Annotated in this window: 50 protein-coding genes and 1 tRNA gene (1 of these 51 only partly in view); 20 read left to right on the top strand and 31 right to left on the bottom strand. The window is 61.5% G+C overall.

The features are described 5' to 3' along the window. The 8 genes from ACMLHZ_RS05370 to ACMLHZ_RS05405 form a co-directional block, all read left to right on the top strand. Positions 1-201 (top strand): hypothetical protein (locus ACMLHZ_RS05370; protein ID WP_418666753.1); only part of this gene is annotated, 201 nt, incomplete at its 5' end. Positions 202-235: 34 nt separating this feature from the next. Continuing rightward, positions 236-1,012: a type III pantothenate kinase gene (locus ACMLHZ_RS05375; RefSeq protein ID WP_418666754.1), complete on the top strand. Its 777-nt coding sequence runs from the start codon at positions 236-238 to the stop codon at positions 1,010-1,012. Positions 1,013-1,120: 108 nt separating this feature from the next. Then, positions 1,121-1,771, top strand: coding sequence for an ECF transporter S component (locus ACMLHZ_RS05380; protein ID WP_418666755.1), 651 nt, complete (start codon positions 1,121-1,123; stop codon positions 1,769-1,771). 151 nt (positions 1,772-1,922) lie between these two features. Beyond that, positions 1,923-1,999: transfer RNA gene (locus tag ACMLHZ_RS05385), tRNA-Arg, on the top strand. A gap of 177 nt (positions 2,000-2,176) precedes the next feature. Continuing rightward, on the top strand, positions 2,177-2,737 hold the full coding sequence (locus ACMLHZ_RS05390; protein ID WP_418666756.1) for a rhomboid family intramembrane serine protease: 561 nt from the start codon (positions 2,177-2,179) through the stop codon (positions 2,735-2,737). Continuing rightward, positions 2,734-3,129 (top strand): MmcQ/YjbR family DNA-binding protein, encoded by a 396-nt coding sequence (locus ACMLHZ_RS05395; protein WP_418666757.1) that lies wholly within the window; start codon positions 2,734-2,736, stop codon positions 3,127-3,129. Before ACMLHZ_RS05390 ends, ACMLHZ_RS05395 begins: the two co-directional genes overlap by 4 nt. Before the next feature lie 270 nt (positions 3,130-3,399). Further along, positions 3,400-4,287, top strand: a complete 888-nt coding sequence (locus ACMLHZ_RS05400) for a diguanylate cyclase domain-containing protein (RefSeq protein ID WP_418666758.1) — start codon at positions 3,400-3,402, stop codon at positions 4,285-4,287. Positions 4,288-4,379: 92 nt separating this feature from the next. Beyond that, complete coding sequence (locus tag ACMLHZ_RS05405) at positions 4,380-4,589, top strand: YwbE family protein (RefSeq protein WP_418455094.1); 210 nt, start codon at positions 4,380-4,382, stop codon at positions 4,587-4,589. Positions 4,590-4,676: 87 nt separating this feature from the next. On the opposite strand, the gene ACMLHZ_RS05410 is transcribed toward ACMLHZ_RS05405, so the two are convergent. From ACMLHZ_RS05410 to ACMLHZ_RS05445, 8 genes are all read right to left on the bottom strand, one after another. After that, positions 4,677-5,405: an amino acid ABC transporter ATP-binding protein gene (locus ACMLHZ_RS05410; protein ID WP_418666882.1), complete on the bottom strand. Its 729-nt coding sequence runs from the start codon at positions 5,403-5,405 to the stop codon at positions 4,677-4,679. 1 nt (position 5,406) lies between these two features. Continuing rightward, positions 5,407-6,123 (bottom strand): amino acid ABC transporter permease, encoded by a 717-nt coding sequence (locus tag ACMLHZ_RS05415; protein ID WP_418666759.1) that lies wholly within the window; start codon positions 6,121-6,123, stop codon positions 5,407-5,409. 124 nt (positions 6,124-6,247) lie between these two features. Then, positions 6,248-7,153, bottom strand: a complete 906-nt coding sequence (locus ACMLHZ_RS05420; RefSeq protein ID WP_418666760.1) for a transporter substrate-binding domain-containing protein — start codon at positions 7,151-7,153, stop codon at positions 6,248-6,250. A gap of 164 nt (positions 7,154-7,317) precedes the next feature. Beyond that, positions 7,318-8,469, bottom strand: a complete 1,152-nt coding sequence (locus ACMLHZ_RS05425) for an aminotransferase class I/II-fold pyridoxal phosphate-dependent enzyme (RefSeq protein WP_418666761.1) — start codon at positions 8,467-8,469, stop codon at positions 7,318-7,320. Beyond that, positions 8,466-9,752 carry a nickel-dependent lactate racemase gene (larA, locus tag ACMLHZ_RS05430; RefSeq protein WP_418666762.1) on the bottom strand — a complete coding sequence of 429 codons (1,287 nt, stop codon included), beginning with the start codon at positions 9,750-9,752 and terminating at the stop codon, positions 8,466-8,468. Before larA ends, ACMLHZ_RS05425 begins: the two co-directional genes overlap by 4 nt. A 163-nt stretch (positions 9,753-9,915) precedes the next feature. Continuing rightward, positions 9,916-11,745 carry an ATP-binding protein gene (locus tag ACMLHZ_RS05435; protein WP_418666763.1) on the bottom strand — a complete coding sequence of 610 codons (1,830 nt, stop codon included), beginning with the start codon at positions 11,743-11,745 and terminating at the stop codon, positions 9,916-9,918. A 12-nt stretch (positions 11,746-11,757) separates the two neighbouring features. Beyond that, on the bottom strand, positions 11,758-12,420 hold the full coding sequence (locus tag ACMLHZ_RS05440; RefSeq protein WP_418666764.1) for a nuclear transport factor 2 family protein: 663 nt from the start codon (positions 12,418-12,420) through the stop codon (positions 11,758-11,760). 79 nt (positions 12,421-12,499) lie between these two features. Next, positions 12,500-15,388: a diguanylate cyclase domain-containing protein gene (locus ACMLHZ_RS05445; RefSeq protein WP_418666765.1), complete on the bottom strand. Its 2,889-nt coding sequence runs from the start codon at positions 15,386-15,388 to the stop codon at positions 12,500-12,502. A 242-nt stretch (positions 15,389-15,630) separates the two neighbouring features. Between ACMLHZ_RS05445 and ACMLHZ_RS05450 the strand changes: the two genes are divergently transcribed. Together ACMLHZ_RS05450 and ACMLHZ_RS05455 are read left to right on the top strand one after the other, a co-directional pair. Beyond that, the gene (locus ACMLHZ_RS05450; RefSeq protein WP_418666766.1) at positions 15,631-18,435 is read left to right on the top strand and encodes an ATP-binding protein; all 2,805 of its coding nucleotides are present in this window, start codon (positions 15,631-15,633) and stop codon (positions 18,433-18,435) included. A 38-nt stretch (positions 18,436-18,473) separates the two neighbouring features. After that, the gene (locus ACMLHZ_RS05455) at positions 18,474-19,397 is read left to right on the top strand and encodes a lysophospholipase (protein ID WP_418666767.1); all 924 of its coding nucleotides are present in this window, start codon (positions 18,474-18,476) and stop codon (positions 19,395-19,397) included. A gap of 76 nt (positions 19,398-19,473) precedes the next feature. Here the strand turns inward: ACMLHZ_RS05455 and ACMLHZ_RS05460 are convergent, their stop codons facing one another. Next, complete coding sequence (locus tag ACMLHZ_RS05460; RefSeq protein WP_418666768.1) at positions 19,474-22,470, bottom strand: UvrD-helicase domain-containing protein; 2,997 nt, start codon at positions 22,468-22,470, stop codon at positions 19,474-19,476. Between the two features lie 184 nt (positions 22,471-22,654). Here ACMLHZ_RS05460 and ACMLHZ_RS05465 point away from each other — a divergent pair, with 184 nt between their 5' ends. The 6 genes from ACMLHZ_RS05465 (at position 22,655) to ACMLHZ_RS05490 (ending at position 28,544) form a co-directional block, all read left to right on the top strand. Further along, a complete protein-coding gene (locus ACMLHZ_RS05465; RefSeq protein WP_418666769.1) occupies positions 22,655-23,299 on the top strand; it encodes a bifunctional 4-hydroxy-2-oxoglutarate aldolase/2-dehydro-3-deoxy-phosphogluconate aldolase in 645 nt (214 codons plus the stop codon). Positions 23,300-23,322: 23 nt separating this feature from the next. Next, complete coding sequence (locus tag ACMLHZ_RS05470) at positions 23,323-24,333, top strand: 2-dehydro-3-deoxygalactonokinase (protein WP_418666770.1); 1,011 nt, start codon at positions 23,323-23,325, stop codon at positions 24,331-24,333. Then, positions 24,330-25,874: a RecQ family ATP-dependent DNA helicase gene (locus ACMLHZ_RS05475; RefSeq protein ID WP_418666771.1), complete on the top strand. Its 1,545-nt coding sequence runs from the start codon at positions 24,330-24,332 to the stop codon at positions 25,872-25,874. The genes ACMLHZ_RS05470 and ACMLHZ_RS05475 overlap by 4 nt, the downstream gene beginning before the upstream one ends. A gap of 93 nt (positions 25,875-25,967) precedes the next feature. After that, the gene (locus ACMLHZ_RS05480; RefSeq protein WP_418666772.1) at positions 25,968-26,309 is read left to right on the top strand and encodes a phenylpyruvate tautomerase MIF-related protein; all 342 of its coding nucleotides are present in this window, start codon (positions 25,968-25,970) and stop codon (positions 26,307-26,309) included. A gap of 97 nt (positions 26,310-26,406) precedes the next feature. Beyond that, complete coding sequence (locus tag ACMLHZ_RS05485; protein WP_418666773.1) at positions 26,407-27,795, top strand: sodium-dependent transporter; 1,389 nt, start codon at positions 26,407-26,409, stop codon at positions 27,793-27,795. A gap of 35 nt (positions 27,796-27,830) precedes the next feature. Beyond that, positions 27,831-28,544 (top strand): VanZ family protein, encoded by a 714-nt coding sequence (locus tag ACMLHZ_RS05490; RefSeq protein ID WP_418666774.1) that lies wholly within the window; start codon positions 27,831-27,833, stop codon positions 28,542-28,544. Positions 28,545-28,747: 203 nt separating this feature from the next. On the opposite strand, the gene ACMLHZ_RS05495 is transcribed toward ACMLHZ_RS05490, so the two are convergent. The 8 genes from ACMLHZ_RS05495 to ACMLHZ_RS05530 form a co-directional block, all read right to left on the bottom strand. Beyond that, a complete protein-coding gene (locus tag ACMLHZ_RS05495; RefSeq protein ID WP_418666775.1) occupies positions 28,748-29,017 on the bottom strand; it encodes a hypothetical protein in 270 nt (89 codons plus the stop codon). Between the two features lie 199 nt (positions 29,018-29,216). Further along, positions 29,217-30,545 (bottom strand): MFS transporter, encoded by a 1,329-nt coding sequence (locus ACMLHZ_RS05500; protein WP_418666776.1) that lies wholly within the window; start codon positions 30,543-30,545, stop codon positions 29,217-29,219. A gap of 5 nt (positions 30,546-30,550) precedes the next feature. After that, positions 30,551-31,591 carry an ROK family transcriptional regulator gene (locus ACMLHZ_RS05505; protein ID WP_418666777.1) on the bottom strand — a complete coding sequence of 347 codons (1,041 nt, stop codon included), beginning with the start codon at positions 31,589-31,591 and terminating at the stop codon, positions 30,551-30,553. Positions 31,592-31,790: 199 nt separating this feature from the next. After that, positions 31,791-32,441, bottom strand: coding sequence for an RraA family protein (locus ACMLHZ_RS05510; protein ID WP_418666778.1), 651 nt, complete (start codon positions 32,439-32,441; stop codon positions 31,791-31,793). Between the two features lie 62 nt (positions 32,442-32,503). Then, entirely contained in the window at positions 32,504-33,052 is a 549-nt protein-coding gene (locus tag ACMLHZ_RS05515) for a hypothetical protein (protein WP_418666779.1), read from the bottom strand. Continuing rightward, on the bottom strand, positions 33,049-33,702 hold the full coding sequence (locus tag ACMLHZ_RS05520) for a hypothetical protein (RefSeq protein WP_418666780.1): 654 nt from the start codon (positions 33,700-33,702) through the stop codon (positions 33,049-33,051). The genes ACMLHZ_RS05515 and ACMLHZ_RS05520 overlap by 4 nt, the downstream gene beginning before the upstream one ends. A gap of 3 nt (positions 33,703-33,705) precedes the next feature. Continuing rightward, positions 33,706-35,835 carry a hydantoinase/oxoprolinase family protein gene (locus ACMLHZ_RS05525; protein WP_177562363.1) on the bottom strand — a complete coding sequence of 710 codons (2,130 nt, stop codon included), beginning with the start codon at positions 35,833-35,835 and terminating at the stop codon, positions 33,706-33,708. Positions 35,836-36,066: 231 nt separating this feature from the next. Beyond that, positions 36,067-37,362 carry a citrate transporter gene (locus ACMLHZ_RS05530; RefSeq protein ID WP_418666781.1) on the bottom strand — a complete coding sequence of 432 codons (1,296 nt, stop codon included), beginning with the start codon at positions 37,360-37,362 and terminating at the stop codon, positions 36,067-36,069. Positions 37,363-37,963: 601 nt separating this feature from the next. Between ACMLHZ_RS05530 and ACMLHZ_RS05535 the strand changes: the two genes are divergently transcribed. The 4 genes from ACMLHZ_RS05535 (at position 37,964) to ACMLHZ_RS05550 (ending at position 42,110) form a co-directional block, all read left to right on the top strand. Continuing rightward, positions 37,964-39,019, top strand: a complete 1,056-nt coding sequence (locus tag ACMLHZ_RS05535; protein ID WP_418666782.1) for a LacI family DNA-binding transcriptional regulator — start codon at positions 37,964-37,966, stop codon at positions 39,017-39,019. Positions 39,020-39,166: 147 nt separating this feature from the next. Beyond that, a complete protein-coding gene (locus ACMLHZ_RS05540; protein WP_418666783.1) occupies positions 39,167-40,132 on the top strand; it encodes a sugar kinase in 966 nt (321 codons plus the stop codon). Continuing rightward, positions 40,125-41,087: a bifunctional 4-hydroxy-2-oxoglutarate aldolase/2-dehydro-3-deoxy-phosphogluconate aldolase gene (gene eda / locus ACMLHZ_RS05545; protein ID WP_418666784.1), complete on the top strand. Its 963-nt coding sequence runs from the start codon at positions 40,125-40,127 to the stop codon at positions 41,085-41,087. Before ACMLHZ_RS05540 ends, eda begins: the two co-directional genes overlap by 8 nt. Positions 41,088-41,186: 99 nt before the next feature. Further along, positions 41,187-42,110 carry an AEC family transporter gene (locus ACMLHZ_RS05550; RefSeq protein ID WP_418666785.1) on the top strand — a complete coding sequence of 308 codons (924 nt, stop codon included), beginning with the start codon at positions 41,187-41,189 and terminating at the stop codon, positions 42,108-42,110. Positions 42,111-42,194: 84 nt separating this feature from the next. On the opposite strand, the gene ACMLHZ_RS05555 is transcribed toward ACMLHZ_RS05550, so the two are convergent. The 14 genes from ACMLHZ_RS05555 to ACMLHZ_RS05620 all read right to left on the bottom strand — a co-directional run. Next, on the bottom strand, positions 42,195-42,602 hold the full coding sequence (locus ACMLHZ_RS05555; RefSeq protein WP_418666786.1) for a PaaI family thioesterase: 408 nt from the start codon (positions 42,600-42,602) through the stop codon (positions 42,195-42,197). 117 nt (positions 42,603-42,719) lie between these two features. Further along, positions 42,720-44,345, bottom strand: coding sequence for a tetratricopeptide repeat protein (locus ACMLHZ_RS05560; protein WP_418666787.1), 1,626 nt, complete (start codon positions 44,343-44,345; stop codon positions 42,720-42,722). Positions 44,346-44,473: 128 nt separating this feature from the next. Next, entirely contained in the window at positions 44,474-45,313 is an 840-nt protein-coding gene (locus ACMLHZ_RS05565) for a prenyltransferase (RefSeq protein ID WP_418666788.1), read from the bottom strand. 164 nt (positions 45,314-45,477) lie between these two features. Continuing rightward, positions 45,478-46,266, bottom strand: coding sequence for a sulfite exporter TauE/SafE family protein (locus tag ACMLHZ_RS05570; RefSeq protein ID WP_418666789.1), 789 nt, complete (start codon positions 46,264-46,266; stop codon positions 45,478-45,480). Between the two features lie 107 nt (positions 46,267-46,373). Continuing rightward, a complete protein-coding gene (locus ACMLHZ_RS05575; protein ID WP_418666790.1) occupies positions 46,374-47,861 on the bottom strand; it encodes a lactate racemase domain-containing protein in 1,488 nt (495 codons plus the stop codon). Positions 47,862-47,915: 54 nt separating this feature from the next. Continuing rightward, the gene (locus ACMLHZ_RS05580) at positions 47,916-48,752 is read right to left on the bottom strand and encodes a triose-phosphate isomerase family protein (RefSeq protein WP_418666791.1); all 837 of its coding nucleotides are present in this window, start codon (positions 48,750-48,752) and stop codon (positions 47,916-47,918) included. 88 nt (positions 48,753-48,840) lie between these two features. Next, positions 48,841-49,995: a class II fructose-bisphosphate aldolase gene (locus ACMLHZ_RS05585; protein WP_418666792.1), complete on the bottom strand. Its 1,155-nt coding sequence runs from the start codon at positions 49,993-49,995 to the stop codon at positions 48,841-48,843. 248 nt (positions 49,996-50,243) lie between these two features. Further along, entirely contained in the window at positions 50,244-51,524 is a 1,281-nt protein-coding gene (locus ACMLHZ_RS05590) for a glucose-6-phosphate isomerase (RefSeq protein WP_418666793.1), read from the bottom strand. Positions 51,525-51,761: 237 nt separating this feature from the next. Beyond that, entirely contained in the window at positions 51,762-52,493 is a 732-nt protein-coding gene (locus ACMLHZ_RS05595) for a sulfite exporter TauE/SafE family protein (protein ID WP_418666794.1), read from the bottom strand. Beyond that, positions 52,490-53,644 (bottom strand): N-acetylglucosamine-6-phosphate deacetylase, encoded by a 1,155-nt coding sequence (gene nagA / locus ACMLHZ_RS05600; protein ID WP_418666795.1) that lies wholly within the window; start codon positions 53,642-53,644, stop codon positions 52,490-52,492. The genes ACMLHZ_RS05595 and nagA overlap by 4 nt, the downstream gene beginning before the upstream one ends. A 99-nt stretch (positions 53,645-53,743) precedes the next feature. Next, the gene (locus ACMLHZ_RS05605) at positions 53,744-54,562 is read right to left on the bottom strand and encodes a glucosamine-6-phosphate isomerase (protein ID WP_418666796.1); all 819 of its coding nucleotides are present in this window, start codon (positions 54,560-54,562) and stop codon (positions 53,744-53,746) included. Positions 54,563-54,609: 47 nt separating this feature from the next. After that, positions 54,610-55,275, bottom strand: coding sequence for a response regulator (locus ACMLHZ_RS05610; protein WP_418666797.1), 666 nt, complete (start codon positions 55,273-55,275; stop codon positions 54,610-54,612). Continuing rightward, positions 55,272-56,819 (bottom strand): sensor histidine kinase, encoded by a 1,548-nt coding sequence (locus tag ACMLHZ_RS05615; RefSeq protein WP_418666798.1) that lies wholly within the window; start codon positions 56,817-56,819, stop codon positions 55,272-55,274. Before ACMLHZ_RS05615 ends, ACMLHZ_RS05610 begins: the two co-directional genes overlap by 4 nt. A 129-nt stretch (positions 56,820-56,948) precedes the next feature. Next, positions 56,949-57,162, bottom strand: the final stretch of a protein-coding gene (locus ACMLHZ_RS05620) for an ABC transporter substrate-binding protein (protein ID WP_418666799.1). The gene runs 851 nt beyond the window's last position; 214 of the gene's 1,065 nt are visible here — the last part of the coding sequence; its start codon lies beyond the right edge, outside the window — the gene reads right to left on this strand; it ends in the stop codon at positions 56,949-56,951.

Genomic DNA, 57,162 nt, shown 5'->3' on the forward strand with positions numbered 1-57,162 from the left:
CATCAGCTCCAAAAAGGGTTCCTTTCAAGCTTCGATATTGTTCAGTTTTCAAGGTCCTGCCGCATGCCCCGCTCCGGGGCAGCTTGTTTATTATATCTCGCCATCTTCCCTTTGTCAAGCGGTTTTTTGCAATTTTTTCACCGGAACTTTTCTTATGCTTTCGACGGCCCTCTTGCAACTTGTTTTCCTGTGGTATTATAATTAAGGTATTCCATTCTGAACGGAGGGCGTCGGCATGGTTTTGGCTGTAAATATCGGCAACACTCATATCTGTATCGGCGGCTACGAAAATGGCGCGCAGGCTTTTTCGGCCAAGCTGTCTTCTGAGCCGCCCCGCACGGCGGACGAATATGCCCTGCAGCTGCGCAGCCTGCTGGCCATGCGCGGCCTGGACAGCGCTGTAATCCAGGGGGCGATCCTGGGCTCGGTCGTGCCTGCCGTTACCGGCCAAATGCTGGCCGCCCTGCGCGGGTTGGGCGCGCTGCGGGTGCTCACGGTGGGCCCCGGCCTGAAAAGCGGCCTTGCAATCCGCATCGACGATCCGGCCGAACTGGGCGCAGAACTTCTGTGCGCTGCAGTGGGCGCGCTGCGGTTGGGGCCGCCCCCTGTTGTGCTGGTATGCGCCGATACCGCCCTGTCCGTGATGGCGGTGAACGCCGCCGGCCAGCTTGTGGGCGGCGTGATTCTGCCCGGCCCGGAGGCCGCCCTGCGTTCCCTGGTGCGGGGCACTGCGCAGCTGCCCCAGGTGGACGTGCAGGCCGTCAGCGGGGAACCGTCGGTTTTGAGCACCAACACCGCCGCCTGCCTGCGGGCAGGCAGTATTTTAGGCACTGCCGCCATGCTGGACGGGCTGTTGGAGCAGTTCCAGCGGGAGCTGGGCGGCAACGCGCGGGTGGTCGCTACCGGCAGCCTGCCCCCACCTGTTCGCCGCGCCTGCCGCACCAGCATGGAATATATTGGCAGCCTCATTCTGGACGGCTTGCATGCCATCTGGCTCAAAAATCAAAAATAAACTTTTTGTGGTGTTCCGGCCTATATAATGTATATAAAGCCGTGTACATAAATTCAGGTTGCGCTGTATCCGCGCTGTAAGGCGGAACAGCAGTAAAGGAGAATTGCTATGAAAAACCGCAAAAACCTTCGCTATCTCACCCAACTCTCGGTGCTGCTTGCATTAGAACTGATCCTTGCCTACACGCCTTTGGGCTATCTGCGGGTGCTGCCGGGGTTGGAGATCAGCTTTTTAATGATCCCCGTCACCCTGGGTGCCATGCTGCTGGGGCCTGCCGCCGGCGCTGTTTTGGGCGGCGCATTCGGCCTGACCAGTTTCGGTACCTGCTTTGGTTCCAGCGCCTTTGGGGCGACCCTGCTGGCGGTGAACCCGCTGTTCACCTTTCTCACCTGTGTGCCCACCCGCATTCTGGCCGGGTGGCTGGCCGGGCTTTTATTCCGGATTCTGACGCGCCGGCGCGCCACGCAAGCCCTTGAACCAAACCCAGCGCCGCGACCGGCCCCGGGATATGCTTTTGGGGCCGCCGCGCTTGCGGGGCCCGTGTTGAACACGCTGCTGTTCACCGGAGCCCTGGTCTTGTTTTTCTATCACACCGCGTTCATACAGGGGTTTGTGACCAGCCTGGGCGCCGCGAATCCCCTGACCTTTATGGTGCTGTTTGTGGGCGTGCAGGGCCTGGTGGAGGCTGCCGTCGGCTTTGCCGTGTCGGGCCTTTTGGGCCCCGCGGTGTATGCCGCCCTGCGCCGCGGCCGAGTATAAACCCACGCCGCCAAGGCCAAATTCCCGGGGGCAGCCTTACATATATAGGGCTGATCCCGGGAGTTTTGGCTCGTTTTTTGAAAAAGGGCTTGCCGCCCGCCCGGGAATGTGGTAAAATAACCGTTGCACCCAAAGGGTGCAGATATCATGTGCGTCCGTAGCTCAGTTGGATAGAGCGTTCGGCTCCGACCCGGAAGGCCGCTGGTTCGAATCCAGTCGGGCGCACCAAAAGGGCGTCTTGTTGTTGCAACAAGACGCCCTTTTCTTTTATGACCCCGCCCAAGCCTTTTCGGTATTCTCCTTGACGGCCCGCAGCCCAAAGAATATACTAAAACCGGGCCCAATCCCCGCGCGCCCCGGCCGTGGTGCACTTTTTTGAAATTGTACGAACCGGAGAGATCTTTTATGAAAAAACTGCAATACAACTCACCTGTTATCCTGACCTTTTTCTTCGCCTCCCTGGCGGCGCTGCTGCTGGGCTTTGCCACCGGCGGCTGGACCACCCTTCATCTGTTCAGCGTCTACCGCTCGTCGCTGGCGGACCCTCTGTTCTATTTCCGGCTTGTGGGGCACATTTTGGGGCATGCCGGGTGGCAGCACTTTTTGGGCAACATGCTGCTCTTGCTGGTGGTCGGCCCGCCGCTGGAAGAAAAGTACGGCAGCCGTGCGCTGCTGGCCGGCATTGGCATTACCGCCGTGCTTTCCGGCATCCTGCAATGCGTGTTCTTTCCGGGCGCCGCGCTGCTGGGTGCTTCCGGCATTGTGTTCATGCTCGTCATGCTGGCCAGCCTTTCCGGCATGCGCGGCGGGCAGATCCCTCTCACCCTGCTGCTTGTCGCCGCACTCTACCTGGGCCAGCAGGTCTACGACATTTTATTCGTGCGCGACAATGTGGCCAATTTCATGCACATTGTGGGCGGGGCATGCGGCACCGGCTTCGGTTTTGCCGCGGCCCGGCGCCGATGAGCCGGCAGCCGGATGCGCTCATGGCCGCCCGGGCCTGGGCGCTGGCTTTTTGCTCCTCATTGGAGGGCGCATATGAAGATTACCCCTTTCACGACCCAAACTGGGCCGTGATGCGCCACAGGGCCAACCAAAAGACCTTTGCCCTTATTTTTGAGCGCCAGGGGCATATTTGGATCAACGTAAAAGCCGAGCCGCAGTGGGTCGATTTTTGGCGCAGCACTTATGCCGCGGTGCTTCCCGCCTATCACATGAACAAACAGCACTGGGTCAGCATTGTGCTGGATGGCAGCATCCCCAGAAAAACGCTCTGCCGCCTGATCGAGGAAAGCCACGCCCTTACCGCCCCCCACAGCGCCAAAAGGAACCCCCGCGCTTCTCGCCCTGCGCCGTAAGGGCACCCGCTGTTTGTGTGCGCTGAAACTTCCCTGTCTATTTATTTTTTTCAAAGCTTACACTTCTAAAGCGCAAAAAGACGTTATAATAAAGGCGGCAGAAGTTTGCGGTTTGCTGTTTGCGGTCTTTACGCGCTCGAAATCATGTTCTGCGCACCCTGTGTGCATCTCTTGTTTTCCCTTTTAAAACTCTGTTGGAAAGGTGGGCTTCTCATAGACCTTGCCAAAAGTGCCGAAGATTTTTGCCGCTTTTTGTGGCGCAGCTATCTTGTGGAACGGCGATACGATATTTTGGGCGATGTGGTGGACCCCGGGATCAGCGTGATCGGCACCGGCGCCCACGAGATCAGCCGCAATCTGCAGGAGTTCAGCGTTTCCATGGAGCGCGAGAGCGCCGAGTGGAACGGTGTGTTTACGATCAAGGACCATTGGTACCAGACTGCCTGCGTGGCCGACGACATTTACCTTGTAATGGGCGAACTGATGGCAAAGGAGGATTCGGCCGATGGCATCCTCTATGACGTGCGTTTCCGCTTCACCCTGCTCCTGAGGCGCTGTGAAGGGAGCTGGAAGGTCCTTCATGTGCACCAATCCGTACCCGACCCCAACCAGGCACAGGATGAATTCTTCCCCCACCGGATGGTGGAGCAAAACAGCCAGCAGGTCATTTATAATCTGCGGCACGACACCATGACCGGGCTGCTGAACCGGCTGTATCTCACCGAAACCATAAACCGCTACATGGCCGATCAGCCCGCCGGGCTGCTGCTCACGCTGGACGTGGACAAGTTCAAAAGCCTGAACGACAACTACGGCCACCCCTTTGGGGATAAGGTTCTGATCGCTCTGGCCCAAAGCCTTAAGTCCTGCTTTCCCACCGCCGCCCTGGGGCGCATTGGCGGCGACGAATTTGTGGTATACCTGCCGGGCGAGGTGAACCACCACGCTTTGGCTGCTGCAGTGTGCGCTTTTCAGCAGGACTGGCAGGAAAGCCAGCGTGCCGCCTGCTTTCCCCAGCCGATTACGGTGAGCATGGGGGCGGCCCGCTTTCCGCAGCACGGCTCCACCTATCGTGCCGTGTGGGAAAAGGCCGACGAAGCCCTGTATCAGGCCAAAAGCCGCGGCGGCGACCAGCTTTGCCTTTTGCCCGGGGAATAAACGCCTGCCCGCAGTCCTCTTTTTCAGGGGCGCTGCACACCAGATCTTCCCCGCGGCAGCCCAAAAGGCAGTTTTACACAGGAGGCATTTTTATGGACGGACACAACCGTGCGAACCTGAAACCCGGTATGACGGTGGACATTGTATTAAAAGCGGATCAGCGCACCGGCAGGCTGACCCGGGGGGTCGTGGCCCGGCTGCTCACCAAAAGCCCCACCCATCCCCACGGCATTAAGGTGATGCTGGAAGACGGGCAGGTGGGCCGTGTGCAGCGCATTCTGCCCACCGGGGAGGCCCATTGAACTGCCCCTCTGTTTCTTTCCGCTTTTTATCCCAAGGAAGGGCCGCCCGATGGGCGGCCCTTCCTTATTTTGCATCTCAATTTAAACTCACAGGTTCAACACCTTGGATAAAAAGTCTTTCAGGCGCACATCGTGTGGGTCCTCAAAGATCTCGTGCGAGGGGCGGTCCTCCTTGATCTGCCCCTCATCCACAAACAGCACCCGGCCGCTCACCTCGCGCGCAAAGCTCATCTCGTGGGTCACCACCACCATGGTCATGCCGCTGTCGGCAAGGTCCTTCATCACGGCCAGCACCTCACCCACCATCTCGGGGTCCAATGCGCTGGTGGGTTCGTCGAACAGCATCACGTCCGGCTCCATGGCCAGCGCCCGCACAATGGCCACCCGCTGCTTTTGCCCGCCGGACAATTCGCCCGGGTAGCTGCCGGCCTTATCGGCCAGGCCCACCCGCTCCAGCAGCTGCATGGCCTGGGCCTCGGCCGCCTGTTTCGAGAGCCCTTTGACCTTGATGGGGGCCGCCGTGATATTGCGCAGCACGGTCATATTGTTGAACAGGTTGAACTGCTGGAACACCATGCCGATCTTCTGGCGGTGCAGGTTGATGTCTGTTTTTTTGTCGCAGATATCCACCCCTTCAAAAAAGATATGCCCGCCGGTGGGCTGCTCCAGCAGGTTCAAGCAGCGCAAAAAGGTGGATTTTCCGCTGCCCGAGGGGCCGATCACCGCCACCACCTCCCCCTTGGAGATGGTCACGTTGATGTTCTGCAGCACCTTGGTCTTGCCAAAGTTCTTTACAAGCTCCTGTACGGTGATCAGTTCATTTGCTGGCATTGGACATCCTCCTCTCGGCAAAGGCGATCAGGCGCGAGGTGGTAAAGGTCATCGCAAAATAGATGATTGCGGCAATGGCCAGCGGTTCAAGCTGTATGTAGGTGATGGCCATGACCCCGTTGGTGCGGTACATCAGGTCCGCGATGCCTATAATGGACACAATGCTCGATTCCTTGATGACCGTGACGAACTCGTTGCCCAGGGCGGGCAGGATATTTTTGATGGCCTGGGGCAGCACCACCATCTGCATGGCCTGCCCCTGCCGGAAGCCCAGGCTGCGGGCGGCCTCGGTCTGGCCGTAGTCCACCGCCTGGATGCCGCTGCGCACGATCTCGGCCACATAGGCCGCCGAGTTGATGCTCATGGCAAACACGCCCGCCGCAAACCGGTCGAAGTTGGGGATGAAGCTCACCTCCGGGAACGAGATGCCCAGCATGGGCAAACCGTAGAAAAGGAACATGAGCTGGATCATGAGCGGGGTGCCGCGGATGAACTCGATGTAGGCGTTGGCGAACCACCGGGTGGGTTTGAAGCGCCCCATCTTCATGACCGCCAGCAGGGTGCCCAGCAGCGCGCCGAACAGCACGGTGAAAAAGGCGATGATCAGGGTGTTGCGCACCCCCTCGCCGAAAAAGCCGTTGTATTTTGTAAAGATTTTGCCCATACGGGTGAAAAAGTAAATAAAGCCCTCGAAAAAGTTCATAGCGTTCCTCACTCACATTCGTTCGGCTTAAAAGCACAGCGCATCCCTGCGCCGGCAGGCGGCACAGGGATGGCCGGTCAATTCTGTTGCTGCCCCAAAGGGCTGCCGAAAAAGGGGGACTGGGTCAGATGCCCAGGGTTTTGGCCTGCGCCACAGCCTCTTCGTAAGCCGCTTCAAAGGAGCCGTCCGCCACCACCTGGGTGATCACCGCGTTCACCAGCTCTTTCAGGTCGTCGGTTCCCTGCTTCAGCACAGCGGCCTTGCCAAAGTTGGCCTCTTCCTTGCTGAACTCAAAGTTGGCCACCACAATGCCCTCGTTGTTGGCTACCAGGCCCTCGCCCACGGCGCCGTCCACCACCAGGCCGTCGATCTTGCCGCCCGCAACTTCCAGGGCCAGGGCGGGCCATTTATCCAGCTCAAACAGGGTGCAGTCGGGCAGGGCGCTCTCGATCAGCTTGCTCTGCACGGTGCCGCGCTGGGCGCCCAGGGTTTTGCCCTTCAGGGCTTCCTTGCTGGTGTACACATCCTCGTTGCCCTTCTGCACGATCAGCAGCTGCTGGTCCTTCTGGTACACCTCAGAAAAGTCGATCTCCTTGGCGCGCTCCTCGTCCACGGTAAACGCGGCGATGCCCAGGTCCACCTGGTTGCTCTTGACCGCGGGGATAATGCCGTCGAACGCCATATCCATTACTTCCAGCTGCACGCCCAGGGCGGCGGCAATCTGCTGGGCCAGCCAGATATCGCAGCCGGCAAACTCGGCGTTGGCATCCAGAAATTCAAAGGGCGCGTATTGGGCCTCGGTGCCCAGCACCAGCTTGCCCTTGGCCTTGATGGCGTCGATGGTGGCGCCGGTGTAGGCCGAGTAGTCCACCGCCGCGGTGGAATCGGGGGCCGAAGCCGCCTGGGACGCGGGCGCAGACGCCGGCTGGCTTGCGGGGGCGGAAGCCGGGGTGCTGCTGGGGGCGCCGCCGCAGGCGGCCAGGCTCAGTGCCAAAACGGCGCTCATCATTGCTGCAAGAAACTTTTTCATGATGTAAATCCCTCCATTGGTGAAGCGCCTCTCTGTGCGCCTCCTGTGTGTATGATTATACATCATTGATGCATATTTGCAAGTGTTTTTGAAAATTTATTCATAAAAAATGCAATTCTTTACGTTTTGACTAAAATCTTCGGCTCCGGGGCGCGCGCACATTGTCAGAATGCCAGGGCTTCGATGCGGTCGAACGCCTCTTTTAGCCGGTCCAGCCCCGTGGTGCAGGCGATCCGCACATATCCTTCCCCCGCCGCGCCAAAGGCCACGCCGGGCACCATGGCCACATGCGCTTCGCGCACCAGCCGCTGGCAGAACGCGATGGAGTCCATGCCGGTCTTTTGTATATTCATGAATAAATAAAAGGTACCCTGGGGCGGGCGCACCGAAAACGCCGGCATGGCGTTGATGCGCTGCGCTGCGTAAAACACCCGCTCTTTATAGGCCGCGGTGTACTGGTCGCCAATTTCGCTGCGCAGCCGCAGCGCATGCAGTGCCGCCCGCTGCGACACCGAGGGCGCCGAGTACACCAGGTTTTCGTTCACCCGCTTCATGGCAGCCACAATGGGCGGCTCGGCGATGATATGCCCAATGCGCCAGCCGGTCATCAGATAATTTTTTGAAAAGCTGTTCAGGGTGACCGTGCGCTTTGCCATGCCCGGCAGCGCCCGCAGGGGCAAAAAGCCGGTTTCATACATGTAGTCCGTATAAATTTCGTCGGCCAAAACCACCAGATCGTGCATCTTGGCCGCGGCCGCGATGGCCTTGTAGGTATCCATATCGCAGGCCGCGCCCGTGGGGTTGCAGGGGTTGTTCAGGATCAGGGCTTTGGTGCGCGGGGTGATGGCCGCCTCCAGCCGCGCGGGGTCGATTCCAAAGCCGTCGGCCTCAAAGGTGGGCACCTCCACCGCTGTTCCCCCGGCAAGCTCCACCTGTTCTTTATAGGGGGAAAAATAGGGCGAGAAAAGAATCACCTCGTCGCCCGGGTCAAGCAGGGTCAGAAGTGCCAGGGCCATACCAAAACAGCTGGAAGCCGTAACGAACACCTGCTCTTTTTCCAATGGCATGTGATATTCAGCGGCATAGAACTGCCGGATCGCCCCGATCAGCTCCGGGTCGCCCTGGGGGTCGGTATAGTGGGTATGGCCGGCCTTTGCATCCGCCATGGCGGCCCTGATGATCCGCTCATCCGTGGTAAAATCCGTGTCGCCGATGGAAAGGTCGATCATGTCCGGGTAGTTGTTTTTTTCGGCGGCGGCGCTGGCCATCACACTGGGGCCGGCCGCCGCAAACCGCTTTGCAACAAAATCTCTCATGCCTTTTCGCCCTCCTTCTGCACCCGCGGAATCACGGTGGACCCGTTGGGGATCACATAAATCAGCTTGTCCGCAAGATCCAGCTCGGCCAGCAGGGCCGCAGGGTCGCGGAACGCCCGGATTCCCATGGGCGCCACCAGCGCGGGATCCACGCCGGTGAGCATTACAATATTATAACGCCGCGCCTGCTCGCAGTTCAGGTAAAAAATGTAGCCGGGGATGGTAAAGTTCTCCCGCAAAGCCGGATCCAGCCTGCCCTCCCGCAGCGGTTTGCACCAGTCAAAATATTCCGCAGGTCCCCCGCCCTCGCGGCATTCGGCCACCAGCACCAGGGTGCCCCCGGGTTTCAGGCCGCTCTCCACATTGTCGATGGTTTTGGTACCCTGGTAGAGCGACATATCCTTGGGGTAGCCACCGCAGCTCGCCACGATCACGTCCGCCTTTTCGGCAATGGGTACCCGGTACATCTCGTCGGCTGCGCGGCAGCCTGCCAGCCAGGCGTCCATCCAGTGGCCCGCATAGATGCGCGCCAGGTGCATGTCGGCGTTCATGACCAGGTTCACGGTATACAGCTGCTCCACCATGGCGGCGGCCTCGCACATATCCTCGTGCAGGGGGTTGCCCGCCAGCACCGCGTTGCCGATGGCCGGGTTCGAGCGGGGGGCCAGCGGGTCCAGCGAGAGAAGGTGGTTTTGCTGAATGGTGTGCAGCGAGGCGACGCCCGGCAAAATGCTTTTGCGCCCGCCGCCAAAGCCTGCCATCACATGGTGGGCGCAGGCGCCCAGGGCCACCACCTTGCGGCCCACCGCCAGGGGGTGTACCTCCACCCTGGTGCCCCGGCTGGTGGTGCCGATGTTCACAAGGTCCGGGGCCAGGCAATCATGGTTGACCACCTGAATTTGTTCGTAGACCCCGTCCGTGACCAGGGTGCGCAGCTCGGCCTCGCTGCCGCCGATGTGGGTGCCGTTCGCCACGAGGATGGCCAGGTTCTTTTCCTGCACCCCGCACTCCCCGGTGATATAGCGTACCAAATGGGGAATCACCAGATCCTGCCGCATCCAAAAGCGGCTCATATCGCTCACGATCAGGGTCACCTTATCGCCCGGGGCAAGCCAGCTGCGCAGGGGCGCCTGCCCTATGGGGGCATCCAGCGCAGCATAGACCGCCGCCGCCATCTCCCGGATCGGCTCCTCGGCGTGGCCGGTGAGCACCTGCAGCCTGTCGGTTTCAGGCAGGGCCAGGTCCACCCCGCCCTCACCGTATTTAAAATGGAACTGTTTCATAAAAAAGCCTCCTGCGGCCCAAACGCCTTGCCGGCCTGCCGCTTTGGTTCCTATCATACCATATCCCTGCAAAAAATGGCAGTGCAAGTTTATACAAATTTTTGCATAAACTTCCACGCTGCTTTTCTCCGATGCAAAAAAGGGCCGCTGCTGCGGCCCTTTTTTAAAGGTACCGGTGCAGCTCACTCAACACCCCGGCAATATCCAGCGGTTTTACAAGATAGCCGGTCATGCCCGCCTGATAGGCCAGGATCCTGTCCTCCCGGAAGGCATTTGCGGTCATTGCCACGATGGGCACCTGCCCTGCGGGGCCCCCGAGCGCACGGATGGCCCGCGTGGCCTCCAGGCCGTCCATCTCGGGCATGCGGATGTCCATCAGAACCGCAAGATACCGGCCCGGCTCCGCCGCCTGCACCATATCCGCGGCCTGGCGCCCATTTTCCGCCACGTCCACCCGCAGGCCATGCGCTTCCAACAGCGCCTGGGCGATCTCCCGGTTCAGGGCGTTGTCCTCGGCCACCAGCACCCGCTTGCCGCTGAGCTCCTGCCCCGCGGCGGGCCGGGCGGCCGGCAACGGGGCGGTGGCCGGCGGCGGGGCGGCGGCCGCTTCCACCCCCAGCGGCAGAGTAAAGACAAAGCAGCTGCCCATGCCCTTTTCGCTCTCCACCTCCAGCGTGCCGCCCATAAGCTGCACCAAATTGTACACGATGGAAAGCCCCAGCCCGCTGCCCACATTGTTGCGCGCACCGTCCGGCCTTTCCTGCTCAAACGGCAGGAACAGCTTTTGCTTGAATTCGGGCGACATCCCCACCCCGGTATCGTCCACCGCAAAGCGCAGATATGCCAGATTCCCGGCGCGCCGCTGCTCACCCACCTCCAGCACCACCCGGCCGCCCCCCGGCGTGAATTTCAGCGCGTTGGACAGCAGGTTCAGCAGCACCTGTTTCAGGCGCAGCGCGTCCCCCACATAGCGCCCCTGCAGCGTGCCGGTGCGGCGCACAGAAAAATCCAGCCCCTGCTGGCGCGCCTGCGGCGTGATGATCGAGAGCAGCTCGCTGAAAAACGGTTCAAACTCAAACGGCTCGCGCACCGGTGTCAGCTTGCCGCTCTCGATCTTGCTCATATCCAAAATATCGCTGATCAGGCCCAATAAAAAGCGCCCTGCCGTGTCGATCTTGCCAAAGCAGTCGCTCACCCGCGCCGCGTCGGCCACATTCAGCTGGCCCAGCGCGCTCATGCCAAGGATGGCATTCAGCGGGGTGCGGATGTCGTGGCTCATGCGGGAGAGGAAGTCGCTTTTTGCCCTGTTTGCGGCGTTTGCGGCGGCGAGCGCATCCCGCAGAAGCTGCTCCTGCCTGGCCTTTTCGGCGCGCTGCGCGTCCAGCAGCTTTACCAGCCCGATGGCCAGCACATGGTCGCTCACCGGGTCCTCCACATGAATGATCTGCACCGAGAGCCAGTGGTATTGGTCGTCCACCCCCTTTTGCTGTATTTCAAAGTACACCTCCTGTTCGCCCGCGGCAAAGCGCTGCAGCAGCTTCCCCCGGGAAAATTTGTCGGCAAATTCCTCCCTGCAGGTGGGGCAGACCTTGGGAAGGGTCTTTTGGACCAGCTCGTCAAAGCTGCCTGTGCGCTGCTCCAAAAAGCACTCCTGTTCCTCCAAAAAGCAGTTATAGGAATCGCCGGTCAAATCCAGCGTCATGATCATGGGGTATGCGGTACAGATCGCGGCGCGCAGTGCCCGGTTTTCGATCAGCCGTTCCCGTTCCTGCGCCAACTGCAGGTCATGCAGCTCCGTGGTGTCCGTATAGATCGCCTGCACCACATCCTGGCCGTCGGCGTTCACCAGCCGTTCCATCACCACGCTGAGCCAGATGGGCGAACCGTCCCGCTTGTGGGCGGGGCGGGCATAGGCAAGGGTGCCGCCGCCCTGGCGCAGCGCATGGATGCGGCGCGCCACGCCGTCTTTTTCGCAGCATTCCACCAGCTGCATGGGGCTGAGCACCTACGCGCGGTACTCGGCTTCGCTGGCGTAGCCATACAGCTGCCAGCCGGTGCGGTTGATATTCACCAGCCGCAGCTCCCCTTCCGGCTCAAACTGCACCACGCCGCAGGGCAGCGAATTGTACAGCTGCTCCAAAAAGCGGGCCTGCCGCTGCAGCTCCTGTGTGGCCTGCTCGATTTTGATATCCTGCTGCGCCAGAGCGGCCTGAAGGTTCTGATACGCCTCTTCCATGGCCTGCACCGGGTACAATTCGCCCTGCTGCAGTTGGGAATAGTCGATGGAATTGTGGATATGCGCCGCTTTCAGCTCGCCCTGTTCCCGGCGGAACACAAAGGTACAGCGCTGGTGGACCCGGAAAAACACCTTGTCCTCCCGCTTTATATGCACGGTGCTTTCGCTCTGGCACAAATAGCACCCCGGCGCAAGCTCCCGGCTCACGTAGCGTTCGTCGCTCATCTCGCCGGGCACAAGCTCGCTTTTGCCCGCGCGAAAGGCGGCGGCCACCGCCTCGGCGCCCTCGGCGCGCTGGTCCGCGCCGCCGCCCATCCACACAATGTCGGGCGAAAAGATCGAGATGAGCAGCTCCACATCCGCATCGCAAAAATAGCTCGTGAGAACGCGGCGCGCCAGCGCCTCCACCTCCTGCCGCACTTTTTCGGTCATGGCGATCCCCTCCTTTTCCGGTCAGCTCTGTTTATAAGGGCCGGTATTCCGGCCGGCGAACGGCCGGCAATCCATCCCTTTAAAGCGGTTCCATGCCCTGCAGGACGGAATCGATGCGGGTCCCCGCGGCCAGCCTCTCGCCGCTCATGGAAGCCGGGTCGTAGATGGTGTAACAATCCTTTCCGTTTGCTTTGGTGGCGTACAGCGCCTGGTCGGCCCGCCGGAACAGGGTTTCATAGTCCTGCCCGTGCGCAGGGAACAGCGCCGCCCCCACACTGCACGAGAGTGCGCCCTTTTCGGGGTCCCTGCGGGAGATGCCCCGCACCCCCTCCAAAAAGGTTTCCAGCCGGCTCGCCACCAGCTGCGGCTGGCCGGCCCCCGCCATATAGACCAAAAACTCGTCGCCGCCGATGCGGCTCACCACATCGCCCGCGCGGAATTGGCGGCGCAGCTCGGCCGCGATCCCCTGCAGCACCCCATCGCCGAACATGTGGCCGTAGCGGTCGTTGATCTGCTTGAAATCGTCGATATCCATCACCAGCAGCGCGCCGTCTCCGCCCTCCTGCTGGGCCAACAGCTGTTCGATGCGCCGGCGCCCCGCGCCGCGGTTATAGGCCCCGGTCAGCCCGTCGCGCTCGGCCTGTTCCTTCAGCGCCAGGGCGGCGCGCCGCTCCTTGTCCACGTCGGTCAGCACCCCCACGGCCCTCACCGCATTTCCCAGATCGTCGAACTGGGTGGTGACCCGGCCGCGGTACCAGCGGTAGCGGCCGGCCGCGTCCGCCAGGCGCAGCTCACACTCGCCGTAGGGCATGCCCGCGGCGACCTTTTTCATCAGTCGCAGCACCTTTGGCATGTCCTCAGGGTGAAGATGCGAAGCGCCTGTCACCCGGCGCCCAAACTCCTCGCTGATGGGCTTGTAACCAAATTTTTCTTCCCAGTTTTCCGGCCACTCCACCTGGTCGGCCGGGATATTCCACTCAAAGATCACGTCGTCGGTCTGTTCCAGAATGATGCGGTGCCGCGCGATCGTGCGGCGCAGTTCCTCCTCGGCCTGCCGGGTGCGGGTTACATCGATCATCGCCCCCACCAGCGTCTCGCCGCCGTCCGCTCCCACGCTCAGCCAGCTCTTTTCCAGCAGCCACACAAGCCTGCCGTCCTTGGCCTGTACCCTGTATTCCAGCTCCACCAAGTCGCCCTGCTCCAATTGAAGTGCGGTCTCGCGCACCACCTCATCCCTATCTGCCGGGTAGATCAGTTCCAGATAATGATTGTGGAACCGCTCGCTGAGTTCCCGCTCGGTGTAGCCCAGCAGCTCCCGCAGCTCCCGGCTCATCTGCACCAGGGTGAACTGCCGGTCGTTGCGGCATTGCTGCACCCCGCCCAGCAGGCGCGCCAGCGCCCACTGTTCCCGCTCCTGCGCGTTCGCCCCCGCCGGTGCCCTGTACGGAAGGCCGGCCGGGTCCTGCCAGATCAAGAGCAGGTTTTGGCGGCGCGGGTTGCCCGGGTCCACCCGAAGAAGGGTGAACCGCCGGCGCACCCAGGTATGCCTCGCGCGGTCCAGCACCCGATAGGTCCGGGTGACGCGCGGCACCCCCTCGTCGATAAAGCGCTGCATCCGGCCTCCCATAAGTTCCAGCGCGGCGCCCTGGTCATCCGGGTGGACTGCCGCCTGTACAAAGGCGCGCAGAGCCTCCTCAAAATTACCGCCGTTTTTCAGCGGCTCAAAATCGTTGCTGGCCAGATATACCACATGGTACGCCCTGGTGGCGAGATCCGCCTCCATCACCGTGGCGCCCAGGTAGCGCAGCAGCGCAAAATATTTAAACTGGCCCATCTGCGCCGTATCCTGTGTGGGCGGCGCGGGCAGTGCGCCCGCCTCGCCCAGATCCAGCGCCCCCTCGCCGGCCTGTGCGTCGTCTGCATAGCGGAGAGCCAAGGCGGCGAACTGCCCCCGCACCTGTTTGAAGCTCTCCAGCAGGCGGGGCGAAAACTGCCCGCACTCGCCGTTCAGGATCATCTGGAACGCCTCCCCGGGCGGGATGGCCTGCTTATAGACCCGGTCTGTGGTAAGGGCGTCGTAGCAGTCCGCCACACCCACCGCCTGCGCCTCCAGCGGGATGGCGTCGCCCCGAAGCCCGTCCGGGTACCCGGCGCCGTTCCAGCGCTCGTGATGCGAGCGGCAGATATTGTAAGCGCAGCGCAGGTAATCCCGGTCGGTGGCTTTTTCAAGCGCCGCCAGCATTTCGCAGCCCTTTATGGTGTGGGCTTTCATCTGTTCGTACTCCGCCGGGGTCAGAGGGCCGGGTTTGTTCAAAATGGCGTCGGGAATGGCGACCTTTCCGATGTCGTGCATCGCCGCCGCGCTGCAGATCACCTGGATGCGCGCCTCGTCCAGCCCATACTCCGGGCAGGTGCGGGCAAGGTCCTCCAGCAGCACACGGGTGAACATGCGGATGCGCTGCACATGGCGGCCGGTCTCGGCGCTGCGGTATTCGATGATCGACGAGAGCGCGTCCACCGTGGCCTCGTTGGCCACCCGCAGCTGGGCGGCCTGCCGGTCGATCAGCTGCTGCTGGTGGTTTTTGTGCCGGTACAGCTCCAAAAGATTCTGCACCCGCCGCCGCACCACATAGGGCGCAAAAGGTTTACCCACCAGGTCTGCCGCCCCCAGATCAAAGGCCCTCATCTCGCTTTCCCGCGAAGAGTCGGCCGTGATCACCACCACCGGCATCTCGTTCAAAAAGCCCTTGCCGCGCAGTTGGGCAAGAACCGAAAAACCGTCTGTGCCGGGCATAACGAGGTCCAGCAGCACCGCGGCGATGCTGGCGCGATACTGATTTGCCAGCAGCAGCGCCTGGTCACCCCCGGCCGCTTCCAGCAGGTTATAGTCTTTTTCGAACACCCCGCGCAGGATGGCCCGATTGATCTCCATATCATCCACGATCAGGATCGTGTCGCGTTCTTGCAAGCCGCTTCACCCCTTTTGGCAGTCAAACCGATTCTATTTTATCATACCATTCCGTCCCCTCGGCCGGGTAGCCTTTTTTCCGTTTTTCTTTGCTGTTTTTGGCGTTTGTTCCCCCTTCCTTTCCCCCGCGCGCCGTTTCCCGCAAAAGGGCGCTTGTTCTTCGGCACCGTTTTTATTATAATGGTGGTATGGTTTTGCCGCTGGAACAGCACTGGGCGCAGTACGCACAAAAGGAGTTTTACATGAAACCGAACTTTCTTCACCGCGTTTGCTGCGCCGCAGCAGGCATGGCCGCTGTGCTTTGCCTTGCGCTGCCCTGCGCCCCGCGCGCGCACGCCGAAGCGCCGGCGCGGGTCATGCGGGTCCCCCTGACCCCCACCCCCGGCTTTTCGCAGGTGCAGCCGGACGGCACACGCACCGGCCTGATCCTGGACTATCTCACCGAGATCGCAAAATACACCGGCTGGGAATACGAATATGTGGACGTTTCGGCCGAAGATATCACGTCGCGCTTTTTGGACGGCGAGTTTGATCTGATGGGCGGTACCTTTTACGCCCCAGGGTTCGAGCAGTATTTTGCCTACCCGGATTACAGCACCGGATCCAGCTACGCCACCCTGCTGGCGCGGGCGGACGACGAGCGGGTCCACGGCTACGACCCGCGCGAGCTGAACGGAATGACCATTGGTGTGTACAAAAACGCCTCCGAAAAGATCCGCCGCCTGGAGGAATTTTTGCGCATGAACGGGCTGGAGTGCCCCCTGCGCTTTTACACCCAGGAAGATATGGATGCGGCCGGAACGCTTTACGCACAGCTGGAAAGGGGCGAGGTGGACCTGCTGCTGGGCAACCTGCAGGAAACGGGAGACTTCCGGATCGCGGCCACCTTTGAGGCCCAGCCCCATTACATCGTGGCACAGCCCGGGGATCAGGACGCGCTGGACGGGCTGAACATGGCCCTGCAAAACATTCTGAGCTCGGATCCTTCTTTTGCCCAGGAACGGTACGCCGCCAACTTTCCCAGCGAGGTGAAGGCGACTTTGAACCTTACAGAGGCCGAGCGGGCCTATGTGGCCGCCAAGGGCACCGTGACCGTGGCGGTGGTGGAGCACTGGCATCCCCTGTTCTGCCTGGGCGGCAGCGAACCGCACAACGGCGCGGTGCCGGACATGCTGGACCAGGTGGCTGCTTTCAGCGGCCTGGAGTTCCGGTATGTTTATGCCGACACCTATATGGGCGCCATCCAGCTGGTACGGAACGGCGAGGCGGACATGCTGGGCAGCTTTTTGGGCGAGGACGCGCTGGCCGAGACCAATGGGCTTGCGCTCTCGCGGGCCTATGCCGCCGTGAACTCCATCGTGGTAAAAAACAAATCGGTAAATTACCCCTCTCCGGGCCTTGTGTGCGCAGCGCTGGAAGGCCGCCGGCCTTCCAGCGGGATCAGCGCGGGCGAGGTGGTGTATTATTCCACCCTGTCCGAGGGTCTGGCCGCGGTGAACCGGGGGGAAGCCGACTTTGTATATGGTCTTGCCGCCTCGCTGGAGCGGGAGCTCCAGTCCCGGCATTACCCGAATCTGGTGCCGGTGAGCCTGGTGAACGACCGCAGCAATCTGCATTTCGCGCTGGGCCGCCCTGTGCCGGCGGAGCTGCTCACCATTTTGAACAAATCGATCAGCAGCCTCTCCGCCGAACAGCGCAGCGCGATCCTGGACAAAAACCTGATCTCCAGCGGCACGGTCAACGTCACCCTTACCGACCTTGTGTACTCCGACCCGGTCATGTTTGTGGGGGTGGCCGCGCTGCTGCTGGTGCTTACGGCGGCCGTGGTGGTTCTGATCGCCCGCAACCGGATCCATGCGGCGGAAATGCGCGCCGAGCTGGAACAGGCCGAGGCCGAGAGCAAGGCCAAGGGCGAGTTTCTCTCCCGCATGAGCCACGAGATCCGCACCCCCATGAACGCGGTGGTGGGGCTGACCGATCTGACCTCCATGATGGAGGGCGTGCCCGAAGCCGTGCAGGCGAACCTCGGCAAGATCCGCTCCTCTTCCCACTATCTTTTGGGGCTGATCAACGACATCCTGGATATGAGCCGCATCGACAGCGGCATGCTTACGATCGGCAGCGAGCCGTTTTCGCTGGGAGAGCTGCTGCAAGATCTGGAAAGCATGATGCACGGCGAGGCCGAGCGGCGGAGTATTGCCTTCCGGCTGGACACCCGGATCCAGCACGATGGGCTCTGCGGCGACGCCATCCGCCTGCGGCAGGTGCTCACCAATCTGCTCTCGAATGCCTTCAAGTTCACCCCGGCCGGCGGGCACGTGGAGCTGCAGGTCACCGAGACAGGCTTTGACGTGAAGGGCGCAGCTTTTCTGTTTTGTGTGACCGACGACGGGGTGGGCGTGGCGCCCGGGGACCAGGAGCGCATTTTCGGCTCTTTTGAACAACTGGGCAGTAACTTTTCCCGCAGCCAGGGCACCGGGCTGGGGCTGCCCATCAGCCGCAGCATCGTGCGGCTGATGGGGGGCGAACTGGCGCTGGAAAGCGCGCCCGGCAAGGGCAGCAGGTTCCACTTCGCGCTGACCCTTCCCCTGGCCGAGGCGCGCAAGGCGCCCCCGCCCGCCTCGGCCGACCTGCTGCGCGGCGCCCGCCTTTTGCTTGCGGAGGACAACGACCTGAACGCAGAGATCGCCATCGAGCTGCTGGCGCTCAAGGGCGCATTGGTGACCCGCGCCGAAAACGGCAGGCAAGCGGTGGATCTGTTCGCCGCCAGTGAGCCGGGGGAATACGGGGCGGTGCTGATGGACATCCAAATGCCCGAACTGAACGGTCTGGACGCGGCCCGCGCCATCCGCGCGCTGCCCCGCCCCGACGCGCCGGCCGTGCCCATCATTGCCATGACGGCCAACTCGTTCCGCGAGGATACCCAGGCCGCCGCCGCCGCGGGCATGACCGGGTTTATTCCAAAGCCGGTGGACGCAAGCTACTTGTACAGCGTGCTGTGCGGCGCCTTGGGCCGCACACAGGCGGAAGATCAAACAAAAGCATAGGGGTCCCGCCGCGGCGGGGCCCGGAAAGGCGGTAAGAAATGCAGGTAAACAAAAAAGATTGGCGGCGGCCCGCCGCAAGCGGCCAGGGCGAGATCTTCTCCCGGCTTTGGGCGCCCGAAGCGCCCAAAGCCGTGCTCATGATCGCCCACGGAATGGCCGAGCACAGCGCCCGATACGATGAGTTCGCCACCTGGCTGGCCGGGCAGGGCTGGGCAGTGTGCATGAACGACCATGCGGGCCATGGCCGCTCGGCCATCGTAAAAGGCCATTTTGCAGACGAAAACGGCTGGGAATATGTGCTGGGGGATCTGCACGCCCTGCTGGGCGAGGTGAGCGCCATGTATCCGGGCCTGCCCCTGTTTTTGATGGGGCACAGCATGGGCTCGTTTTTGGCCCGCTCTTATGTGGCGCGCTGGGGCGAAAGCCTTACAGCGGCCATTTTCTGCGGCACCATGGGCGAAAACCCTGCTCTGGGCTTTGCCCGGCTGCTGGCAAATCTGCAGATCAAGTTCAGGGGCCCCAAAAGCCCGGGCAGGCTGATCGACAAGCTCTCCACCGGCAGCTACTATAAAAAGATCAAAAACCCGGTGAACAAATCCGCCTGGCTCTCCACCGACGAAGCCAACTGTGTGGCCTACGAGGCCGACCCGGACTGCGGCTTTGTTTTTACCGCCGCCGGTTACCGGGATTTGTTTGCCGGCCTTACCGAAGTAAACGGCCCCGCCTGGCCCGGCCGTGTGCCCAAGGACCTGCCCATCTTTGTGGTGGCGGGCGATGAAGACCCGGTGGGGAATTACGGCAAGGGCCCCACCCAGGTTGCGGAAAAGCTGCGCGCCGCCGGTGTGCGGGACGTGACCTTGAAGCTGTATCCGGGCAAACGCCATGAGCTGCTGAACGAAACCAACAAGGCCGAGGTCTATGCCGATCTGCTGGACTGGCTGGATGCAAAGCTGCCTGGCTGACCTTTTTATAAACACAAGGGGGCGCCCCGCCGTGAATCTCTGTCGCGGCGGGGCGCCCTTATTTGTTCCGGGCCCGTCAAAAAAAGCTCAGCTGCCTGGGCCGCGGACCGGCGCCCGGCACCTGCCCCCGCTCCACCTCGCCAAGCTCGGCCGCAAAGCCGCTGGCTGCACCGGGCGCGGTGAGCACCAGCTCCTCCCGGGCGCGGGTCACGCCCACAAAGAACAGGCGGCGCTCCTCTTCCCGCTCAGCGGCCGAAAGGGGCTTCCCCGGGCGTTCCAGGGGCAGCTGGCCCGCGCTCACCCCCGCCAGGAACACCAGCGGGAATTCCAGGCCCTTGGCGCCATGCAGGGTCATGAGGCGCACAGCGCCTGCCGCGCCCTGCCTGCCGCTGCGGCGGTGCACGTCACCCTCGCCGCCGTTTGCCAGCACATCCAGCAGGGCGGCGGCGGTGGAATAACAGGCCGCGGCGCCCGCCAGTTTTTCCAGTGCCGGGCTGCTGCCGTTTTCCCGCATCCACTCCTGCACAAGGCGCAGGGGCTTTTCTTTGGAACCCGCGGCAGCTTTTTGTTCCAGCGCGGCCAGGGCGTGGCCCACTGCGGCGTCCTCCAGCCAGTCCTCCCTGCCCACCACAAGGCAGGGGATATCGTCGTGGCGCAGGCATTGCTCGATCAGCTCCAGCTGGCGATGGGTGCGGGCCAGCACCGCCATTTCCGAGAACGCATAGCAGCTCTCGCTCTCCCCCGGGCGGGCGGTGAGCATGTCCATGCCGCCGGTGCGGCGGGCGATCTCTTTGGCAAGGAACACCCCCTCGGCAAAGGGGGTGGGCGCCGTGAGCAGCCGCACCGCCGCACCCCCGGTCCGGGCGGCCTGCAGCACGCGGGGGCCGCCGGGGTTGTGCCCGATCAGCGCGCGGGCGCAAGCCAGCACGGGCGGCGCGCTGCGGTAGTTCTTTTGCAGGGTTACGGTGCGCAGGGCGGGGTAAGCCTGCCCCAACCGCTCAAAGCACCGGCCCGCCGCGCCCCGGAACCCATAGATGGCCTGATCCGGGTCGCCGATGACAAACAGGCTCTGCCCTGCGGCGTGCCAGGTCTCGATCAGGGCAAGCTGTACCTCGCTGGTATCCTGAAATTCGTCCACCAGCAGATGGCAAAAACGCTGGCTGCGGCCCGGGCCGGCCCGCAGAGCGTCCAGCAGAAGATCGTCCAGATCGCGCGCGCCCTGCCGCTGCAAAAGCTCCTCGTAGGCAGCCAGCACCTCCGGCCCGGCGCCGCCGGACAATCCGTTTTTCTGGCGGGAAACGCCTTCCAGAATGCGGCGGTCCGTTCCTTTCAGGCCAAATTGTGCCCGCAGCTGTGCAGCCGCCTGCTTTTGTTCCTGCGCCGCAAGCAGCGGGCGGCCTTTGCACACCTCCAGGCAAACGCTGTGAAAGGTACCGATGGTCATTCCCCGCAATGAGGCCTTTCCTCCCAGGGCCTCTTCCAACCGCTCACGCAGCTCGGCCGCTGCCTGGCGGGTAAAGGTGACCGCGGTGATCTGGCCCGGCTTTGTCCCCTGCTCCAGCAGCCACAGAATGCGGGCCGTCAGGGTCTTGGTCTTCCCAGTGCCTGGCCCCGCCACCACCGCCACCTCGGCCTCGGGCGCGCTGGCAGCCGCGGCCTGCTCCGGGTTCAGGCCGGCAAGCGGACCGCTCTCCTGTGGGCCGCCCGCCGCCCTGCCCGCGGTCTCATCGGGTTTCCCAGGTGCCAAACGGATTTTATTGGCCGGTCGGCGCGGCCCTGCCTGTTTGATTTCGCGTTTCCTTTCGGCGGCCAGAAAGGTGGTCTGCCCGTTCAATTCCTCCAGCTCTTCGGGCTCGAACAGGCCAATCACGCCGTACACACCATCGTATCCGGCCCGGCGCAGCACCTGTCCCGCCCGAAGCCGGCGCACCCCCTCGGCAAACACCGGGCCGGCGGCCCGGTTCAGATCTTCCAGGGGCGCCTGGCGCAGGATATAAAATTCCGGCCCCAGCTTTGCCAGCAGTTCAAAATACGTTTGCTCCGCTTTTTTGCTGGCCGCCCCCACCCCCAAAACAGCCGCGGCAGTTTCCTGCAGGGGCACCAGGCTCTCAAACGGCTTTGCTCCTTGCGGGCGGTATCCCGCCGGGCGGTCGGCCAGCGCTTCCACCCTGTGTTCCACGCCAATGGTGATTTTTTTGCCGCAGGCCGGGCAGCGCCCCCCGCAGGCCAGGGTTTCCTGCGGTGTAAGGCACACGCCGCAGGCCCGGTGCCCATCCAGATGGTATTTCCCTTCTTCCGGGAAGAATTCAATCGTGCCGCCGAATCCCTCCCCCGTTTCGATTGCTTTTTTCAGGGCGGGCCAGGCAGGCTCACAGTCTAAAAGGTTTGCCTCACGGCCGAGCTTCGCCGGGCTGTGGGCGTCCGAGTGGGAAACCAAGGTCAGCCCGTCCAGCCCGCTCACCCGCCAGTTCATGGGCGGGTCCGAGGAGAGGCCGGTCTCCACCGCGTGGATGTGGCCGGCCAGGTCGCCAAAGCACTCCGCCACCGTATCAAACCCCGAAAACGCTCCGAACATGGCAAAATGGGGGGTCCAGATATGGGCGGGGATGAACATTGCGTCAGGGCAGCATTCCAGGGTCAGCTCCAGCAGGTCCCGGCTGTCCATGCCCAAAATAGGCCTCCCGTCCGAGTGCAGGTTGCCCACCGCTTCCAGCCGCCGGGCCAGCTCGTCGGCCTCGTCCAGGCCCGGCAGCAGGATCAGGTTGTGCACCTTGCGCACCCTGTCGCCTTTTTTATAGATGCAGCTGATTTCACCCGTCACCACAAAGCGCGGCTGCCCCGCGCCCAAGGTCGCATCCGGCAGCGCATATTCCGGCCGCAGGGTATAAAAACCGGGTTCGGCCGGGGCCAGCTGCCGGCGCAGTTCCTCCCGCCATGCCGGGTGGGTAAAATCCCCTGTGCCCACCAGCCCAATGCCTTTGCGGCGTGCCCACAGGTCCAGATGGGGCGCATCGCCTTCCTTGCTGGTGGCGCGGGAAAAGCGGGAATGGATGTGCAGATCGGCAATATACATACAGGTGGCCCCTCCTTTGCGGGCGGCTTTTTCGCCGCACTCCGTGCCAGAATTTCTCTTTTTATTGTACCGCGGTTTGGCCGCTCTGGCAATTGTTTTGCCTTTCCCTGCGTGGTATACTTTAATCGTAGAAAAAGGGGCCGCTCCGGCCATATCACTGTTTTACCAGGAGGAATCATCGCCTATGCTGGATCTGTTGCATCAGGTCAAACAGCACCGCATCATCGTTGCGGCGCGGGGCCTGCGGCCCGCCGATCTTCTGCCCACCGCCCATGCGCTGCGCGCCGGGGGTATCCGCCTGCTGGAAATCACCTTCGATCAGGCAAGCCCCACCGCCCTTGCCGACACACCTGCCGCCATCCGGCAGGTGCGCGAGGCAATGGGGCCGGAAATGCTCGTGGGCGCGGGCACCGTTCTTACCGCCGGGCAGGCCCGGGCGGCGGTTCAGGCGGGTGCGCAGTATCTGCTTACTCCCAATCTGGATCTCGGGGTCATCGAAGCCGCTCATGCACTGGGCGTTCCGGTTGTGCCGGGGGCGTTCACGCCCACCGAGATCGCCGCCGCCTGGAACGCGGGGGCCGCACTGGTAAAGTTGTTCCCGGCGGGCTGCCTTGGCCCGTCTTATATTCAAGCCATCACCGCGCCCCTGTCTCACGTCCCCTTGCTGGCAATGGGCGGGGTGAACGAAGAAAACCTTCTGGAATATCTCTCCCTGCCCTGTATGGCAGGGGTGGGCGTCGGTTCAAATATCGCTAAAAAGGCGTTGGTGGAAGCCGGCGATTTTGAAGGGCTCTCCGCTCTGGCGCGCCGCTACACCGGCCAGTTATAATGCCTTTAAAGGAGAGAAAAACAATGGAACCCTGCACCCTTGCCATCGACACCGGCACCACCAACACCCGGGTGTTCCTGCTCGATCACGCGGGGGCCGTGTTGGCCGCCGCCAAGGCGGAGACCGGCGTGCGCGATACCGCTGTCACCGGCAGCACCGCGCAGCTGGAAGCCGCGGTCAAACACTGCCTGGAAGAGGCCCTGGCCGCTGCCGGGGCCCAATGGGACCAGGTGGGCCAGGTACTGGCCAGCGGTATGATCACCTCGAACCTGGGTCTGTGCGAGATCCCTCACTGCACCGCCCCCGCCGGCGCTGCAGAGCTGGCCGCCCACGCCGTTACCCGCCTTGTATCCGGGGTATGCCCGGTTCCCATCACCTTTTTTCCCGGTGTAAAAAACGCAGCCGAACCGGTGGATGCCGGGCATTTTGAGCCCATGGACATCATGCGGGGCGAAGAGGTGGAAGCCCTGGCCCTGCTGCACGAGTATCCGGCGGGCAGGCCCTATCTGCTGGTGCTGCCCGGCAGCCATATGAAATTCGTTTTTGCCGACGCAGCGGGCCGGCTGACCGGCTGCCTTACCACCATCAGCGGCGAGCTGCTGGCCGCCATTACCACCGGCACCATCCTGGCCGACGCCGTGCAGCGCCAATTTGCCAGCCCGGAGGGCTATGACCGCGAGCTGGCCCTGGCAGGCTGGCGCACCGCGAAGCAGACCGGTCTGGGGCGTGCCTGTTTTTCCGGGCGCATTTTGAGCCAGTTCGGCAAACAGCCCCCTCAAGCGGTGGCCAGTTATCTTTTGGGCGCGGTGCTTCAAAGCGATCTTGCTGCGATCCATGGCTCGGGCGCGCTGCACCTGGAGCCCGGGGCCGAGGTGATCGTGGCGGGCAAGGACCCGTTGCGCCGTGCCATGGCCGACCTGCTGGCCGCCGAGGGCTCTTTCCCAAAGGTGCACTGCTATGAGCCTGCGCCCGGCGCTGCGCCTCTGGCCGCCCGGGGCGTTTTGTATCTGGCCTGGGCAGCGGCACGGGGATGAGCATGGAAGAAAACCAGAAATATTCTGCCCTGCAATCCGTCTTCGGCTACAGCAGCTTCCGCCCCGGGCAGGAAGAAGTGGTCGATGCCTTGCTGGCCGGGCGGGACGTTCTTGCCGTGATGCCCACCGGGGCGGGCAAGTCGATCTGCTACCAGCTGCCCGCCCTTTTGCTGCCCGGCGTAACCGTGGTGGTGAGCCCTCTCATCAGCCTGATGAAGGACCAGGTGCAGGCCCTGGTCCAGATGGGGGTGCGGGCGGCCTATATCAATTCCAGCCTTACCGACGGCCAGTGCCGCAAGGCGCTGGAGAACGCTTGTGCCGGTATGTACAAAATCGTGTACGTGGCCCCCGAGCGGCTGCTCACGCCGGGCTTTGTACGTTTTTCCCACAGCGTGCTCATCTCGCTGGTTTGCGTGGACGAAGCGCATTGCGTATCCCAATGGGGGCAGGACTTCCGGCCCGGCTATCTGCAGATCGGCGAATTTTTGGAAGGGCTGCATACCCGGCCGCCGCTGGGCGCTTTTACCGCCACCGCCACCCAGCGGGTGCGGCAGGATATCCTTCGCCTTTTGGCCCTGCGCTCGCCGCTGGAGCTCACCACCGGCTTTGACCGGCCGAACCTGTTTTTCGAGGTGGAGCGCCTGCCGGAAAAGGATAAATACGCCGCGCTGGCCGCCTATCTGCGGGCAAGGCCCGGCGCCAGCGGCATTGTGTATTGTTCCACCCGCAAAAAAGTGGACGAGGTGTGCGCGCGGCTTTTGGCCGACGGCTTTTCCGCTGCTCGCTACCACGCGGGTCTGGAGCCGGAACCCCGCCGCCAGAGCCAGGACGCCTTTTTGTACGACCGGGTGCAGGTGATGGTAGCCACCAACGCCTTTGGCATGGGCATCGACAAATCCAATGTAAATTTTGTAATCCACTACAACATGCCCCTGGATCTGGAAAGCTATTATCAGGAGGCAGGCCGCGCCGGGCGGGATGGCCAGCCGGCCGACTGCATTCTGCTTTATTCCCCGGGGGATGTGCGCATGGGCAACTTCTTGATCGACAACAGCTCCCCTGCCGAGGGCGAGGACGAGGATGTAGAAGTTCTGAAGGACCGCCAGCGCGAGCGCCTGAAACAGATGACCTTTTACTGCCACAGCCGGTATTGCCTGCGGGGCGAGGTGCTGCGCTACTTTGGCCAGGCCCAGCCCTTCGCTTCCTGCGGGGCCTGCTCGGTCTGTGCGCCCGACGCCTGCCGCGCGCCGGTGGCGTGCCTTGCGGCGCGCCCTGCCCACAGGGCCGCGCCGCCGGACGAGCGGGATCTGGACCAGGCACTGCTCGCCCAGCTCAAAGCGCTGCGAAAAACGCTGGCGGCCCGGGCCGGGGTGCCGGCTTTCGTGGTGTTCACCGACGCCACCCTGCGTTCCATGTGTGCCCGGCCCATCCGCACCCGGCAGGAGCTTTTGCAGGTGCCCGGCGTGGGCGTGCGCAAATGCGAGAGCTATGGCGACGAATTTTTGCAGCTGCTGCGCCGGCACGCAGACGGGGAGCAGTGACCTTTGCCCTGTTTCGCACGCAGCCCAGTGTATCCCAAAGCAGCGGCACACCGCCCCCGGTGCGCCGCACAAATACAAAAGGAGCGTATTATTATGCCGTTTATCCAGGTCAAAACCAATCTGCCGGTGAGCGAGGGCAGCGAAGACACCCTTAAGACCCTGCTGGGGCAGGCCATCGCCTCGCTGCCCGGCAAGACCGAGCAATGGCTCATGGTGGGCTTTGAGCCCGAATACCGCCTGTGGTTCCAGGGCACAAGCGAGCCCGCCGCCATGGTGGAGGTGTCGGTATATGGCGGGTCCTCCCCCGACCGGTACGACGAACTGACCGGCCGCATCTGCGACATTCTGGGCGGGGAGCTGGGGTTGGACCCGGCGCGCATCTATGTAAAGTACACCGAGACCCCGGACTGGGGATGGAACGGCTCAAATTTTTGACCCCTGCGCAGCGCCGCTTTTTTGTAAATGGATGACTTTTTTGCCCCAATGTGATAAAATGGCTGTGATTTTTCGGTCAAAGGTGTGAAAGAGGGCAATGAAGGAACAACAGCGCAGCCAATGGGCAAGCAAACTGGGCTTTGTTCTGGCCGCGGCGGGCAGCGCCGTGGGCCTGGGCAACATCTGGAAATTCCCCGGCAAGGTGGCCGCCTACGGCGGCGGGGCCTTTATCCTGTGTTATCTCGCCATCGTGGCGCTCATCGGCCTGCCGGTCATGCTGGCCGAGCTCTCGATCGGGCGGGCCACCCAAAAGAACGTGGTGGGGGCCTTCCGCCAGTTGGATCGCCGCTGGAGCTTTGCCGGCGGCATTGGCGTGGTCACCCTGTTTGTGATCATGAGCTACTACAGCGTGGTGGGCGGCTGGGTGCTCAAGTATGTGTGGGTCTACCTGACCGGTGCGGACTTTGGCGCGGGACCGGACCGCTACAGCGCCTTTTTTTCGGGCTTTATTTCCCAGCCGCTGCAGCCCCTTGTGTGGGCGGCCGCTTTTCTGGCGCTGTGCATCTATGTGGTGGTGCGGGGCGTTTCGGGCGGCATCGAGCGGGTGAGCAAGGTTTTGATGCCCTGCCTGTTTTTGCTGCTCATCGCGGTTGCACTGCGGGCGGTCACTTTGCCGGGCGCGGGCGAAGGGCTGCGGTTTTTATTCTCCGTGCAGCCGGGCAGCCTGACCGGCGACACCCTGGTGGGGGCACTGGGCCAGGCCTTTTTTTCGCTGAGCGTGGGCATGGGGATCATGATCACCTATGGCTCTTACGTGCCCAAAAACGACGACCTTTTTAAAAGCGCCGCTTCCATCTGCGCCCTGGACACGCTGGTGGCGCTGCTCAGCGCGGCGGCCATTGTGCCGGTGGTCTTTGTGACCCTGGGCCAAGAGGGGCTGGGCATGGGCGGCGGCTTTGCCTTTATGGCCCTGCCGGAGGTGTTTGCAAAAATGCCGGGCGGGCGGTTGTTCGGGCTTTTCTTCTTTGTGCTGCTGTTTCTCGCGGCCCTCACCAGCGCCATCAGCATTCTGGAAAGCTGCACCGCCTTTTTGATCGAAGAGTTTCACCTGAGCCGCCTAAAGGCCACCGGCCTGCTGGCCCTTCCTTTAATGCTGCTTGGCGCCGGCTATTCCCTGAGCCAGGCCGGCGGCCGCGGGATCAACCTGCCCTGGTTCGATTTTTCGGCCGGGTTCCAGTGGCTACCCATGAACGCGGTGATGGAAAAATTCACCGACAATTTAATGATCCCCCTGGGCGCGCTGTGCTTTTGTTTGTTCGTGGGTTGGGTGTGGGGCACAAAAAACGCCGCCCGGGAAATTGGCCCCCAAGGCGGCAAGCCGTTCCCTCTGGCGCGGCCCTGGGGGGTTGCGGTGCGCTTTGCGGCCCCGCTGGTGATCCTGGTGATCCTGTATTTCACCCTGGGCAAAGGGCAGGGGCTATCGTGACTTGTGAATTATGGCATAACGAATAGGAGGCCAAAATGGGCGATTTCCCCACTGCAGTCTACACCCGAAAGGAAAAGCGATTGCTGGGCGTCATCACGTCCTTTTACCTTTTTATATTTTTCATCGCATTCATCGACCGCTTTTTAATTTTCTTTCTGCTGACCGGCCAGGAATATTTTAATCCGATCGATTTGCCGAGAAAAATGAATTTGATTCCCTTTGCGACCATCGGCAAGATCAGATTTTTTTCGATGCCCGTACTGGGAAACATTCTTGCTTTTTTACCGCTGGGGCTTTTTATAAAGCTCTATATCCCCCAGATAAGGAAAGCCACCTGTGCACTGTTTTGTTTTTTGCTCCCGGCGGGCATAGAGGCAGCACAGTATCTGTTGGCAACGGGATCGCTGGATGTAGACGACTATATCCTAAATGTGTGTGGCCTTGCTTTGGGCGTTTTGCTTTACAACGCAGTTTTTGTGGCAACCCACCGCAACACGGCCACCGTCCAAACATTTTTTGTGAATACCGCGCTGGTTTTTCCGCCTTTTTTGGTCAGTTTTATTCGCTGTTTGCTCTCTGACAAACGGGACGCACACCTTAAATGGGTGGATCTGGCCGTGCACTTTGTCTATTTGATTGCAGTTTTCTTCATGCTGCGAGGTGCTGCAAAATGGCAGTATGTTTATATTGCCGCTGCCACGTTCTGTTTTGGCGTTTTCTTTTATATGTTCTTTGTAGCATGGGTCTGAAAAAGGAGAAAATTCGCTCCATCATGGAGGCAGAGCGGCTCCGCACCGCTACGAAAAGCTAACCAGCCCCATTTGTGATATCGTGTGCGGCGAACTGGAGCTGCCCCCCGCGCGCATCTACATGAAATACACCAAGATCCCCAACCGGGGGTGGAACAGTTCAAATTTTTAAGGGCAACGCTTTTCGGAGAAAGACTTCCCGCCTAATACCTATGAAAAAATGTCGAGCCGGTGAGCCAGAACGCAAAAAAGACTCCGGCCTTGAAATTTTGCAGGGCCACATGACCCAGTTGTTCGGCCTGGTGCTGCTGATAATGCAAAAGGGCTTCGGCAGCCTGGCCTTCCAACATCATCTTATCGGCATCTCTTCGCATCAGCTGTTCCAGGTTGCCGAAATACTGCCGCGTGCCCGGGTGAAAGCCGCCTTTGGGCCAGCCGAACACAGCAAAAAGCTTGTCCCATTGATTTTCCATTTTGTGTTCCTCTGATTTTTTCTCTTCCCTTAGAAATCCCACGAAAAATTCCCCAACAAGGCTTGGCCCAGTATAGCACAACCAAATCCCGGCGTCTTAATATTAAATGCTTTCATGTGAAATTAAACTGCAATACACGAAAAACTTGTAATGTAAAAGGTCAAAACCAGAGGGTCTGCCCAAGGCAGACCCTCTGGTTTTAATTTTCCACTCCCGCCGTGCAGCAGGCCGCGGGCTTCGCACAGGCCTTTCGGCAGGCCGCCCGGCCCCTGCGCCCGGCAGATACCGCCAGCAGCTGCAGCAGCAAAATACCCGCGGTGGAGAGCAGGTAAAGCAGCCGGATCTCGGCAAAGGGCGCGGCGCCCGCGATCCATTGGCTTGCCTGGGCCGCGCTTTTCACCGCGCCGCCCGCCATGGGGCCCAGCATCACCCCCAGGCCGATGGCCGCGGTGTAAAAGTTATCGTATACAATGCGGTTTTCCCGGGGCATCAGCTCATACCTCCGGTTGAACACCGCCACCGCAAACCCGGCGTTCGCCACCGACGACACCAAAAACGCCGCCGGGATGAACACCTGCCAGCTGCCCGGCCCGGCAAAGGCCATGAACAGCGTTTCGCCCGCAAACAGCCAAAGCGAGGCGGCAAGCGCCCTGCGATGGCCCCACCGGTCGCTGATCCTTCCCCAGATCCCCAGCCACACCACTTGCGGCAGCGAGATGAGCATGTACAGCGCGGTGACCGTTTGATACGGCAGCTCCAGATATTTTATCATGTATCCCATCGTAAAGCTGTCCGACACGTTGAGCAGCAAATAAAACGCAAGAATATAGGCTACAAACCCTAAAAAGCGCCGGTTCCGCACAGGCAGGCCCACCAGCTGGCGCAGCCGGCACCTTTGGGCGGGCTGCGCCTGCCGCCCACTGTCCGGCGTGCGCGCCAGCACCGCGACCTCGGCCGCGCCCAGCGCGCCCGCCGCCGCAAACAGCAGCGCAAACCCCCAATACTGCCCCTCCATCCGGTCCAGCCAGTACCCCCCGGCCACCGACAGCGCCACCGTGACCACCAGGGTAAAGGTCTGCCGCAGGGAGATATACCGTCCGCTGTTTTTTTCCTCCACAAAGGCCAGCATCCACTGGTTCAGCACCACAGTGGTCTGGGCCTGCAGTGTGAAGGCGACCAGCACGGCCGGCACAAACGCCGCCAGCCACAAACGCTGCGGAAGCACCGCCGGGATCGCGGCAATGACCACGGTGGCAAGGCGCGAGAGCACCGTCAGACCCAGGGCGAGCCGTTTTTTGCTGGAAAAGCGCTCCAAAAAAGCGGCGAACGCCAGGGTCAGCACCCCGCACAGGTTCAGCGCCACGCTCAGGTAGCTCACCAGCACGTCGCCCGCGCCCATCCAGATGGCGAGGCCGGTCAGGCACACCCCGCTGGTCAGATAGCCAAAGGCCGTTCCAAACGCCGCCTGCGCCAGAAAACGGCCCTGCGCTTTTGTGCCCGCCCCCGGCCCGTGGCTGCTGCTTTTCATATCGCTCACTCCTTTACAAGATGGACTTCGTCAAACATTTTTGCCGCAGTCAGCCATGCCATGCCGCTGTGATAGTCGTGCTGATGGTCGGCCGAATACAGCAGCTCGGCCAGCATGTTTTTGGGCAGAAGCGCCGTAAGCCCCTCGGTGAGGGCGCCCAGACAGTTTTTGCGGAAGCTGGCCCCCCCCAGCACCACATACCGGGGGTTCAGGATACCGCAGATCCACCCCAGAACCCGCACCACCAGCCGCGTGTATTGCGCGTCGCTCAAGGAGGGCTTCATCACCTCGTCCAGCAGGCGCTCGTCCTCCTGTGGAACAAGACCCAACTCCCCTGCAAAATTGTTGCAGCCCCGCACGATGCGCCCCCCCGCAATAAAGCCCGCGCTCACGCAGCCCTCCTCAAAATGCAGATAGGCCATGTTGGTGTTTTCGGCCCCTTCCCGGGGGAAGAGGTGCTCGTAGCAACGCCCCAGGCCGATGGCGGTGGCGTTCAGGTCGTTTTCCAGCACCACGGGCAGGCCGTACCGCCGGGCCAAGGTACTGCCCAGATCCGTTTTATGAAACTCCTCTGTATTTTTATCCTTTCGCAGCACGCACCCGCCCTCCACGATGCCGGGCACCCCCACCCCAATGGCCTTAATCTCTTTTTCCCGGGTCAGGCCGTCCAAAAAGGCAAAGATGGCCGCCTCCGCCATCCCATCCTCCATTTCCAGCGGCGTGGTCTGCAAAATTTGGCCGCACACATCCACCAAGAGGCCATAGGCCTCGCCGTCGTACAGGCACACGGCCGCTCCGTGGTAGCGGCCAGGCCGGAAGCCGTAGCGCTGGGCCTTGCGCCCCCCGCTGGAGGCGTCGAAGCCCAGGCTTTCAATCTCGCCGTTTTCCAGCATTTCGGCAAGCAGCGAGCGAACAGTGGTGGAGCTGATGTTCGTCTTGCGGGCGATCTCGGCCCGGGTTGCTGTGCCCTGGGCGGTGATCACCTTGCGGATCAGCGACAGATTCGCCTGTTTGAGCAGTTTTGGGCGGCCGTTTAAGGTATCCATAGTGGGGCTCCTTTCCTGGTCCTTGTTTTGTAACATCCTTTTGTAAGTTTATGATATAAGTATATGCAGCTTTTCCTTTCGTGTCAACCCCACGCTGCAAAATACTGAAGAACAGCGCCTCCCCAAAAATTGGGAAGGCGCTGTCTCCTTTTATTTTTTCGGGTCTGCCGGCCTGCCCGGGGCGGGGCCGCATTCTTTATCAGATCGCGCCGACCTTGGAGTAGACCTCCTGCAGGGACGCGCCGTTTTTCAGCCCGTCGCGCACCGTGTCCTCCTTTTTGATGGTCTCCATGGCCTTTTCCAGCACTTCATCCACAATGGCGGCCGGAATAACCGCCACGCCGTCGATATCGCCGAAAATATAATCGCCGGGGTGGATGGTCACGCCTTCCAGTGTCACGGGGATCTGGCACTCGTTGATCTCGCACCGGCCCTTGGAGGTGCGGGGGTCGCGGCCACCGTAGAACAGGGGGAAATCCATCTGGTGAAGCTGCTTTACATCCCGGGCGTAGCCGTCGGTCAGAACGCCCGCGCCCTTGCGGCCCAGCACGGCGGTGGCGAACAGCTCACCGAACACGGCGCAATTCTTTTCGCCGCGGATGACCAGCACGTATACCTCGCCTTCCCCCAATTGATCCACCACCCTGCACTGGGCGGTCAGGGGATCCGCCGGCATGGAGTACACCTGTGTCCCAATGCTGGTGAACGCCGGGCCAAAGATCACGGTATGGTCTTTCAGCGGCATCACCGTGCGGGCGATGGATTGGCTGCGGTAGCCCATGCCATCCATCACATCGCATAGAACGCCGGAATACATTTCTTTTTTCACGGTCTCCACGTCGTATTTCATTTTATAGTCCTCCTATTTTTTGCCGCAGCGCGGCGTCTTGGTCCATCCTCAATGTTTTGGCGTCACAGCCGGGCAGCCAGCTGGGCCAGCGTATCGCTGCCCACATGCTGGGGTACCAGCCAGCGCACCGTTTCAATAAAGCGTTTGTACTGCTTCGGGTCGCCGTTGACCGCCAGCTTTTCGCTTTCGGTGCAGAACACGGCGGTTCGGCTCATCATGGGCACCTTCACCCGTTGCACTTCGCTCCACCGGATCTCGCGGGTGCGCCCCAGCCAGGAAACCTGTACCAGCCGGTCGGCATAGGCCACGCTCTTTTTCATATAGCACCACAAAAGAACAAAGCCTCCGGTCACCCCGCACAGCGCGGCCAGGGCCGCCAGCAGGCTGTAGCTGCCGGGCCGTGTGCCGCCCAGGGTAGGGTCCGCCAGCTTGCCGCACAGCAAAAAACCGGCCAGTAAAAAGCACAGATATCCCAGCATGGCGGTCACGCCCGCCTCGTGCACCACAGCCTTTTCCTGGCCGTTCAGCGGGTAACGGCGCACCCGCAGCAGCACACCCACGGCGGCAAGCGCCAAAACGCACACGGCCGTGCTCACATAGAGCAGCATCATAACAATCCCCCGCAATCCATATAGCGCTCATACAGCTCCGCCGCCCTCTGCGGATGCCCGGCCTCCAGCATGACCACATTCAGCAAATAGGCCGAATAGGGCAAGCCGCACAGCGTTTCGGCAAAGGCCATGGCCGCGATCTCTTCCAGGCAGGCTACCCGGCGGCTGGCAGTCCCAAAGAGCAGGCCCTTGATGGGAACCTTCCTCTGCGGGAAAGGGTCCGGCTGGCCGGCTTCCAGGCTGTGGTACAGCTCGTGGGCAAGCAGCACCTCGCCCACGTCCACCGCCCCCAGCCATTGCCGCAGGCCCTCTTTTTCCATGAGCTGGTGGGTGGCCTGCACATTGTCCAGGTTCACCAGCACCCTGTCCGGCGGCTCAAAGCAGGCGAACAGCGCATAGTCCGCATCCACCTGGCCGTGGGCCCACTCCACCCGGAGGCCGTACCGTTCCGGCAGCTCCCCCACCGGCGCTTCGCCGTGTTCTGCGCGCACCTGCTGCGCCAGCCGGCAGCCGAACCGCCGGCTTTCGGCCGCCAGTTCGGCCCGCTGGGCAGCGGGGATACGCCCGGCCTGAGCCTCGCCCAAAAAAGCGATCTCCGTGATCGCCCCGGGGGGCAGGCCCATCAGGTTTTCCACATACGCACGGATCATTTGTTAAAAGACTTCCGTCTTGGCCGCGATCAGGATGATCGGCTCGTTTTCGTCCGCCTCCAAAAATTCGCTGCGCATAATGGTCTGGAGCTGTTCCAGGCTCAGGGTGTTGGAAAAGTCCAGCACCTTGCCGCCGATGCACAAAAAGAAGTCCGGCGTCATGACCATGTCGGTCTTATAGCCAAGCTGGGCATTCCACAGTTCGGCCACGGCCTCTTCCCACTCGCCGGCCTTGCACAGCCGGGCAACGGCGTCGCTGTTCTGCACCTTAATAAAGCCCCGGTGATCCACCAGGCGTACCTGCTGCTTTTCGCCCACCGTGCGGCCGAACACGTAAAAGATGTCGTTTTTGATCAGGGTCTCGACCTCTTCAGGTTTTGCGTGCATCGAGTCCGCGGCCAGACCGCGCGCCTCCTCCTCGCCGCATTTCAGCTGCAGGTCGGTGGTCTGCACCTCCGTACTGCCCAGTGCAATGGCCGTGATCTTGGAGGTCTGGGGGTCGATCTCGATCTGCACCTCAATGGTATCCGGCACCGCGCCGTTTTTCACGGCCAGGGTCGCCGCCTCTTTTTTGAGCTGGCGGATGTCCTCGGTGGTGGGGTTGGGGATCACGCGTTCCACCACGTCCCGCACCATGGCCAGCGCCACGCCGATGGAGCTGATCACCTCGGCATATTTGGGGATGCTGTAATTCAGCTGCATCTCCTTTGCCGTATAAGGCAGCAGGGCCGCTGCGCCGCCGCCCACGCCCACCAGGGTGATCTGATCCTTTTCAATGCGGTATTTCTCGGCAAATTCCTCGATCACCGGCTTGATTTTTTCGTAGGCCTTATCCAGGATCTGCCGGGCGCACTCCTCCACCGAAACGCCCATGTAGTCCGCCAGGGGCTTCATGCACAGGCGGGCGCTCTCCACATTGCCGTAAGAATAATCGGTCTCTTTTACCAGGCCCAGCACGTTGGCCGCGCAGGAGTTGGTAATGGTGACCCGCTTACCGCTTTTCAGCTTGATGCGCACGTAATCCTCGGGGTCGCCGGGCTTGGGCGAGAAAAACTCCAGCTCCGGCTCTTCGATCTCCCCGGTGGGGGTGTACACCGCATATTTCAGCCCGCCGATGTGGGCCGAGCGCGGACCCACATCCACCAAATGGCCGTTCGCCGCCCGCACCATCGAGCCGCCGGCCACGCCCAGCACCCGCACGTCCAGTGAGTTGATGTAGGTGCGGTGCCCGCCCACAATGGAATATTCCACCGCCGGGCGGCCGTTTTTGATCACGCCGATGTTGGTGCTGGTGCCGCCCACCTCAAAGTAGATGCCGTTCGAGGCCCGCAGATACATCAGCGCGCCCATGACCGACGCCGCCGGGCCGGAGAGCATGGTGAGCACCGGGCGCTTTTTCATCTCGGTGATGTCCATCACGCCGCCGTCGCCCCGCATGATCATCAGGGGAACCTTAATGCCCGCCTTGCGCACGCTGCTTTCGGTGCTCTCGGCGGTGTTCATCATCTTGGGCAGGATGCTGCCGTTGATGGCTGCGGTGCGGGTGCGCCGGGTCAGGCCATACAGCTTGCTGATGTCCGACGCCACCGAGGCCAGCATGCCCTTTTCCTGGGCTGCCTCGCGCACCAGAAGTTCTTCCTTCAGGTCGTCCACGCCAAACGCCTTGCTGCCCGCAATCACCGTGGCGCCCTGGGCCTTGAGCTCGTCGATGGCTTTGCCCAGGCTCTCTTTGTTCACATCCTTTACCTTCATATAGGTGTGGCAGGTCTCAATAAAGCGGCCGGTCCCCAAGTCAATGGCGGGGATATTCGTCTGGCGTTTGGCCAGCATGGCCTCCAGCCCGCCTGCCCCCATACCGATGATCCCCACCTTGGCAACGTCGCCCTCCAGCAGGGCGTTGGTGGCCTGGGTGGTGCTGTGGGCAATAAAAACCACGTCGTCCGGGTCGATCCCGTTTTGGGTCAGGCATTTTTCAAAGCACTCGATCACGCCCGCCGCAACGCCCATGGGGTCGTCGTGGCTGGTCATCACAATGCTTTCGCCCACGATCTCGTGGGTGGCGTTGTCCAGCGCCACCGCCTTTGTATGTGTACCGCCGACGTCAATGCCGACACGGATGCTTCTCTTTTCCATATGTGTTTCTCCTAACCGCGTGGATTCTCTGCGCGCCGCCGTTTGCGGCTGGGGCGCGCTTTTCAGATCGTTTTTTCTGCACAGCCGTGCGGGGCGGGCGGCAAAATGCCCGCCCCGCATGGCCGCAAAATAGCCTGCGGCTATTTTTTATGCAAACTGTGGGATGTTGTGCACTGCAAAACAAAAAGGCCGGTCCTCAATCTGTTTTGGGAAGCGCGCGTTTCAGCCGGTTCAGGCGGCAAACATGAAATATGCTACCATTTCCAGAATGAACGCGCAGGGCAGGGCATAGACCAGGGTCTGCTTCATGTACTCTTTCGTGCTGATCTTGGTGTAACCAATGGCCCACAGGTTCCAGGACTGGGTGGGGCACACATTGGTGTTCACGGTGCAGCACTGGATGTAGAACAGGGGATACAGTACGGTCAGGGGGTAAATTCCGGTGGCGGCCACAATGGCAAAGGTGGCGGCGCCGGCGCCCCAGATGGTGAGCGGGCCGCGGAACAGTGACATAAAGCTCAGCAGGCCGAACACCAGGAAGATCAAAAAGGCGTTGCTGGGAATGATGGGCGACACGATGGGCGCGAGCAGGTCCTTGCAGGCGCCGGCAGCCTTGATGAACATCTGCAGAAACATCAAAAAGCCCAGCACCAGGCCCACGTCGGCCACGCCGTCGTGGAAGGTTTTTTGCAGCACTTCGCCCAAATTGCCCCAGCTCTTGAAGTAGCCGGTCCAGGCCAGCGCCCAGAGCACCGCAATGATGATGGCGGGAATGGCGGAAACCTTGAACGCCACCGACAGGGTGACCGGCAGGATCGGGGTCAGGCAGGCCAGCAGGTTCACGTTTTTGCCTTCCAGCGAGCCGGACGCCGCAGCCCAGGCTTTTTTCTTCGCGCCCTTGCGGGTGGCGAACAGAACCATGAGCACAATGCTTATAAAGTGAATTACAAACGCCACCAGCGCAAAGCTGTACCAGCCCTCAAAGCCGTACTGCTGGTCGTTCACCACCATGGTGCCGGCGGCCTGGGTGAGCAGCGAGCTGTTGAAGTAAAGGCCGCAGCCCACGGACATGGTAAAGGTGGCGGCTGCCAAGGGCTTGGGAATACCCAGGCTCAGCAGAATCGGGAACACGATTACGCCGATGGCAACCACGGCGCCCACGCCGTAAGCGGTGGTAAAGATCAGGCTGGTCACCAGCGCCAGAAGAATGGTGGTCACGGCGGGCTTGTCGCCGCCCAGCTCCACCGCCTTGCGGATGATGGTGCGCGCAATGCCGGTTTCTACCAGGATGCGGCCGAACCAGGAGCCAAAGATGATGTTCACGGCTGTTGCGCCAAAGCCCTGCGGGCCGTCGTTAAAGATGGTGGTGTTCACCGTTTCCCAGGTGATCGCCCCGCCCACGGCGCCAAGGCCGCTCCACAAAACGGCCATCACGAACAGGCCGAGCATCAGGTTTCCGCCCTTGGCGGCATAAACAATAAATGCCAGATACGTAACGAGCAATAAAATACCAATGATCGTTTGCATAATTTCCTCCTTTTGGTTCCAAAGCCAAACATGAGTTCCGACCCAGAACCTCTTTTTGGTCTGCTTGCTTAAAAGCGTTCATCCCACCGGCAAAGCAATGTCGAGCTCCAATCTGATCGCTTACCGCCCCCTCTCGCCGGGTTTGTCTAAAAAGAGCAAACCCTGTTGTTTTGTGTTTGTGTACCGGTTTCAAAAACTTGAATAAAAAAACTGTGTCAGCATTTTTCGCGGAACGATTGCCAGATGTGCTTGGGATTGGCCGAGGTCCTTTGGGAAAAGCTGAGCCACAGGATTCGCGGAAATTATTTGGTATTTTATAATATATTTCGCAAGTTTTCAACAAAACTTTTGACGCTTTTATCATATCACAACATTTTTTCTTGTCTATCCTTTTTCCCAATTTTCAGAATAATGAACAATTTTAGAACACACTTTTTGCGCCAAACCACGAAAAATCGGCTTTTTACAGTTATGTTTACCGGTTAAGTTTGACTTTGACAAGTCGGAATGTTATAGTGTGAGTGGAAATCCTGTGCCACACTTGTGGTCCCGGGCGTTTTTTTGCCCGCAGAGGCATAGTCTTATGAAAGGGGGCCCGCCTGTGAAAGCGAGTCGCAAGGTAACCATCTCCGACATTGCCGCCGCTGCCGGCGTTTCCAAAACCACGGTTTCCCGTTTTATCAATGGCCGCAGCGACCTGATGAGCGAAAAAACCTGGGAGCGTATCCGCGCCGTAATCGAGATGAGCAACTACCGCCCCAGCGACGCGGCCCGCAGCCTGAAAAGCCAGCGGACCCGCATGATCGGGGTGCTGATTTCGGACATCTCCTCCCCCTTCTCCTCGGCTGTGGTGCTGGGCGTGAGCGATTACCTGGACCGAAAGGGCTACACCCCTATTTTTGTAAACTGCGACGACAGCGCCGAAAAAGAAGCCCATTATCTCTCCTCCCTGCTGGCCAAGGACGTGGACGGGCTGCTGGTAAACCCATCCAGCCAGGAAAACCCGCAGCTCATCACGCTGGCCTGCCAAGGAATGCCCATCGTACTTTGCGACCGCTATGTGAACAACTATCAGTTCGATATTGTGACCGGCGAGTATGAGCGCTCAATGGAAAATGCCGTGGCTCATTTAAAGGAACAGGGCTATACCCGCCCCGCTTTTTTCACCCAGCGCTGGGAGCATAACTCGGTGCGTCACCAGCGCCGCCAGGGATATCTGAACGCCATGCAGCGGCTTTACGGGGCCGACGCCGGCGGCGATGTGTACCTGGTGAGCACCCACAATCCCGTCAGCTTTGAAAACGCGTTGGACCGCTTTCTTTCCAGCCTGCGCCCCGGCGACATTCCGGCCATTGTGGGCGTGAACAGTGTCACCACCATGCACACGCTCAACCTGCTCAAGCGGCGCGGCCTGCGCATGCCAGATCAGATGGGCCTGTGCGGCCCCGAAGACTGGGACTGGTCGCCCCAAATGAACTGGCCGCAGCTTGTGGAACCCAACGTAACCACCCTGATGGTCCATGCGCGGGAGCTGGGCGCCACCGCCGCGCGGCTGCTTTTGCGCCGCATTGAAACGCCCGAGCTGCCTGCCCAGCAGGTGCTGCTCCCGTGCGAGCTGATCGTGCGAGACTCCACCCGTCTGTCACAAAAGAGGTAGATCGTTTTTTCGTTTTGAGTATAAAATCCCCGGCACAGAACCTGTGCCGGGCTTTTACAACCAGTTTTTGTGTATCGGTTTCCGCCCTTTTTTCTTAAATTTATACCCAGTTTGTCTGCATCTGTTTTGAATGGAGGAATTTTGAATATGTCCAAAGGAATTCTGTTGGCCGGCGAACCGATGGGGCTGTTCATTGCGCAAAACAAAGCCCCCCTCGAGGACGTGACCGGCTATTCCATGGCCCTGGCCGGCGCCGAATTCAACGTGGCCATCGGCATGAGCCGGCTGGGCCATACCGTGGGGTATCTTACAAAGCTTGGCAACGACCCCTTTGGCAAGCGCATTGTAAAGATCATGAACCAAAACAACATTTCCACCGAGCTTATCACCCACACGGACGAGCGCACCACCGGTTTTATGCTGAAAAGCTCTGTGGAGCAGGGCGACCCCGAAATTTTTTATTACCGCAAGGGCAGCGCCGCCTCAACCTTGAGCGCGGGCGACGTGCACGCGCTGGATTTTGCCCGCTACGATACCCTGCACATGACCGGCATCCTTCCTGCCTTGAGCGACAGCACGCGCGAGGCCACCGCCGCCCTGCTGGAAAAAGCCCGCGAAAACAAAATGCTTTTTTCCTTCGACCCCAACCTGCGCCCTCAATTGTGGGGTGACCGGCAAAAAATGATCGATTACATGAACCGAATGAGCGGCGAGTGCGATATCTTTCTGCCCGGCGTGGCCGAGGCCGGGATCCTTTTGGAAGAGCACCGGCCCGAATACATCGCTGAAGCTTACTTAAAGCGCGGCGCAAAGACCGTGATCGTAAAATTGGGGGGTAAGGGCGCTTATTACGCAAGCTCCTCCTCCAGCGGTTACGTGGCCGGTTTCCCGGTGGAAACGATTGTGGATACGGTGGGCGCAGGCGACGGCTTTGCCGCAGGCGTCCTTTCCGCCCTGCGCGAGGGGCTTTCACTGGAGGATGCGGTGCGTCGTGGAAATGCCATCGGCGCCATTCAGGTCATGAGTTTGGGCGACAATGACGGCCTGCCCACCCGCGAAGAACTGGACGCCTTTATGAACGGCAAAAAAGATTGGAGGAAAGAACATGTCTGATTGTTTTAAGAGCCTTGAAGCGATAGGGATCATCCCCGTCGTTGTGATAAACGACGTTGCGGGCGCGGTGCCCCTGGCCCGTGCCTTGGTGGAAGGGGGCATTCCCACCGCCGAGGTGACCTTCCGCACCGAAGCGGCTCCTGCCGCCATCGCGGCCATGGCGCAGCAGGTGCCGGAGCTTTTGGTGGGCGCGGGCACTGTGACCAGTGCAGGGATGGCCCGGCAGGCCGTGGAGGCAGGCGCCAAATACATCGTGAGCCCCGGTTTGAATCCGGCGGTAGTGCGCTGGTGCCTGGAGCACCAAGTGCCGGTGCTGCCGGGGGTTGCCACCCCCACCGAGGTGGAGGCCGCCATGGAGCTTGGCCTGACCACGCTGAAATTCTTCCCCGCTGAACAGAACGGCGGTGTGAAAATGCTCAAAAGCCTCGCTTCGCCCTACAAAACCATTCGTTTTATTCCCACCGGCGGCGTGGGAAAGGAAAACCTGAACGAGTATCTGGGCCAGCCCAATGTAGCCGCCTGCGGCGGCAGCTGGATCTGCCCGCCCGCACTGGTGGACTCCGGCGACTGGACCGGCATCACGCGCTTGTGCCGGGAAGCCGTGGCCGAAATGCACGGCTTTCAGCTGCTGCACATCGGTCTCAACAGCCGCGACGAGCAGGAAGCCCGCGCCAACTGTGAGGCGTTTGCCGGCCTGTTCGGCTTCCCGGTGATTGAACTGCCCGGCGCTTTTTTTGCCGGCACTGCCATGGAGGTGGTCAAAAGGCCCTTCCTGGGCGAAAAGGGGCACATCGCCATCAGCACCAACAGCGTGGAGCGGGCCATGGCCTGGTTCGAACGCCGGGGCTGCAGATTCCGCGCCGAGGGCGTCGCCCGCGACGAAAAGGGGCTGATCGCGGTGTATTTTGAACAGGAGGTGGGCGGCTTTGCGCTGCATCTGCGCCGCAAGCCGTAACCCCTTCTTCCTTGCGGGGCCGTGGCGGCAATGCAGCCCACCCGCTGTGCATCATTCTGATTTCAGGGCAATCTTGCAGTAAAAAAGGGGCGGTGTTTTGTGGCTCTTGCGGCGATCCTGATGGAGCAAACGGTGGTCATGTGCCTGTTTTTGCTGCTGGGCTATCTGATGGGAAAGCTGGGCTGGGTCACTCAGAAGGGCAGCGGCGAGATCACGAACCTGCTGGTGCGCATCGTTGTGCCGGCGGCGATCATCAATTCCTTTTTTGTGGAGCGAACCCCGGAACGCCTGCTTCAGTTCGGGGTTTCGGCGGCGCTGATCTGCGCAGCGGCACTGCTGTCCATGGTGTTGTCGCAGATTATTTTCCGCAGCCATCCGGTGGAAAATTTCGGCGTGGCCTTTTCCAATGTGGGTTTTATCGGCATTCCGCTGATCACTGCCGTTCTGGGCGAAAAGGCGGTGTTTTATATCGCCTTTTATTCCGTGTTGGTGGGTGTGCTGCAATGGACCTGGGGCGTTTACACCATCACCGGCGATAAGCAGCATGTGAGCCCCCGCAAGATCCTTACCAACCCTGCCACCATTGCCATGGGGCTTGCCCTGCTGGCCTTTCTGCCCGGCTGGGGTACCCGCCTGCCCGGTGTTCTGACCCGGCCGGTCTCCATGATGGCGGCGGTGAACACCCCGCTGGCCATGGTGGTCATGGGCTGCTACCTCGCCGGGGCCGACCTGCGTTCGGTCTTTTCGGACCGGTTCAACTGGTGGGCCAGCTTTGTGCGGCTGGTGCTGATCTCGGCCGCCACGGCGGCTCTGTTCTGCCTTGTCCCCCCCGCCTTTGCCGAGGCGCGCACCGCGGTGTTCATCGCGGCCATCACCCCCATCGGGGTGAACACCGCCACCCTGGCGCACCTGTTCGGAAAAGACAGCGCCAAGGCGGTGGCCATGGTTTGCCTTTCCACCATTTTGTCGGTCTTCACCATGCCGCTTATGATGCTGCTGGCAGGCTGGCTTTGGGGCTTGTAGGGCAGGGTATCAAACAATAAAAACCAGGGCGCGGCAAAAGTTGCCTGCGCCCTGGTTCTTATTTTGTATTCACCCCTTTGGCCCTTATCCCGGCCGCGTCATCAGATACATGGTAAAGTTCGCGGTGGCCAGCAGTTCGCCCCTCTGGTTGAACAGCTCCACCCGGTTTACCGCGGTCTGGCCGCCCTTGTGCTGGGTCGCGGCCTCCACCCGCACTGTGTCGCCGGGCCTTGCCCCTTTTATATAGTTGATCCCGGCCTGCAGAGTCACGTTCGGCACCCCATAGGTGCAGGTGACCATGCCCGAGCAGGTGTCGCACAGGGCATAAAGCCAGCCGCCATGGGCATTTCCGTATAAATTCAGGCTGTTTTCGGTCACGGGCGCCGTGGCGGTGATCTGCCCTGTTTCACACCGCACCACCTCCAGCCCTTCAAAACAGACCAGCGGTTTTACGTGCTGCGCAATGGCGGCGCGCATCTCTTGTTCGGTCATGGCGTTTCTTCCCTTCCTCTTTTCGCTGCCGCTCATTGTACCACATTTTACTTCGCACTGCAAAGCAGGCCGGAAAATTTCCGGCCTGCTTTGCTGCTGGCCCGATTTTATCAGTGCCTATTCGCTCTCGCTCAAACGGGCCAGCAGCGCCTTTGCGTCCCCGATCACCTGCGCGTCACCGCCCGCGCGTTCCAGGGCCAGGCGCGCCAGCCGGGCAGCCTCCGCCATGCTTTTTTCCACACCCTCGCCCCGCTCATACAAAAGAGCCAGGGCCAGGGCGCAGTCGCCGCCGGCGCGGCATTTCTCCACCCCGCGGCGGTAGCATTCGGCCGCGCGGTCCAGATCGGGCGGGCCGCCTTCGCCCTTCTCGAAGCATTCGCCCAAGTTGAACCAGGCCATGTCGCTTCCCTGGCCGCCCGCCTTTTCATACAGTGCCCGTGCTTTTGCGAGATCCTGCTGTACTCCCTTGCCGTAGCGATAGCATTCGCCCAGGTTATTCAGCGCATCGATCCAGCAGGGGCGGCCGGGCCACTCCTGATCCGCCAGCGCCTGATACCACCGCACGGCCTCCTCGGGGTTCTGGGGGCAGCCAAGGCCCTCATCGCAGCACAGGGCATAATCGAACTGCGCCTCCGGGCTGCCCGCTTCGGCTCCTTTTTTATACCAGCGCACCGCTTCGGCCTCGGCTTTTTCTGCGCCGATTCCGTACAGCAGGCATTCCCCCAACTGGTCCATCGCTTTGGCGTTGCCTTTCTCTGCGGCTGCCCGGAACAGCTCCACCGCGCGCACCGCGTCCCGCTCCACCCCAAAGCCCTCCCGATAGCAGCAGCCCAGATCGCACAAGGAGCTCACATAGCCTCCCTCCGCCGCGCGGCGGAACAATTCGGCCGCACGCTGCGCCCGGTCCGGGCCGTTCGCGCCCGGCTGCCCCATTCGGTAACACCATGCAAGGTTGTGCATGGCCCGCAAATGCAGCTGCTCCACCGCCTTTTTGTACCACTCCACCGCGCGCTCGGGGTCACGGGGCACGCCCACGCCAGAATCGTAGCACCAGGCAAGGCTGCACTGCCCATCGGCGTCGCCCGCCTCCGCAGCGCGGGTGTAATAGGCCACCGCCTTTTTTTCATCTTGCGGGGTGCCAAGGCCCATCTCGTAAAAATAGCCCGCGTTGTACACCGCCGAAATGTGCCCCTGCGCCGCAGCCTGCAGGTACTGGTGCAGGGCGGCCGCATAATCTTTTTCCACCCCCAGCCCGCGCTCGTAGCACACGCCCAGGCTGAACTGGGCCGCGGCATAGCCCTGCTGAGCCGCGGCGGCAAAGCACCCCGCAGCCCTTTTCATATCCCGTTCCACCCCGCGGCCCCGCTCAAACAGGCTGCCCAGCAGGTACTGCGCCCGCATCATGCCCTGCCCCGCTGCCTTTGTGAGCCAGGCGGCGCCCCGGGCCGGGTCTGGCGGGCAGCCGGGTGCGCCCACTACATACAGCGCGCCCAGGTTGCACTGCGCGGGGGCGTAGCCCCTTTCGGCCGCCTGGACGTATAGTTCCAGGGCCTGTTCAGGGGCCCTCTCCACCCCCTCGCCAAACTCATGGCACCACCCCAGCATGCACATGCTCCACTCATCGCCCAACGCCGCCGCCTGTTTCAGGGGCGGCAGGGCCTCGTTCCAGTTCACCGGCCGGGCGGCAAAGGCCGCTTTCGCCCGCCGCGCCAGCTGTTCCCGCTCACCTGCATCCAAAATCATATTTGTTCCCTCTTTTGTCGTTTCTTGCGGGTCCGGCCCCGCCGCCTGGGCAGCAAGGCCCCTGTTTTTCCCAAATTGCTCTGCGCACAGCCGCTTTCATCACTTGTTGCCAGCGTGCCTGCCGCTTTTTATTTTTCCAGCCCCAGATTCTGCAATATCTCCCGGTAGCGCCGGGTCGCAAGCTCGCTGGGCTCGCCCTTTTTACAAAATTCCATTTTAGCCAGCTTTGGCACCACTCGCTCCACCACCATCTGCCCCCGCCTTGTTTTTGCGCGCAGCGCTTCGAACGCCTGCATAAACCGCTCGTCCCTCCGTGCCTTTTCATAAAATGAGAGCACATAGACGTAATAGAACAGATTGTAATTTCGGAAGGGGTATTCCACCTGCATAAACAGTGAACCGATTCCGTAGTGGCATGGCCCCAGGGGCTTGCGGGTCACCCAGTGGGCCAAAAGAAATTCCACCGCATCGTCCAGTGCGTTTTCCTGCGCGCTGCCCGGGGCATAACGAAACAGATCCAGCGCCAGCAAGGTGGGATACGGGTTGGAGGCCTCGGTTTCAGGGCCGCGCCCGTAGCTGAATTTGTTGCACCGCCAGCCTCCGTCCGCCCATCGGTCTGCCAGCAGCTGGCGAAAGGTAGCCTGCAGCCGCTCGTCCCCCGCATAGCCCAGCCGGCAGAGCGTCAAGGCCGCCCAAATGGTTTGGCAGGGGTAGATCGCTCCCTGCGGGTAAACGCGAAAGCGCCCGTCCGGCCGCCAGGCGCCCAGGATCAGCTGCGCAGCGGCGGGCAGGGGAGGGTCGGCGGGTGAAAGGCCCAGCTCTAACAGATAATCCACACATTCCAGGGTAGAAAAAGGCGCGCCCTTGAGCAGGCGGCGGTCCGCCGTAGCCCAAAGCGCCCCGCCATTGTTCCCCTGGCGGGCCAGGATCACCGCAACATCGGCGGCATAGCGCTCTTTTGTTTCCATTCTGCTTTCCCCTCCGGCCGTGCTGCGGTGGCTCCGCAATAAAGCCTGCACGTATTCCGCTTCTCTTTTTCTATTCTACACGCTCCCCGCCGAAAAGAAAACCCGCCTCTGCCATTTTGGCAGAAACGGGGTATCCTTTTCTGTGCGGGCCGCGGGCCTTGGGATCAGAGCGCAAAGGTATATTGGTACACATTGTACAGGCTAATGCCCATGATGACCACCATCAGCCCCATGAACAGTTTGTCCACGGCGTGGTTGTCCATACGCTTGTTGAACACGCGCCCCAGCATGCCCCCGCCGATGCCGCCCGCCACCATCAACAGCAGGCTGAGCCAGCCAAAGGTGGGCACCGACCGGGTGACCAGGGTGGCCAGCAGGCTGGTCACCTGGCTGATCAGGATCACATACAGGCTGTTCTGAGCGGCGGTTTTGGTGTCCATGGAGAAAAAGAAGTAGAACACCACCAGGTTGATGGGCCCCCCTCCGATGCCCAAAAAGCTGGACATGATGCCCAGTACAAGCCCAATGGCCAGGCACACCCATGCCTTGAAGATGCGCCGGGTACGGATACGGCTTTTGTTCAAGGTGTACAGCATGGTGGCCAGGGTGATCGCAAACAGGCACACGGCCTGCACCGCGCCCGCCGTTTCGGCAAAACGCGCGCTGATCGCGCTGAACATCTGCTTGCCCACCACACCGCCTACGGCTGCGCCGATGGCCAGCGGGGTGCCCACCTTCAGATCGACCCTGCTGTCGCCCGCCCGCATGGACTTGGTGACCGAATAGCAGCTCATAGCCAGCACCGTGCAGCCGGACAAAAAGCTCACGGTGGCCACGCTGTCCAGATGAAACAGGTCCAGCGTGGGTTTGATGATCACCCCGCCGCCAATGCCGCAGATCGCCCCTGCAACGCTGGCTAACAGGCTGATGATAAAATATGCGAGTACCTGCATCGGCCCCGCCTCCCCTCTTTATGGTACGCTTGCCCGCCTCAAGCCAATGGCCTGGGCGTTAAAGCAGCGGTTGCCGGGCCCAGAGGGCCCGGCAATTTTTTGCTTTTTCAGCAACAGCCGCAGGGGTGGTTGCCGTATTCGTCCATGCAGTCCTCCGCGGGATTTTTCATGCACAGATGAACCGCGGCCAGCTTGAAGGTCCGGGGCAGCGCCAGGATGTTCGGCGCGTCGCCCACAAACTTTTTCTTGGCGTCGGCCAGAGCCTCCTCAAAGGTCGCGCGGGTCTTCAGGCCCATGCTGCGGGCAATGCCCGGCTCCTCGGCGCCCACGATGTAAATGGCGCTGGTGTTCATCTCGGCGATATGGCCGCAGCTCATCATGGAAAAACCGTGGAACGGATGGAATGCATTGGCAAACCGGTATTTGCGGATGTATTCCTCGTTGGTGGCATAATACTCGCCCAGCCGGTTCATATCCGGCAGAACATTCATGTGATCGTGCTGGAACTCCTCCCACTCCTCGCGCAGGTAGGGCCACAGCTCATCGTGGAAATAGCCGTTGCAGATGGAGGAACAGAGAATCACACACCTGTCGCTCATAACCCGCTTGAAGCGCAGCACCTGGGCCGACAGCGCCTGCATCATCATGATGGGGTTGGTGCCCATGCCGTCGCCGTAGTGAAATTTCTGGGGCATGCCGAACACCAACACGTCGTACTTTTTTTCGGCCCAATGCACATAGGTGCGCTTATCGGCCAGCTTCCAGCTCTCGGGCATCATTTCGGCCGCATAACCGGAATAAATGGCGATCTGGCGGCTGTTGGTATCCAGCACGGCGTCGCAGCAGAAGAAAGGGTGCCCCATCTTTTCTTCCATCAGCATGCCAATCTCATTGAACTTGCTGCGCATCAGGCTGCCGCCGTTCACGGGGGTGAAGTCCGGCCGGTGCATGACCTCGGGCACATGGTGGCTGGCAATGCTGCGCCAGTTGGTAATGCCGGTGGCGCAGTGCTTGTAGCCCCCGGAATACCCGCCGTAAGGGTTCCCCTGCACATGGCCGATCAGGATGGGCAGGTCGGCCTCGAACACGGTTCTGTTCATGCACACCGGGTCGCCGCGCTTGGTGGCGCCCAGATCGATCATATTGTCCGGGTCCTCCGAGTCGTGGCTAGTCATCTGGTGGGTGGGCCAGAATTCACCAAACAGCTCGTCGCCGAAAATGGCGCGGTAATCCTCCGGCTTTGCGCGGGGGTGCAGGCCGTTGGAAATGATAAAGCGCACATCCTCTTTTTTCACGCCCGCGGCGTACAGCTCGCGCAGGATGTATTTGATCGAGAGCTTGCGGTGGCTGGTGGCCTGTTCGCCGCCCTTGACCCGGTCGGGCACAATGAACGCCACCTTGGCCCCGGGAAACGCCAGCTCGCTCAGCGGTTTCATGCCGATGGGGCGGCGCAGGCTTTCCAGGTAGGCTTGTTCCAGTTTGTCCTCGGGGATATAGGCTGGGTCGGCCACGGTGGTGCCCGGAATGAACACATCGGTGTTGTCCGGCAGTTCAGCGCTCAAAAGGCCCTGGCCATACTCAAAATCCAGTTTCATGGGTGATTCCTCCTTTTCTCTCGGCCGGCGCGGCTTTTGCGCCGCGCTGGCTTGTTACTTGCCCAGGTACAGGCGGATGATCTCCAGGTATTCCTCGGGGTAAAAACCGATCTCGCCGGCAAACCGGGTCAGGGCGACCAGGCCGCCGTCGATCTCGGGGATGGAGGCCAGCATTTCGGCGTTGTCGGTTTTCAGGCCGCCGCCGTACACCACCGGCAGCCCGCCCGTGCGCTCTTTCACAAAGCGGGCGATCTTTTGGATGTAGGGCCGGTCGGCGGGGGTCTTGCCGGGGCCGATGCTCCAGATCGGCTCGTAGGCAATGGCCACCTGGGCCTTGTCCACCCCTGCAAGGCCGACGTCCAGCTGTTCGCCCAGCACCTCCTGCCAGCGCTCCTGCTCCTCACTCTTTTCACCGATGCAGTACAGCACCTTCAGGCCCTGGGCCGCGGCGGCCCGGATCTCCTGGTTCAGCAGCCGGTTCACCGCGGCGGTGTCGGCAACGCCCGCCTCGGCCAAAACGCCGTTTTTGTCGGCCCGCTCCTCGCAGTGGCCCACCAGCACCCAGCCGCAGCCCATTGCCTTGGCAATGGAGGCCGGGCGGTTGGTTGTGAACGCGCCGAAGTTGCCGCCCACCGCTGTGTCGGCGCGGTACACACCCTGGCAGCCCAGCTGCACCGGGCTGTTCTCACACAGGGCGGCCCCCGCGCTCAAAAGGTGCGCCTCGGGAAAGTACTGCACAAACTCCACTTTGGCCGGATCATATTGCTTGAGGGCCTGCTGGGTGCTTTCCACGATTGCGCGCGCCCAGCCTTCCACCGGGGCCAGCCGGTTCACCCCGCCGTACTGGGGGGGGACGTCGAAGCGTTTCAGGTTCAAAAAGATGTATTTCATGCGGCACTCTCCTTTTTTGTTCGGGTTGCAACACGCAGCGATTCCCGCGGCCGGAACGGGCTTCCGGCCGCGGGCGCCGCTTTTTTCTTCAGATTCCGGCCTTGCGGTAGCGCTCGGCCATCTCCGCCAGGGTCACACGCTCCACCAGGGGGGCCTTGCCCACGCTGCCGAACTCCACAATCAAGGTGCCCACCACTTCCCTGACACCCCGCTCGATACAATCCACAATGGCTGCCACATCTGCGTCGGGCACGCTTCCATACATCACGGTATCCATGATGGGGGGAAGGAAGGCCCGCGGGTCAAAGGCGCTCTTTTTTTCTTCCAGCAGTTTGTAAATGCCCCCCACCGACGGGCTGCTCTGCAGCTCGGGCCGGTTGCTGAACAGCTCTTTCATATTGCGGGTCACGGCCAGCCGGATATCAGTGTCCACATTGATCTTGCCGATGCCGCACCCCGCCGCTTCTTTCAGCTGAGCCAGGTCGATGCCGTAGGCGTTCTGGATGTCGCCCCCCAGGGCGTTGATCTCCTTTACGATATACTGGGGCACAGTGGAAGAGCCATGGCTTACCAGCACACAGAACAGCCCCTCGTGGCGCAGGCACTCTTTGGTTGCGATGGCGATCTCCTTGCGCAGCTTCGCGCCCTTGCCCTTATTGGCGCCATGCATGGTGCCGTAGCTGATGGCCAGCGCGTCCACCTTGGTCTTTTTCACAAATTCCACCGCATCCAAAGGGTTTGTATAGGTGGAGCCGGCGCTGAACACATGGTCCTCCACGCCTGCCAGCACCCCCAGCTCGGCCTCCACGGTCACGCCGCGCTCGTGGGCATATTTGACCACCTCGCGGGTGAGCTCGATGTTTTCTTTAAAAGGCAGCGACGAACCGTCAATCATCACGCTGGTGTAGCCGCCCGCAATGGCCGCTTTGCAGGATTCAAAATTGCGGCCGTGGTCCAGGTGCAGCGCCACCGGGATGGGGCTGGCCTCGCCGTATTTTTTTACCGCGGCGCCGATGTTTGCGGCACCCTTGATCTTGTCCTCCAGCGTGGCGTTCATAAAATCGGTCCGCCCGCCCATAAAGCCATTCGCCAGGTCGGCCCCCTGCAAAATGGCCGGCGAACGGAACATCTCGTGCACCTCGATGGCCGCTTTTGCCTGGGCTACGGCGTTCACATTGAACGCGCCCTGGGCATATTCGTATTTGTCGGTCGCTTCCAAAATCGCGCGCAAAGGTACCAGCATTGTCGTTTCCTCACTTTTCTGTTCATTTGCCGCGCCGGGCGCAAAACCGCAGGCGCGGGGCTTATCCCACGCCGCTTTCGCACTGTTTGCTGTGTTTAGAATAGCGCAAAACGGCGGCGGTTACAAGGGTTTTAAGTAAAATATATACACGTGTGTACATTTTCGTCCTTTTGCACAAATCAGGGCGTGGAGGGAAAATCGTTTGCCCTCTCCGGCGCGGGCCGAAAGGGTGCCCTGTCACAGCGCGCTCACCGGGGGTTCCGCCCCGGTTTGCCCAGCGCGGCAAACATGCTGCGCTTATATTCCTCCACGCCCTCCTGGTCGAAGGGATCCACCCCCAGCAGCCGGCCGCTGAGCGCGCAGCTCACCATAAAAAAGTAAAAAAGCTGCCCAAAAGCCCGCTCGTCGATGCGGGGCAGCCGCAGTTGCACACAGGGAACCCCGCCCGCGTCGTGGGCCTGGACCGTGGCCTTTTCGGCCGCTCGGTTGATGTTGGCAAAATCCATACCGTCCAGATAATCGAACCCGTCGCCGAAATCCGGGTCGGGCCGCACCTCCAGTCGGGCGCCGGCATCGTCCACCATCAAAAAGGTTTCCATCATGCAGCGCAAGCCGTCCTGCATGTATTGGCCCATACTGTGAAGATCCTCCGTATTGCTCATGCAGGCGGGCAGCAGGCCCTTTTTGCCCTTGCCCTCGCTCTCGCCGAAAAGCTGCTTCCACCAGCTCTGCGCCCAAAAAAGGCGCGGTTCAAAGGCGGCCAGCATCTCCACGGAGAACCCCCTCCGGCCGAGCGCCGAGCGGACCGCCGCGTAGCGGGCGGCGTCGCCGCCACTGCCCGCCGCAAGCTTTTTTTCCATCTCCTCGCCGCCCTGAAGATACGCCCCCGCATCCAGCCCTGCCGCGGCAATGGGCAAAAGGCACACCGGTGAAAAGGCCGAGTAGCGGCCGCCGACCCGCTCTGGGAACGACAGGAAGGTGTAGCCGTTTTCCCGGGCGATCTTTTCCAGACGGGAGCCGCGCGTTCCGGTCACCACAATGCGGGCGGCCAGCTCGGCTTTGGTGTAACGGGCCGCCATGGCCTGGCGCAGCACCCGGAAATGGCTGCCGGGCTCCAGCGTCTCAAAATTCTTGGCGATCACGTTCAGATAAACGCTTTTCCCCTCGATGCGCCGCAGAACATCCTGTAGGTAATGGGCCGAAAGGGTGTTTCCCGCATACACGATCTCAGGCCCGCCCGGCGCTTTCAGCGCCTCGATCATGGCCCGGGCCGCCTGGTTCGAGCCGCCCACCCCCACCAGCACGAACACCTGGGCGTCCCGGCGTATCTCCGCGGCTTTTCGCAGGATTAGCTCGAGCTCACAGGCAGCCTCCTGGCAATGGACCCAGCCGGAGGCGGAAAAGGCGGGGTCTGCGGGAGAAAGCGCGGCCAATTCCCGGTAAAAACCGCGGGCGCGGGCCGCTTCGGCCTCGGTTTCGCCCGGCGCCGCGTATCGCTCCGCCAAGGCCGTGTTCAGGATCAAGTCCACACAAAACTCCCCTTCCGGCAACTATTAAGATCATAAAGCTTTCCACCTTTATTATAAAAGGCGCGGCACACCGCGCACAGTATGAAAAAGCTTCATACCCCGCACCCCGGTCCCCCGATCCGCCCCCCATGGGCCAAGCGGCCCACGCCTGTGCGCTCTCTTTTTATAAAAGGAAAAAGAGCATCCCCGGCGGGGCCTGTAAAAGGTCCCGCCGGGGGTGCTCTCTGCTTTGCGGGGTCACCCGAAGATCAGGATGTACAGCCCCATGCCCAGCATAAAACCGTATACCAGTTTTTTAATGGCCGCAAGGGGCAGCCGGCGGAATACCGCCAGGCCGAGGCCTGTGCCCAGAGCTAGGCCCGCCAGCGCCGCCAGGCTGACACGCAACACCTCGCCGGTCACATTGCCCAGCCGCAGATGCATCGCCAGCAGGGAAACAATGGTGATGATAAAAAACATTTGGGTGGTGGCAGTATACTCCCGCTTATCGTCCAGCGCGTTGAGATAATACGCCACAATGGGCGGTCCGCCGATGCTGAACATCCCGCCGGTCAGCCCCGCCACCGCCCCGGCGATCAGCCCGTTGCGGCGGGTGGGGCGGATGCGCAGCCGCTCGCTGAAAAAGATAAAATAGACCGCCAGCGCCATGAGGACCACGCCCAGAATGCGCCGCAGCAGTGTGTCCGCGCTGTTTTGCAGGATCTGTACCCCCACCCAGTTGGTCACGGTGGCGGCGAGGCCCGGCCAGAGCAGCTGCTTCCAATTGATGAACTGCCAGTACCGGGCCGCTATGTAAATGCTCATGAAGATGGCGGTGAGCAGCTCCATCACGGTGGCCGTGCGCAGCGGCAGCACCAGCGGCCACAGGGCCATGCAGGTGACCGCGTAGCCAAAGCCGGTGGTGCTCTGCACAAAGCTGCCTGCAAAGGCGATCAGCCCCACCAAAAAAAACAGCAGCGGCCCGCTCATGCCCGCTCAAACACGGTGCGCCCGCCCACAAGGGTGCGCAGTACCGTGAGATCCCCGCCCAGCACCACCAGATCGGCGTCCCAGCCGGGCTTTACCCTGCCCTTGTGCGCACCCATACGCAAAAGATCAGCCGGGTTCTCGGTGAGCAGGGGCAGTACCTCCTCCGCGGGCCGCCCGGTAAAGGTCACCAGATTTTTCAGCGCCTGGCCGGTGGTCAGGGTACTGCCCGCGCGGCTGCCGCCGTCGGCCAGCTTTGCGTCGCCGTCCTTTACCACCACGTCGTTCACGCCCAGTTTATAGCTGCCGTCCGGCAGGCCAGCCGCCATAATACTGTCGGTAATGGCCACCACCCGGTCAAGCCCTTTGCACTTCAGCAAAAAGCGCACGGTGCCCGGGTGTAGATGCCGCCCGTCGCAGATCGCCTCACAGTACACGTCGCTCTCCAGCACCGCGCCCATGATGGCCGGGAAATGCTGGTGCAGCAGTTTCATGGCATTGAACGCATGGGTGGCGCTTGCCGCGCCGCTCTCGATACAGGTCATGGCAGTCTCATAGTCGGCACCCGAATGGCCGATAGCCACCACCACCTCGCCGGCAATCTGGCGGATCATGGCCGGCACGCCCTCCACCTCAGGGCTCACGGTGATGTACTTAATGGCCCCCTCTGCCGCCTCCGCATAGCGGCGAAACAGGGCGGCGTCCCCCTTTTGCAGCAGGTGCTGGGGCATGGCGCCCTTATACTCCGGCGCAAGGAACGGCCCCTCCAGATGCACGCCCAAAAGCTGGGCATGCGCACCCTGCCGGCCCATGGCGGCCTTGATCTGCCCGATGCACCACAAGGTTTGCTCTGGCGTGTCGGTCAGCACGCTGGCGAGCCAGCCTGTGGTCCCCTGGCTGGCAAAAAAGCTTCCGATGGTGCCGTTCAACTGGTCGGCCGTGGCCGCGTTCACGTCCACCCCGGCGCCGCCGTGGGTGTGCACGTCGATGAATCCCGGGGCAAGGCGTTCGCCGCCGATATCCAGTTCCGGGCAGCCCGCCGGAGCGTTCACCCGGGGGGCCACCTGGGCGATTACGCCGTCCCGGATGTACACCTCCCGCTCCGCAAAGCGGCGGCCGGTATAGACCAGCCCGTTTTTGATCACCAGTTCCATTGCTGTATCTCCTCCTTTTCTGCTCCAGGCAGGGCGCCTGGGCATCACGGCCTGTGTGCGCAAATGGCTCCCGGCCTGCCGGGCGGGCTCTTTCGCCGTTTAGAACGGCTGCTGCGCCGCATTCGCGTTGGTGATAATCAGCGCGTCCGGGTGGCGCTGCACCAGGGTCGCGGGGAAATGGGCGCTCATTTCCCCGTACGCCGCCTGCCGCACCACCGAGCGGTGCCAGTCGCGGAACACGCCGAGGCGTATTTTGCGCGCCGCCAGGATCTGGGCCATCCCAATGGTCACGCACCGTTTGGGCATCGCGTCGATCGCGCCGTTCAGATCGCCGATGGCATTCGCCACCCGCGTTTCCCGGCTAATGTTCAACACCCGCGTGGGCAGCGCGGCAAACTCGGCGCAGGTCAGCTCGTCCCGCGCCTCGTTGAAGGCCAGATGGCCGTTGATCCCTATGCCGCCGAAGGCCACATCCACCCCGCCCAGGCGCTGGATGACGCGCTGCATGTTTTCCGGGTCGTGCGGATCGGGGAAGATGCGCTGCGCTTCGGGCATTACCAGCTCCGGGTCGAGCTGCGTGTATACCGCCCGGTCCATAAAGCCCCTGAACGAGAGAGGGTGCGCTTTTTCCACCCATTCGCCCTCGGCGGTCAGGTATTCGTCCATGTTTAAAAACCAGCAATTCTTCAGGCTGATACGCTGCTCGTTCACCAGCCGCACAAAAATCGGATATTGCCCCACCGGGCCCACCGGGCAGATAAACACGGTGGCGCGGCCCTCGGCGTTGTGCCGCCGGATGGTGTTTACCATCTCCAGGGCCAGCTCATAAAACACCTCGCCGGAATCGCCCAGCTTCAAAATGGGGATCTTTGCGTCTTTGCCCAGATCCTGGGCGCTGATCTGATAATACTCGTACATGTGCGCTTCTCCTTTCAAATCCGCCGGGCCGGCCCCGCGGTATTTGCCTAAAACAAATGGGTGATGCCCAGCTGCTGGATCATCTCCACGATCTCTTTCGTGCGGCTGCACCCGAATTTGTGCAAAAGCCCCTTGATCTGGGTCTTCACCGTGACCACCTCCACACAGCGGATGGCCGCGATCTCCTTGACCTTCTTTCCCTGCAGCAGCAGGCGCACCAGTTCCCGCTCAGTGGCGGTGAGCTGGGAAACATTGTTGATAAAAAACAAAAGGCTCCGCTCGGACCGGCGCAGGCGGTTATACTCCTGCATGACGGTGTTTTGGACCTTTGCGTCCAGCATGGGCGCGCCCGCGGCGGCGGCCCGGATATGGGCCAGCACCTCTTCCTCGGGGCAGCCCTTTACAATGTAGTCCAGGGCCCCGGTCCCCATGGCCGTCAGGATCATTTTTTCCGTGTCATGCGCGGTGAGATACAGGATCACGCGCTGCGGGTCGGCGTCGTGGATTGTTTCGGCGGCGGTGATCCCGGCCGAAACATTCTCCATCTCAATATCCAGCAGGATAATATCGCTCTTCACACTGCGGGCCAGCTCCACGATGCCCGCGCCGCTGGCGGCCTCGCCCACCACTCTCATATCCGGCTGGGTGTTGATCAGGTCCTTCAGATCCTCCCGCAGCAGGTCAAAATCGTCGGCGATCATTACCTCGATCACTGCGCTCTCTCCCCTTTCCCGCCCGCGCCTGGCGCGGGCGGCTGCATCACGGCCCGCGCGGTGTACTTGGGCAGCAGCAGCAAAAAGCGGGTGCCCTTTCCGGGCCGGCTCTCCACCCGCAGATGGCCCAGATGACATTTTGCGATCTGCCGCACATAATAAAGGCCCATGCCCCAGTTGTAGTTTGAGTTTTTGCTGGAATAAAAGGGTTCGAAAATGCGTTTTTGATCGGCCCGCTCAATGCCCACCCCCGTATCCGCCACCTCGATGGTGGTATACAGCCGCTCGTCATAAAAACGCAGCTGCACCGGCGCGGCGCGGCCGGCGGCCAGAGTGGCCTCCCATGCATTCACCAGCAAGTTGTAAACAGCCTCCGCCAGGTGGGTCTCGTCGGCCAGGATCTCCTTCACGCCGCCCAGCTCCACCTGTACCGCCCCGTCGGGATATTTGCCGGCGAACCGCTCCAGGCTGCGCTTTGCCACCCGCTCGGCCGGGATGGCGCTCAGGTAGATGGATTTTGATTTGACGCTCTGGTACAGCTCCTCCATGCGGGTCAGCAGCACCTCGTTGGACTCGTCCAGCAGGGCGCAGCTCTCCCGCAGCTTTTCAAGATCCGGCTGCTGCTCGGCCAGGGCCGCGCGGATGCGCTTGTGCAGCACCCGGTTGGCCAAAAGCTGGTTTTTCATGCTGTGCACGAACACGCTCACGCCCACGCTGGCTGCGTCGAATTTGCGCTGGAGCACCATCTCCTCCTGGTCCTCCATCAAATAGGTCTGCGCATTGCGCAGCAGCACAAAAAAGCTCACCGAGCCGGCTGCGGCGGTAAGCCCCAGCACCGCTGCATAGCTTTGGGCCGAGAGGGCCGGCGAGAGGTACCACAGCCCCAAAAGCCACATGTAGTCGTTTTGGTAAAACAGGTAGATCTGCGCCGGGTCCTGGGGGCAATACAGTGCAAACAGTACGGCCAATGCCAGCGGCAGCAGCGCCCGGGCCAGGTAACGGCGGCGGAAAAAGCGTACCGTGGTGGCAAAATACTCCAGAACCAGCAAAACCGTTCCGGCCGCCAGATACAGCCAGATCCATGCGGCAGAGCACTCCACGATCAGGCGCATGCGCCACTCGGCCCCCCCTGTGACCGCCTTGAACACCTGGGGAATGTACAGGAGCAGGGTGAGGGCAGGCAGAATGGGCACCACCCAGGCCATGCGCCGCAGTGACCGCAGCCGGGGGGTAAGGGTGTAGTTCAGTGCCAGCAGCACATAAAACGTGGGAAAGGCATAGCGCCCCAGCGCCACTAAAAAACCCAGCTGCCCCACGGTCACCACCCGATACTGGAACCAGCGGCGGATCTCATCCGTCAGGTAAAAGGTGATGTTCACCCCAGGCGAGATGCCGCCTTTTTTTGCCACGTACAGCAAAATACCCACCCAGAATATCTCCAGCGCGAGCACCAGCCCCAGCAGCAGCCAGGCCTCTTTGCTGCGGCGCAGCAAAAGAAGCACCAAGCTGCCCAGCAGCAGGGCCGCCATCAAAACAAGGATCATTCGCCTCACCTGCAAAAAGCGGGGCGCTTTTACCGCGTGCCCCGCTGCCTCGATCAAAAAAGCGCGCCCGAGCCCGCTACAGGCCCGGGCGCGCGGCCGGATCTTAAGGATATTGCCTGGCGGCCGGTGTTACTCGGCGGCCTTGAGCATGTTGTCGAACATCACATAATCGCCCACGGGGACCTCCGCCTCCACGGCGCCGTTCTTGATGAAGTCCTCCTGCTGGACCTTGTACATACTCTCCACACTGCCGTCCTTCACTGCGGCCACGAGCTCGGCGCTGGTGAGCCACTTGGCGTCGCCGCGCTGCTGATAGGCGGAATCGACGTCCGTCTTGCACTGC

This window comes from Allofournierella sp. (genome assembly GCF_048388525.1).
GTDB lineage: Bacteria > Bacillota > Clostridia > Oscillospirales > Ruminococcaceae > BQOK01.

What these genes read in the sequence shown, in the direction of transcription:
- ACMLHZ_RS05375 (WP_418666754.1), top strand. Translation starts at nt 236, where the DNA reads ATGGTTTTGGCTGTAAATATCGGCAACACTCATATCTGTATCGGCGGC.
- ACMLHZ_RS05380 (WP_418666755.1), top strand. Translation starts at nt 1,121, where the DNA reads ATGAAAAACCGCAAAAACCTTCGCTATCTCACCCAACTCTCGGTGCTG.
- ACMLHZ_RS05390 (WP_418666756.1), top strand. Translation starts at nt 2,177, where the DNA reads ATGAAAAAACTGCAATACAACTCACCTGTTATCCTGACCTTTTTCTTC.
- ACMLHZ_RS05395 (WP_418666757.1), top strand. Translation starts at nt 2,734, where the DNA reads ATGAGCCGGCAGCCGGATGCGCTCATGGCCGCCCGGGCCTGGGCGCTG.
- ACMLHZ_RS05405 (WP_418455094.1), top strand. Translation starts at nt 4,380, where the DNA reads ATGGACGGACACAACCGTGCGAACCTGAAACCCGGTATGACGGTGGAC.
- ACMLHZ_RS05415 (WP_418666759.1), bottom strand. Translation starts at nt 6,123, where the DNA reads ATGAACTTTTTCGAGGGCTTTATTTACTTTTTCACCCGTATGGGCAAA.
- ACMLHZ_RS05420 (WP_418666760.1), bottom strand. Translation starts at nt 7,153, where the DNA reads ATGAAAAAGTTTCTTGCAGCAATGATGAGCGCCGTTTTGGCACTGAGC.
- ACMLHZ_RS05425 (WP_418666761.1), bottom strand. Translation starts at nt 8,469, where the DNA reads ATGAGAGATTTTGTTGCAAAGCGGTTTGCGGCGGCCGGCCCCAGTGTG.
- larA (WP_418666762.1), bottom strand. Translation starts at nt 9,752, where the DNA reads ATGAAACAGTTCCATTTTAAATACGGTGAGGGCGGGGTGGACCTGGCC.
- ACMLHZ_RS05435 (WP_418666763.1), bottom strand. Translation starts at nt 11,745, where the DNA reads ATGCAGCTGGTGGAATGCTGCGAAAAAGACGGCGTGGCGCGCCGCATC.
- ACMLHZ_RS05440 (WP_418666764.1), bottom strand. Translation starts at nt 12,420, where the DNA reads ATGACCGAAAAAGTGCGGCAGGAGGTGGAGGCGCTGGCGCGCCGCGTT.
- ACMLHZ_RS05450 (WP_418666766.1), top strand. Translation starts at nt 15,631, where the DNA reads ATGAAACCGAACTTTCTTCACCGCGTTTGCTGCGCCGCAGCAGGCATG.
- ACMLHZ_RS05455 (WP_418666767.1), top strand. Translation starts at nt 18,474, where the DNA reads ATGCAGGTAAACAAAAAAGATTGGCGGCGGCCCGCCGCAAGCGGCCAG.
- ACMLHZ_RS05460 (WP_418666768.1), bottom strand. Translation starts at nt 22,470, where the DNA reads ATGTATATTGCCGATCTGCACATCCATTCCCGCTTTTCCCGCGCCACC.
- ACMLHZ_RS05465 (WP_418666769.1), top strand. Translation starts at nt 22,655, where the DNA reads ATGCTGGATCTGTTGCATCAGGTCAAACAGCACCGCATCATCGTTGCG.
- ACMLHZ_RS05470 (WP_418666770.1), top strand. Translation starts at nt 23,323, where the DNA reads ATGGAACCCTGCACCCTTGCCATCGACACCGGCACCACCAACACCCGG.
- ACMLHZ_RS05475 (WP_418666771.1), top strand. Translation starts at nt 24,330, where the DNA reads ATGAGCATGGAAGAAAACCAGAAATATTCTGCCCTGCAATCCGTCTTC.
- ACMLHZ_RS05480 (WP_418666772.1), top strand. Translation starts at nt 25,968, where the DNA reads ATGCCGTTTATCCAGGTCAAAACCAATCTGCCGGTGAGCGAGGGCAGC.
- ACMLHZ_RS05485 (WP_418666773.1), top strand. Translation starts at nt 26,407, where the DNA reads ATGAAGGAACAACAGCGCAGCCAATGGGCAAGCAAACTGGGCTTTGTT.
- ACMLHZ_RS05490 (WP_418666774.1), top strand. Translation starts at nt 27,831, where the DNA reads ATGGGCGATTTCCCCACTGCAGTCTACACCCGAAAGGAAAAGCGATTG.
- ACMLHZ_RS05495 (WP_418666775.1), bottom strand. Translation starts at nt 29,017, where the DNA reads ATGGAAAATCAATGGGACAAGCTTTTTGCTGTGTTCGGCTGGCCCAAA.
- ACMLHZ_RS05500 (WP_418666776.1), bottom strand. Translation starts at nt 30,545, where the DNA reads ATGAAAAGCAGCAGCCACGGGCCGGGGGCGGGCACAAAAGCGCAGGGC.
- ACMLHZ_RS05505 (WP_418666777.1), bottom strand. Translation starts at nt 31,591, where the DNA reads ATGGATACCTTAAACGGCCGCCCAAAACTGCTCAAACAGGCGAATCTG.
- ACMLHZ_RS05510 (WP_418666778.1), bottom strand. Translation starts at nt 32,441, where the DNA reads ATGAAATACGACGTGGAGACCGTGAAAAAAGAAATGTATTCCGGCGTT.
- ACMLHZ_RS05515 (WP_418666779.1), bottom strand. Translation starts at nt 33,052, where the DNA reads ATGATGCTGCTCTATGTGAGCACGGCCGTGTGCGTTTTGGCGCTTGCC.
- ACMLHZ_RS05520 (WP_418666780.1), bottom strand. Translation starts at nt 33,702, where the DNA reads ATGATCCGTGCGTATGTGGAAAACCTGATGGGCCTGCCCCCCGGGGCG.
- ACMLHZ_RS05525 (WP_177562363.1), bottom strand. Translation starts at nt 35,835, where the DNA reads ATGGAAAAGAGAAGCATCCGTGTCGGCATTGACGTCGGCGGTACACAT.
- ACMLHZ_RS05530 (WP_418666781.1), bottom strand. Translation starts at nt 37,362, where the DNA reads ATGCAAACGATCATTGGTATTTTATTGCTCGTTACGTATCTGGCATTT.
- ACMLHZ_RS05540 (WP_418666783.1), top strand. Translation starts at nt 39,167, where the DNA reads ATGTCCAAAGGAATTCTGTTGGCCGGCGAACCGATGGGGCTGTTCATT.
- eda (WP_418666784.1), top strand. Translation starts at nt 40,125, where the DNA reads ATGTCTGATTGTTTTAAGAGCCTTGAAGCGATAGGGATCATCCCCGTC.
- ACMLHZ_RS05555 (WP_418666786.1), bottom strand. Translation starts at nt 42,602, where the DNA reads ATGACCGAACAAGAGATGCGCGCCGCCATTGCGCAGCACGTAAAACCG.
- ACMLHZ_RS05560 (WP_418666787.1), bottom strand. Translation starts at nt 44,345, where the DNA reads ATGATTTTGGATGCAGGTGAGCGGGAACAGCTGGCGCGGCGGGCGAAA.
- ACMLHZ_RS05565 (WP_418666788.1), bottom strand. Translation starts at nt 45,313, where the DNA reads ATGGAAACAAAAGAGCGCTATGCCGCCGATGTTGCGGTGATCCTGGCC.
- ACMLHZ_RS05570 (WP_418666789.1), bottom strand. Translation starts at nt 46,266, where the DNA reads ATGCAGGTACTCGCATATTTTATCATCAGCCTGTTAGCCAGCGTTGCA.
- ACMLHZ_RS05575 (WP_418666790.1), bottom strand. Translation starts at nt 47,861, where the DNA reads ATGAAACTGGATTTTGAGTATGGCCAGGGCCTTTTGAGCGCTGAACTG.
- ACMLHZ_RS05580 (WP_418666791.1), bottom strand. Translation starts at nt 48,752, where the DNA reads ATGAAATACATCTTTTTGAACCTGAAACGCTTCGACGTCCCCCCCCAG.
- ACMLHZ_RS05585 (WP_418666792.1), bottom strand. Translation starts at nt 49,995, where the DNA reads ATGCTGGTACCTTTGCGCGCGATTTTGGAAGCGACCGACAAATACGAA.
- ACMLHZ_RS05595 (WP_418666794.1), bottom strand. Translation starts at nt 52,493, where the DNA reads ATGAGCGGGCCGCTGCTGTTTTTTTTGGTGGGGCTGATCGCCTTTGCA.
- nagA (WP_418666795.1), bottom strand. Translation starts at nt 53,644, where the DNA reads ATGGAACTGGTGATCAAAAACGGGCTGGTCTATACCGGCCGCCGCTTT.
- ACMLHZ_RS05605 (WP_418666796.1), bottom strand. Translation starts at nt 54,562, where the DNA reads ATGTACGAGTATTATCAGATCAGCGCCCAGGATCTGGGCAAAGACGCA.
- ACMLHZ_RS05615 (WP_418666798.1), bottom strand. Translation starts at nt 56,819, where the DNA reads ATGATCCTTGTTTTGATGGCGGCCCTGCTGCTGGGCAGCTTGGTGCTT.